The organism is Salinisphaera aquimarina, from assembly GCF_042643355.1.
Lineage (GTDB): Bacteria > Pseudomonadota > Gammaproteobacteria > Nevskiales > Salinisphaeraceae > Salinisphaera > Salinisphaera aquimarina.
This window is the reverse complement of sequence record NZ_JBHRSS010000003.1, coordinates 1,312,843-1,369,248: the sequence shown is the minus strand read 5'-3', so window position 1 is coordinate 1,369,248 and position 56,406 is coordinate 1,312,843. Positions and strand designations below refer to the sequence as shown.

Here is a 56,406-nt window from a genome sequence, read left to right as displayed (position 1 = left end):
GCAGGCAAGCACGACGCCCGGCGCAGACGAGACCGAGACCGCCTGGGCCGAGGCGATGACGGAACAGAAGTCCGATACCGGCGCCGCACCGGACAAGAGCGCGCCCGATCGGGCCGTCGCAGGCCAGGCCACCAGCGCCGAGGCGCGCGTGTTTCAGCCACTCCAGGGCGACGATGACAACACCGCGCCGCGCGAACTCGACATGATCATGGATATTCCGGTCACGCTGTCGGTCGAGCTCGGCCAGACCCGCCTGAGCATCAGCGAACTGCTCGATCTCGCCAAGGGCTCGATCGTCGAGCTCGACGGCCTCGCCGGTGAGCCGATGGATATCCTCATCAACGGCTATCTCATTGCCCAGGGCGAAGTCGTGGTCGTGGACGACAAGTACGGCATCCGGATCACGGAAATCGTCACCCGGGCGGAACGCATCAACAAGCTCAATCGATGACGGCAGCGCAGGTCAGCCCGTCCGCCGAAACGGCACAGCCCGGCAGCGGCGCGCCCGCGCAGAGCCACTGGCTGCACAAGCCGCCGGTCGCCGACAACGCGCAGACCGGCCAGGCCAGTCCCGCGTTCGCGCCGACCGCGCCCGGTGTCGGCGCCGGCACGCTCGGGCGCACCTCCGTGGGCCTGATCGTCGTGATCGGCATCATCCTGCTGTGCGCCTGGCTGCTCAAGCGCTTTTCCGGCGCGCGCGGCCACAACGCGGAGACGCTCACGGTGGTGGCGAGCCGCGGCATCGGCCAGCGCGAACGCGTGGTCGTGGTCGAGATCGAAGACAAATGGCTGGTGCTGGGCGTGACGCCGCACAGCATCAATACGCTGCATACGCTGGACGCACAGCCTGCGCCAGCTGCGCATGACGGCCACCCGCCATCCTTCGGCACCGCCTTCGCCCATAATCTGAAACAGGCCACGGCACGTTTCTCGCGCCGCCCCGAACGTTGAAGTGCGGATGAAACGCCGGTCCGGTCTCCGTCTATTGGGGTTCGCGCTCGCCGTTCTGGTGAGCACCGCCGCCGCGGCCCAGCAGGGCGCGCCGCTGCCGGGCATCGTGAGCGCGCCGCTGGCCGGCGGCGGCCAGGAATGGACGCTGTCGGTACAGACGCTGGTGCTGCTGACCTCGCTGGCGTTCCTGCCGGCGGTGCTGCTGATGATGACCGGCTTCACCCGCATCATCATCGTGCTCAGCCTTTTGCGCAGCGCGCTGGGCACGCCCACCGCACCGCCGAATCAGGTGCTGCTCGGCCTGGCCCTGTTCCTGACCTTCTTCGTGATGTCGCCGGTGTTCGATCGCGTCTACGAGGTGGCCTACGAGCCGCTGTCGGCCGGCGACATCACCTTCCAGCAGGCGCTGGCGCGCGGCGCCACGCCGATGCGCGACTTCATGATGCACCAGACCCGCGAAGCCGATATCGCGATGTTCGCCAACATCGGCGACCTGCCGCCGCTGCAGGGCCCGGAAGACGTCCCCATGCGCCTGCTGCTGCCCGCGTTCGTGACCAGCGAACTCAAGACCGCGTTCCAGATCGGCTTCACCATTTTCATCCCGTTTCTGGTGATCGATCTGGTGGTGGCCAGCGTGCTCATGTCACTGGGCATGATGATGGTGCCGCCGGCGACCATCTCGCTGCCCTTCAAGCTGATGCTGTTCGTGCTCGTGGACGGCTGGACGCTGCTGGTCGGCTCACTCTCGCAAAGCTTCTTCATGGGCTGACAGGACGCCGCCATGACATCCGCAACCGTAATGGAACTGGCCTATCAGGGCATGAAGGTCACCCTGCTGCTGGCCACGCCGCTACTGCTGGCAGCACTTCTGGTGGGCCTGATCGTGAGCCTGTTCCAGGCAGCCACCCAGATCAACGAGATGACGCTGTCGTTCATTCCCAAGATTCTGGCCGTGTTCGCAGTGCTGGTCATCGCCGGCCCCTGGATGCTGGGCGTGATCCAGGACTTCACCCGTCAGCTGTTCGCGAGCATCCCCGGGCTGATCGGCTGATCGTGCGCTCAGCGCCGGCATGATCCACTTCACTTCGGGCGAGCTCACCGGCTGGGTGATGCTCTTTCTGTGGCCGTTCGTGCGCATCCTCGCGTTCGTCGCCGTCGCGCCCGTGTTCGGTGAAAACACCCTCTCGCGACTGGGCAAGATCGGCGTGGCCGCCGCGCTCGCGCTGATCGTAGCCCCTACCCTGGAAGGCCTGCCCGACGTACCGCCGGTCTCTTATGCCGGCATCTGGCTGCTTGTCCAGCAGGTGCTCATCGGCAGCGCCATCGGCCTGGTGATGCGGGTGGTGTTCGCGGCCGTGCAGGCCGCCGGCGACTTTGTGGGTCTGCAGATGGGTCTGGGCTTCGCGTCGTTCTACTCGGCGGCAATGGGCACCAACGCGATGGTGCTCTCGCAGTTGCTCAACACCTTCGCGATGCTGTTCTTTCTCGCCTTCGACGGCCATCTGATCATGGTGCGCATCCTCGCCGAGACCTTTACCACGCTGCCGATCGGCGCCGGTGGCCTGAACGCGCAGGGCTGGCATATGGCGGCGCTGTGGGGCGGCGAGGTATTCACCGCCGGGGTCGGCCTGGCGCTGCCGCTGATCGCCGCCCTGCTCACCATCAACCTGGCGATGGGCATTCTCAACCGCGCCTCGCCGCAGCTTTCGATCTTTTCGGTGGGCTTTCCGCTGACCCTGCTCTCGGGCCTGATCGTGCTGTCGTTCATGGTCCCGGACCTGGGCGCGGTGTTTTCGCGCATGTTCGCCGCCGGGCTGGACAGCATGGCGCGAGTGGTGGCCGCGCTGGCCGGCGGCTAGTGGCCGGCCCGCGTCACCGGGCCCACGACAGTTTCAGCGTGGTGCTCCTGCGCTAGACGAGGCTGAACAACGACATCTGCTGAATATCGGCAAACGTCTTCTGCGAGAACTGCAGGGCCACCTGAGCCAGGGAATAGTCGGAAATCGCCTTGACCGGATCCACGTCCTGCAGATTGGACAGGCTGCTCTTGTAGTTGACGTCGCGGTTGGCGCCCACGTTGTCCAGGGTATCCAGTTCGTTCAGACGCGCACCGAGCGACGAGCGTACCGAAAGCACGTTGTCGAGCGAATTGTCGAGCTGGCGCTGGGCGCTGTTGATCGTGTTGGCCAGTGCCGCAGCGGCGGCCGGGCTGTCGCTGGGCTGGCGAAGCTGGGCGGCCAGCCCGGCGATGGTATCGAGGATGTTGCTGTCCTCGGGGCGGCCCTTGCCGAGAGTGAAGCTGTCGCCGTCGGCGGGCGTGCCGCCGACACGCATGCTCATGCTGGCACCGATATCGAGTGTCTGGCCGGGCTCGAAGGCCGCGTCGCTGACCACGTCCGTATTCGTTGTCGTGTTGCGCACGCTGTAGGTCAGCGTCCCGGCGTTGTTGCCGAAGGTCACCTCGAAGCTGTCACCATAGTCGCCGGCGCCACTGTCGCGCACGCCGATGTTCTGAAACACCGCGCTGCCGGCGTTGCTGGCGCTGGCCCGGGCGACATAGCTCGCGCCCGACGTTACGCTCGCAAACACCTCGTCGCCGGTGTCGTTGATGGGCATGGTGCGCGACGAATCCACTCGCAGCTCGCGGCGGCCCGCGTCGCCGTTGTAGGTGGACTGACCGCTCGTCTCGTCGAAGGTGAAGGCCGAGGCGTCGCTCTTGTAACCCGAGAATATCGAGCGGCCGTTGCCGTCCTGGGCGTTGGCGTTGCCCAGTAGCTGGGCGTGGATGCCGTCCAGCTGGGTGGCGATCGATTCGCGGTCAGCGTCGCTGAGTGTGCCGTTGCCGGCCTGCACCAGGCGCGGCTTGGCCGCGGTCAGGGCGTTGATGACACTGTCGAGTTCGTTGTCCTCGGCGGAAAGATTGCGCCGGGCGATCTCGCGGCTGTCGGCAAACTGCTCGTTGACCTGGATGGCCTGCGAGACGTTGAGTGCCTGCGCGGCGGCACGCGGGTCGTCGGCGGGCGTGACGATGCGCCGACCACTGGCCAACTGCTGGCCGATATCGGCGACCTGGCTCTGCTGGCGCAGGATCGCCTGGCTGCCCATGGCGTAGATCGTGTTGGTACTCAAGCGCATCGCTGGCTCTCCTGAAAAATCCGGTTGCGCCGTGTAGCTAGGCGCGAATACCCAGCAGCGTGTCGAACATGCTGGCGGCGGTTTCGATCACCTTGGCGTTGGCCTGGTACATCTGCTGGTAATAGAGAAGGTTGACCTGTTCCTCGTCCAGATTGACGCCCGAAATCGACTGCTGGGCGTTCTCGAGTTCGCTCGACAGGGTCTGCTGTGCGTCGCCGTTGACCTGCAGCGTGCGGGTACGATTGCCGACATCGCTGACCAACTGCGCATAGCTGCTGTTGAAGCTGCGATTGCCTTCCACCGTCTTCGCATTCTGCAGATCGGCCAGTGCCTGGGCGTTGCGGTTGTCGCCGCTGCCGCCGCCTTGCGCCGCCGCAATCTTGGACGGATCGGTGATCGAAACGCCCAGCATCGCGGCCGCGTTATCCAGCGGTTTGATCAGGAAAGAATCACCTTCGTTGGGGGCGCCGTCGACCGCCACGTCGACGCCGCCAATCGAGAACGGATCGGTGCCGAAGTTGGTACGCTGGCCATCGCTCACACGCGTCACGCTGTACTGGCCGTTGTTGTAGTCCACGCGGTAGTTGCTGGCAGCGACGTCGGCCATGCCGTCGTCGCTGAACGCGACCTGGAGCGTGGCCGAACCGGTATTGCGGGCATTGTTGAGGCTGATCGGCCTGGACGTTTCGAAGAAATCCTCGCCGGCCTTGCCTGCCAGGTCCGTGCCCTGCTTGTGGACCTCGTTGATCTTGCCGGCCATGTCATGGGCAAGCTGGTCGAGGGTAAGGCTGGCGGATTCCAGCGACTCGTCGCGAAACGCGACCAGCCCGCCCAGCGTGCCACCGCTGACCTGTTCCGAATCGAGTTCACGCACTGCCCCGCCCGGCGCTTCATAGGCGATCACGCGGCGCGTGGAGTCCGCGGCAGACGGCACCAGCGCCAGCGAATGCGCGCCAGTGGCATCCACCAGCGGCTGGCCGGCGGCGCTGATGTTGTAGGTATCGCCGTCCTGTACGGCCACGTCGATGTTGATCAGCTGGCCCATTTCGGAGACCAGCTGGTCGCGCTTGTCGAGCAGCGTATTGGGCTCGGCGCCAGTGCGTCCGCGCGCCAGCGAGATCTGCTCGTTAAGACTGTCGATCTGGGCGGCGTAGTTGTTGACCTGCTTGACCGCGCCGTCCATCTGGCTCTCGACGCTGTCGCCCATGTCCTTCAGGTAGCCGGAAAAAGCCTGGAACTGGGCACTCATGCTGTTCGCATCCCCCAGCAGGGATTCGCGTGCGGCGGCATCGTCGGGATTGCCGGCCAGCGTCTGCAGCCCGGAGAAGAACTGCTGCATCAACGGCGCCAGTCCGGCGTCGCTGTCGCCGAGCAGGTTGTTGATCTGCGACAGCTGGCTGAGATGGCTGTCGAGCGCGCTTTCCTTGCTGCGCGCATCGTTGAGCTGGCCGGTGACGTACTGCTGATAGTTGCGTTGGACCGCGCCCACCTGCACACCGCCCTGACCGCCGGACTGTGCGCTCTGCTCGAGGCGCAGCTGCTGGCGGGTATAGCCCGGCGTATTGACGTTGGCGATGTTGTTGCTGGCCGTCGACATGCCGCTCTGGGCCGCGCTCAAGCCGCTGTAACCTATACCGAAAAGATTGGACATTCGCGTGGTTCCTGTGAAGCCGCTGCCGTCGACCCCGTGTTCATGCAGGGACTAACGGCAGCGAGGCTCGAAACTTGATTGACGGGCTCGCACTTCCCAGGCGCCGGCACAAGGGCTAGAACAGGCGCGCCACGGCGTCGCCCTGGGTGGGCGGCGCGCTCAGGCCGCGCGCGGTGTCGATATGCAGCGCTGCGGCACGCTCGGCGATGTGGCGGTCGATGCCCATATCGGTTGCCGCAAGGCGCGTGTCGTCGGCCGCCACGTCCGCAAACAACGGGCCGGCGTTGTTCATGTCGACCAGCGCCGGAGCGCCCACGGCGGCGCCGGGCAGCTGCGCCATGATGGCGACGAGTTTGTCCGCATAGGCCGGATCGGTGGCATAGCCGCTGGCCTGCAGCTCGCGTGCGGCCGACGCGGCATCCGGCGCCTTGGCCACGCCGGCATAGCGCGGCGAGCGGCTCAGCAGACGCGCATAGTCGGCGAAGGCGTCGTCGTAGGAGTCATAGGCACGAAACGATGCCCGCTGGGCGCGTGCGCGGCCGTTGGCATATTCATGGGTCATCACCTCGGCGGTGTCGCCCTGCCAGCCGGTGGCCTTTATATTGAATACGTTGTAGCTCGGCTGACCGTCCGCGCGGGTGACTTCGTGGCGCCCCCAGCCGGTTTCCAGCGCGGCCTGGGCCAGAATCAGGCGCTGCGGCACGCCGGTCTCGCGCGCCGCGTTGCGCGCCGCCGGGCCCATGCGGTCGAGGAAGTCGTTGACGTGGGCGGGCAGAAGCGCCCGCGAGGCCGCATCACGTGCGTCATGTGTACCGTCGAGGGCGACCAGCGTCGCGGCCTGATAGCCCTTCACGTTCAGCAACGGCGGATGCGCGGTAGCGGTATCGATAATCGGTTTGTCGCCGGCATCCGCGGTCTCGGCTGAAACGGCGGCCGGCAACGGGTCGGATGCGGACAGCGCGCGCGGCGTAGCGTGCTCGATGCCGGCGACCGACGCTTCGCTGTCGCCCTCGACCGTGCCGTGGCGCTGCATCTGGCGGGTCATCATGTCGGCCAGGCCGATGCCGCGCTTGGCCAGCGTCTGTGCCCACTGCTGGTCCATGAGCGAATCATAGGTATCGCTCTGATGGCTGTGCATCAGATCGCTCTTGGGCATGGCATCGCGCATGCTCGACAGCATCTTCTGCAGGAACAGGGCCTCGAACTGGCGCGCGGCCTGATCCAGCCCTTCCCTGGGCGATTGCCGAGCAGAATGCTTGAGCTTGGCAATCGACTGGACGTCGAGGGCGAAGTTGGCGCTGGCATCGACCGCCATCAGATGATCTCCAGGTCGGCATTGAGCGCGCCCGCGGCCTTGAGCGCTTCCAGAATGGCCATCAGGTCGGTCGGCGTGGCACCCAACTGGTTGAGGGCGTTGACCACATCGCGCAGTGTCGCGCTCGCGCGGACCATATTCAGCGCACCACTGCCTTCCTGCACGGTGACATCGGCATTCGGCACGACCGCGGTCTGGCCACCCGAGAGCGCGTTGGGCTGACTGACGATGGGGTTGGAATCGATCACCACCGACAGGTTGCCGTGCGCCACGGCGGCCTGCGCCAGGGTGACAGTGGTGTTCATGACCACCGAGCCGGTACGCGAATTGACCACCACGCGCGGTCGCGCGCGGCCCGGCGTGACGTCAATATTCTGCACCCGAGCCAGAAACGCGACCTTGGCGCTCTCGTCACGCGGCACCTGCAAGGTGATGGTGCGCGAATTGCGCGCACTCGCGACGTTGCGTCCGAACGCCTGGTTGACCGCATTCATGGCGCGCAGCGCCGTATCGAAATTGGCCTCCTTGAGCTCAAGTTCGATCTTGCCGTTGCTGGCCAGTTCAGTCGGGACGGTGCGCTCGATCACCGCACCGTTGGGGATGCGCGCAGCCGCGGTCTGATTGACCTGCACGCTGCTGCCGGCCGCGCCGGCGCTGATGCCCGGAGCAAGGACGTTGCCCTGCGCGAGTGCGTAGATCTGGCCGTCCGCACCCTTGAGCGGCGTCATCAGCAGGGTGCCGCCGCGCAGGCTCTTGGCGTTGCCGATCGAGGAGACGGTCACATCGAGCTCCTGCCCGGGTCCGGCGAACGGTGGCAGGCTGGCGGTGACCATCACCGCGGCCACGTTCTTGAGCTGCATGTTGGTGCCGGTGGGCATGGTCACACCCAGCTGGGTGAGCATGTTCTTGAGCGCCTGGCCGGTGAACGGCGTCTGGGTGGTCTGGTCGCCGGTGTTGCCCAGGCCCACGATCAGACCGTAGCCGACCAGCGGGTTCGAGCGCACGCCCTGAAGGGTGGCGATATCCTGCAACCGCGCAGCCTGCGCGGAACCGACGATGACTACAGAGGCCAGCAGTGCGGCCAGCATCACGCCGGCACGGCGGGGCCACGAACGCGATACGGATGAAGCCATGATCGTGATCCTCAGAACGGAGAGATGTTGAGCAGCAGACGCTGGAACCAGCCCATGTTCTGGGCCTCGTTGATATAGCCGTCGCCGTAATACTCCAGGCGCACGTTGGCGACCTGGTTGGAGGTGATCGTGCTGTCGGCTCGGATCATGCGCGGGTTCACGGTGCCCGAGAACAGGATGTACTCGATGCCCTGGTTGATGCCGATACGCTTCTCGCCGGCGACCTCGAGATTGCCGTTGGGCAGCACGTTCATCACGGTCGTGGTGATCGTGCCCACGAAGGTGTTGGAAGCGTTGGCGCCGCCCTTGCCGTCGAAGGTGGTATCGCCGCTGATGTCCGCATCCTGGCCATCCAGCAGGCTCCCGAAAAGATCCGGAACCCGGGTCGGGCTGAACGCCAGTGAGCCGTTGCGGCTGGCGTTGGCCGCCGAGCTCTTGGTCGCGCTGACGTTCTCGTCGAGCACGATGGTGAGAATGTCGCCGACCTGGCGTGGCCGGCGGTCCTCGAACAGCGGCTTGGTATAGGCCGACGCGAAGATCGAGCCGTTCGAAGGCGCCGGCACCGGCAGCGCCGGCGGCGTGTTGGTCGGGCCTTCCACCACATTCTTGCGCGGCAACTGGGCACAGGCGCCGAGTGCGCCCAGGCACAGCAGAACCCCGATCAGGCGCAGCATGCGCACGCCGCGTTCGGCTAACAACGAGAATGCATGTGTGTCCCGCATTGCCTTACAGCTGCGCCAGGCGCTGAAGCATCTGATCGGAGGTTTCCACGGCCTTGGAGTTGATCTCGTAGGCGCGCTGGGTGGCGATCATGTCCACCATCTCCTCGACCACGTTCACGTTGGAGGTTTCCACGAACTTGTGGCGCAGCAACCCGGCGCCATTAAGGCCCGGAATACTGTCGTTGCGAGGGCCCGAGGCGGTGGTCTCGCGATAGAGATTGTCACCGACGCTTTGCAGGCCGGTCGGATTGATGAACGTACTCAGCTGCATCTGGCCGACTTCGACGTTCTGGGACGTCCCCGGCTGGGTCACCGATACGGTGCCGTCCTGGGCCACGCTGATCGACAGCGCGTTGGGCGGAATCACGATGGCGGGCTCGACCGGAAAACCCGAGGCGGTGACCAGCTGGCCGTTCTGATCGATCTGAAAAGCGCCGTCGCGGGTGAAGCTGGTGGTGCCGTCGGGCATCTGCACGGCAAAGAAACCCTTGCCCTGAATAGCGACGTCCTTCGAGTTGCCGGTCGCTTCCAGGTTGCCCTGGGTGTGCAGGCGTTCGGCCGCGACCGGCTGAACGCCGGAGCCGACCTGCATGCCGGACGGCAGATTGGTCTGTACCGACGACAGCGCGCCGGGCTGGCGCATGTCCTGATAGAGCAGATCCTGAAAGACTGCGCGCGAGCGCTTGAAGCCGTTGGTGGATACGTTGGCCAGGTTATTGGCAACCGTGTCGAGCTTGACCTGCTGCGATTCCAGGCCGGTCTTGGCGATCCAGAGTGAACGGATCATGGCGATTCCCCCCGTGAGCCGCCCGGCAAGGCCGGCACGACGTGATGACGGCCGCCCGCATGCGCGGGCCGGCCCGGTTTGTGATTAGGTCAGCGACAACAGACGATTGGCGCCGCGTTCGTTCTCGTCGGCGGTGCTGATCATCTTCATCTGCATCTCGAAGCGGCGCGCGTTGCCGATCATGGCGACCATCGACTCGACGGGACTGACGTTGCTCTGCTCGAGCGCGCCACTGACCACGCGTACGCTGTCGTCGGCGGCCACCGGCCCGGCCTGCTCGCCCTGCGCGGTCTTGAGCCGGAACAGCCCGTCGCCCCCGCGACCCAGCTGTGCGACCGGCGGATTGACCAGCTTGAGCGTACCCACCTGGGCCAGCGTATTGGGCCGGTCGCCCGCCCCGAGCGCCGAAATGGTGCCGTCGGAGGCGATGGTCACATCGGCCTGCAGCGGCAGCACCAGCGGGTTGCCGTCCTCGCCCAGCACGGCGTGGCCGTTGCTGCGCAGCAGCCCGGTGGCGTCCTGTTGGAGATCGCCGGCACGCGTGTAGCCTTCGCTGCCATCGGGCGCCTGCACCGCCAGCCAGCCGTCGCCGTCGATGGCGACGTCGAGCGAGCGGCCGGTCTGGGTGATCACGCCGGGGGCGAAATCCGCCGCCGGCGTGGTGTCGGCGGCGATCGTCCGCGTGGCGTTACCGGCGCCGTTGACCGGCACCGCGCGGAACATCGACAGCTGGCCCTTGAAGCCGACCGTCGATGCGTTGGCCATGTTGTTGGCCACCACCGCCTGCCGATCGAGGGTCTGGGTCGCGCCGCTGAGCGCCGTATAGATGAGTCTGTCCATGACGGGTGCCGTTGACGGTTATCGACTAGCGCAGGTTGACCGCGGTCTGCAGGACCTGATCCTGCGTCTTGATGGTCTGGGCGTTGGCCTGGTAGTTGCGCTGGGCCACGATCATGTCGACCAGCTGCTGGGACAGATCCACGTTGGAGCCTTCCAGGGTGCCGCCCAGCAGATTGCCGAGCTGACCGACGCCGGCTGTGCCCAGCGCCGGCTGGCCGGAATCGGCAGTTTCCGTCCAGGCGTTGCCGCCGGCCGGCGACAGGCCCTGCTCGTTGCGGAAACTCGCCAGCGCGACCTGGGCCAGATTCAGCGACTGGCCGTTGGAGTAGTTGCCGCGGATCATGCCGTCGCTCTGGATGGCAATGCCGGTCAACGAGCCGGAGGCATAGCCGTCCTGTGCCGGGTTGCCGGCAGCGAAGGACTGCGCTGTCTGCGCGGTGCCGGCGAAGTCGTAGGTGAAATCGATCGGCGCGGAGCCGTTTGCGGCGTCCAGGTTGAACGCCACCGCGGAGTCGGGCAGATCGTCGGCCTTCGTGCCGGTGGCCGGCGAAACCATGGTCAGATTGCCGTTGGCATCGAACGCCATGGTGGACTCGGGCAGCTGCTCGACGTAGCGGATCTGGCCGCCGGAAAAGGTGCCCCCGGCATCCGCCGTGGCGCCGGAGACGACCGCCGTATACAGATGATCGGTGCCGTTTGTCGTGACGCTGATGTCCCGGGTGACGCCGTTGCCGGAGGTCGTCGGGTCGAACGTGCCCGGATAGGCGGCACCGGATGTCACCGTGCGCGGCAGCGAGGACTCTTCGCTGAGCGGCATCTCGCCATTGACGGCCCACTGGTTTTCGCCGGTCTTGGTGAAGTACAGGTTGATGCTGTGCGCATTGCCCAGCGAATCGAACACCGTGCTCGGCGTACTCCAGTTATAGGTGCTGGAATCGTTGCTGTCGAAGGTATCGCCGATGATTTCAGCGCCGGCATCGAGGCTGGCCTGCAGCGAAGCGTCGGTGGTCGCACGCGCATTGAGGCCTTCCGCCGGCAACTGGATCGCGCCCGGGTTGCCGCCGGCGTTGATGCGCGGCGCGGCGTTGGGGTCGTTGAAATTGGTCACGTTGTAACCGGTCAGCAGCGCGCCCTGGCCGTTGGCGATGTTGCCGTCCCGGGTCTGCTGGAACTGGCCGTCGCGCGAGTAGACGGTCTGATTGCCGTCCTGGAGACGGAAGAAACCGCCACCGTCGATGGCCAGATCGAGACTGCGCCCGGTCGTGCTCAGCGGGCCGCCCTCGAAGCTCTGCGTGATACCGCTGACCTGTACACCCAGTCCCGTCTTGGCGCCGGCGTACAGATCGGCGAATTCACTGCGACCGGTCTTGAACCCCACGGTCTGCGAATTCGCGATGTTGTTGCCGATCGTGTCGAGACCGCTGGCGGCTGCGTTGAGCCCACTTACACCCTGCGTGAAACCCATGATTCGTCCCCGTTTGTCGTGTCGTTATGAGAAGAAGTATTCACGCTGTGCGTGAACGGTATTTCGTCGAACAGCGCTCGTTTTCTGGCCCTGTTCCTTCAGATGATCTGGCGAATGTCGTCGAGCGAGACCAGCCCCTTGGGCCCTAGATCCAGTTTCGGCGCGCCTTCACCGGCGACCACGCCGCCGACATAGCCCATCGACAACGGCTGCACATCGATCGCTTCGCCGGCCGCGTTCACGGCCTCGATGTTGAGCTGGTAGTTGCCCGCGCCCACCGCCTGTTCACTGGCGTCCTTGCCGTCCCACTGGAACGACTGCACGCCGGCCTCGATGTCTTCATAGCTGGACTGATGCACCACCGTGCCCATCGCGTCGCTGATGGTGACCGTGATCTCGGCCGCATCCTCGGGCAGTTCCATGCCGAACGGGGTGGCCGCGCCCTCGTCACCGACCCCGATCTCGGCGCCGGGCACCAGCACGTTGCGGCCGATCAGCGCGCTCGCCTGCAGACGCTGACTGGTATCGATCTGGCCGGTGATCGAGCCGAGCGTGTCGTTGAGGTCATTGATGCCCGAGACCGTGTTTATCTGCGCGATCTGCGAGGTCATCTGCGAGTTGTCCATCGGGTTGAGCGGATCCTGGTTCTTCATCTGCGCCACCAGCAGGGTCAGGAACTGCTCGCTCAGATCCGCGGTGCGCTCACGTGCCGCACTGGCGTTTGTGTTTGCCGCCGCCGCAGCCGCGGTGGCGGCGGACGCGGCCGAACCGGACGACGCCGCGCCGAGAATATCGTTGGCCATGTCTGAGTCCTGGGTTATTCGCCGAGGGTGAGGGTGCGCAACATCAGCTCCTTGCTGGTGTTGAGCACTTCCACGCTGGCTTCGTAGGAGCGGGCCGCCGAGATCATGTTGATCATCTCGTCGGTGGGATTGACGTTGGGCATCTGCACATAGCCGCGGTCGTCGGCCATCGGATGGCTCGGGTTGTATTCCTCGCGAAACGGGGATTGATCCTCGATCACGTCGGACACGCGCACGCCGCCGATCTCGCTGCCCGGCTCGGCCTGCAACTCGAACATCACTTGCTTGGCACGGTAGGGCTCGCCGTCAGGCCCGGCCACGCTGTCGGCGTTGGCCATGTTGGACGCGGCCACGTTCATGCGCTGCGACTGCGCGCTCATCGCCGAACCGGCGGTATTGAAGATGCTGTACATCGCCATCGCTGTTTCTCGGTTATCGGCTTAACGTTCGGGTTGCATGGCCGACTTCAGGCTCTTGAGCTGGCTGCCCAGAATCTGCAGGTTGGCCTGGTAATGCACCGCGTTCTCCATGAACTCGACGCGCTCGACGTTCATGTCGACCGTATTGCCGTCGAGGCTGGGCTGGGTGGCATTTCGGTATTCAAGTTTTGCCGCGCCGGCCGATAGGCCCTGCGCCTGACCGGCGATATGGCCGGCGGCGGTGGTACGCAGGGTCAGCGCGTTGGGGCCGGCCGGGGCGTTGCTGCCCATGGCGCGGTCAAGTTCGGATTTGAAATCGAAATCGCGTGCCTTGTAGTTGGGCGTATCGCTGTTGGCGATATTCGCGGCCAGCACTTCCTGGCGTTGACCGCGCAGGTCAAGCGCCTGCTTGTAGAAGGCGAGCGACGCGTTGAGTCGATCGAGCATGTCCCCCCCGGATTGGCTCTGTCAGGCAGCCATACTAGGCATGCCTCACGCGCACGTATCGATCGAATAGGCTCCGCTTTGGCGCGCATTTCGCGGCTTAGTCGCGCCGGGCGCGGGCTACAATCCGGCCGTTGCAACCGTATCGGGCAGGGGGCCGGGGATACGATGAAGCCAGGCAAATCAGGACGCATTACTGCGCGCGCGACGGCAGCACGAGGGCTTGCCGGCCTGTTCCTGTGGTGCCTGACCGGGGCGGCTGCAGCCAACAGCAGCCTTTCCACCACGCTCGAGGACAGCATCGTTTCCTTCCTCGAAGCACACAGCGACGCTGCCCCCGAGCAGCTGCACATCGCCATCGCCGAGTCGGCAGCGCGCATGGGTCCCTGCCGCGCGCCCGAACCGTTTCTGCCGGGCCGTTCTCAGCGGGTGGCCGGACGCCTGACCGTGGGCGTGCGCTGCCCGGGGGATGCCCCGTCGCTGCGCTACTACCAGGCCGACGTGGCGGTCGAGGCCCCCTACTACGTGGCTACCCGCACGATCGATCCGGGCGAGACGATTCGCCCCGCCGACCTGCGCCAGGTCACCGGCGAGATCACACGCCTGGCCGGCAACGTGGCCACTCGCGCCGACGAACTGGTCGGCCGGGTGGCCGTGCGGCGTATCGCCGCCGATCTGCCGTTGCGCGTGTCCATGGTCGCCGAGCCGCGCGTCATCGAACGCGGCGCGCACGTACGCGTGATCAGCCGGGGCAACGGTTTTTCCATCACCACCGAAGGCAAGGCGCTGGACAGCGCGACCCGGGGCGGTCGCCTGCGTGTGAGCACCGATGGCGGCGCCGTAGTGCGCGGTATGGCCGAGGCCGCGAACACGGTGGTGGTCGGGCGCTAGCCTCGCCCCGGAATCCGCTACGCGCGTTTGAGTCTCGGCGGTCGCCGTTCAAAAGATGCATCAATGGCATTAAAGTAAAAACTGCTGCGGCCGATCTTGCCGCCATCCGACGCATGAGATGCACCCCGAGGATGACTGTCATGAACATCGACCCGACCCAGAACCGAAGCCATATCAACGGCACCGAAGTGCGCGAGCTCGACAAGACGGCGAGCGCGCAGGCCCCCAAACAGACCGACGCACCGCGCGAGTCCGCCCGCTACCAGGCCTCCATGGCCAGCGACACCTCGCAGGACATCGACGCCGCACGCGTGGCCGAAATCCGGCAGGCGATCAGCGACGGCAAGCTCGAAATCAACGCCGACCGTATCGCCGACGGCATCATCGCCAGCGCCAAGGCGCTGATCGAAGAGTAGACAGCCCGCCATGACCCGCGACTTTCAGGCTCATCTCGCACATCAGCACGCGCGCCTGGGCGAGTTCATCGCCCTGCTCGGCCGCGAGCAGTCGGTCCTGGCGGCTACGCCGGTGGCGATCGATGCGCTGTCGGATATCACCGAAAACAAGCGCACGCTGGCCGCGGAACTCGAACAGCTGGAAGCACAGCGCCAGCAGCTGGTGATCGCGCACGGCGAAGCCGCCGATCGTGCCGGCGCCCAGGCGTTGTCAGAACGGCTCGGCTGCAGCGATCTGTGGCAGGATTTCATTGCCCGCGTGGACGAAGCGAGCACCCTGAACAGGCTCAACGGCCTGTATATCGGCACCCGCCTGGATCACACCCAGCGCACCCTGGGTTTTCTGCGCCAGATTTCGGCCCAGAGTCTGTATTCGGCGGACGGCCAGCGCGCGCCGAGCAGCGGCCGCCGCATCTCCAGCGGCGCCTGATCCGCGGCGCCCGCCGCAGCCGGACTTACTCGAAGTTCACCACCAGCTGCAGCGGCCCGCCGCGCCGCGGCGTGGCGAGCATGCCGCGGCCGGGCAGAATGAACACGAACCGAAACGGTGTCGCCGGCGCAAGCCCCGCGAAGGCCGTACTGCGCCCGGTGGGCGTCAATGCCTCGATGCAGCGTCTGCCCGCGCATAGCGCCACCCGCGGCGGCCGGCCGCTGTTGCCGAATTCGTAACGCCAGCTCACCGACGTGATACCGCGCCCGACCAGCGGCGTGCTCGCGCGCGGCTTTAGGATGCGGGTGTCATAGCGCCAGCCGCGCTGGCGCAGCGTCGGCGTGGTGGCGTCGGCCACCCAGCTGCCGGCGGCCCTGGCCGGCACCATCGGCACGCTGGCCAGCAGCGCCGCGACCAGCAGCAGGTACGCCGGGTTCGCGAACATGCACCTGGCCTAGCTGCCGCCGATGAGCGTGGTCACCCGCAGGCTGCGGTCATCGGGGATCTCGTTCTGCGACAACACCACCAGCCGCGGCAGACGCCGGCGCAGGAACCGGGTCAGCAGCGGACGCAGTTCGTGCTGGACGACCAGCACCGGCGGCACGCCGCGCTCTTCCTGGCGCGCGGCGGCCTGCTCGGTCTGCTGCATCAGTGTTTCTGCCAGCCCCGGCTCCATGCCACCGCCGTTCGACAGCGCCTGGGTCAGCATCTGCTCGAGGCGCCCGTCCAGGCTCATCACCTCCAGCTGCTCGGCGGCACCGAACCAGTGCTGGACGATGGCACGCCCCAGCGCCATGCGGATCACGGCGGTCAGTTCATTGGGATCGGCGCTGTGCTCGCCGTGGACCGCGAGCACATCCAGTATCTTGCGCATGTCTCGGATCGAGACGTCCTCGTCGAGCAGGTTCTGCAGGATCGCGGTGAGCGTGCTCAGGGCCACCGGCTTGGGCACGACGTCGTCGACCAGCTGGGGCGAATCTTTTTTCACGCGGTCGAGCAGCTGCTGGGTCTCCACCCGGCCGAGCATGCGGCCGGCGTTGACGGTCAGCAGATGATTGATATGGGTCGCGATCACGGTGGCCGCGTCGACCACCGTGAAACCCTGGGCCTCGGCCTGATCGCGATGGCTGTCCTCGATCCACGTGGCGGGCAGGCCAAACGCCGGGTCCACGCCGTCGCGCCCCTCCAGAGTACCGCTGGCGTGGCCCGGGTTGATCGCCAGCCACTGCCCCGGGAAAGCCTCGCCGCGGCCGATCTCCACGCCGTCCAGCGCCAGGCAATAGGCATGCGGGCCGAATTCGAGATTGTCGCGAATATGCACGACCGGCGGCAGAAAACCCACCTCCTGGGCAAATTTCTTGCGTACGCCCTTGATCCGGCGCAGCAGCTCGCCGCTCTGCTGCGCATCGACCAGGCCAATCAGCCGATAGCCGACTTCCAGGCCCAGCGGATCGATGAGCTGTACGTCTTCCCAGCTGGCCTCCTGGGTCTCGGGCGTCGCCACCGGCGCCGGCACCAGCGCGGCCGCGCTGGCCACCCGGGTCCGTTCGCGCTGGGTCAGCCACCAGCCGAGACCGCCCAGCAGCGCGGTGAAGAACAGGAACACCATATTCGGCATGCCCGGCACCAGGCCAAGCAGGCCGAGCACGCCGGCGCACAGAAACAGCACCCGCGGATTGGTGAACAGCTGACCGATGAGCTGCTGACCGACGTCCTCGTCGCTGGATACCCGCGACACGGTCACGCCGGCGGCGGTGGAGATCACCAGCGCCGGCACCTGCGCGACCAGGCCGTCGCCGATGGTCAGCAGCGTATAGGTGCGGGCGGCCTCGCCGAGGCCGAGGCCGTGCTGGCCCATGCCGATGAGCAGACCGCCGATCAGGTTGATCACCATGATCAGGATGCCGGCGATGGCATCACCACGCACGAATTTGCTGGCACCGTCCATGGAGCCGTAGAAGTCGGCTTCCTGCGAAGTCTCCCGGCGCCTGGTCTTGGCCGTCTCCTCGTCGATCAGACCGGCATTGAGATCGGCGTCGATGGCCATCTGCTTGCCGGGCATGGCGTCCAGGGTGAAGCGCGCGCCGACCTCGGCGATACGCCCCGCGCCCTTGGTGATGACCATGAAATTGATCACGATCAGGATCAGGAACACCACCAGACCGACCGCGAAATTGCCGCCGACGAGGAACGCGCCGAAGGCCTCGATCACGTTGCCCGCCGCGCCCGGGCCGGTATGTCCGTTCATCAGCACTACGCGCGTGGAGGCCACGTTCAGCGACAGGCGCAGCAGTGTGGCGAACAGCAGCACCGCCGGAAAGGCAGCGAAATCCAGCGGCTTGGTGGTGAACATGCTCACCAGCAGTACCATCACCGACAGCGCGATGTTGAAGGTGAAGAACAGATCCAGCACGAACGGCGGCAGCGGCAGGATCATCATCGCCATGATCATCAGGATCAGCACCGGACCGGCCAGCATCTTGAGCTGGTTGATGTCGGTCAGGCCGGCGCGGCCGAAGAAGGCGGTCATGGACTGATTCACTCGGCGCTCTCCGTATTCAGGGCCGTATCCAGTTCCGGCGGCACCTCGATGTCCTGCGGGGGTGCGGGTCGATCGGCGCTGCCGTTTTGATGGCGTTCGAGCTGAAACACCCAGGCGAGTACTTCGGCGACGGCCGTATACAGCACCGCGGGAATTTCGGCTTCGAGTTCGGCATGCCGGTAGAGCGCGCGCGCCAGCGGCGGCGCGGCCAGCTGCGGCACGCCGTGCTCGGCGGCCAGCTCGCGAATACGGGCGGCCACATGATCGGCGCCCTTGGCCACGACCTTGGGAGCACTCATCTCGCCGTCGCGATAGGCCAGCGCCACGGCGAAGTGGGTCGGGTTGGTCACAACGACGTTGGCCTTGGGAATCTCGCTCATCATCCGCTTGCGCGCCATGGCCTGCTGTTGCTGGCGGATGCGGCCCTTGAGCTGCGGGTCGCCCTCGGTTTCCTTGTGCTCCTTCTTGATCTCGTCGCGGCTCATGCGCAGCTTCTTGTGGTGGCTCCACAGCTGGTACGGCACGTCGATAAGCACGACGATGACAAACGCCAGCAGCATCAGCGCACAGCAGGCCACAACCAGCTCGAGCGCGTGCAACAGCGCCCCGCGGCTGGGCTCTCCGGCCAGCGCGAGCAGCTCGTGCATATGCGCATAGATGAAGCTGGCAGCCACCGCTCCCACCAGCACGGACTTGGCGATGGCCTTGACCAGTTCCGCCACCGACTGGCTCGAAAATAGGCGCCCCAGCCCCTTGAACAGATCCAGGCGCTTGAGATCGACCTTGATCGACTTCGCAGAGAACAGCCAGCCGCCCAGCAGCGTCGGTGCGAGCAGCGCCACCACGGCCAGCGCGCCCAGCAGCGGCGCCAGCGCCTGCAGCGCGAGCGTGGCCTGGATCCAGAGCCGGGCGAGCATGCGCGAGGTGTCCATCGCCGCGCCGGCGTCGAAGTCCAGACTCATGCGCATGACTTCTGACAGCAAACGGCCGGTCCAGCCGGACAGCATGTACAGCCCGCCCAGGCCGGTGCACAACAGCATCAGCGTGGCGAGCTCGCGCGAACGCGGCACCTGCCCCTCTTCGCGCGCCTTTTCCAGGCGGCGGGGGGTTGCCGGTTCGGTTTTCTCCTCGTCGCTGTCTTCGGCCATCCACGATCCAATACGCCGTCGAGCGACGACTGAGGCTGGGCGTGGCCATTATGCCGAGGCGGATACGCCCGGCGATCGCGTGAATAGCGCCGCTATTGCGTGCTTATCGGTGCATGGCGCGGAGCGCGCTAGAAGCCGAGACTGTCCAACAGGTCGTCCACCTGGCTCTGATCGGTAACGATATCGGCGGCGTCGGGCTTGATCTGCGGACCGTTGAGCAAGGCGCTGTCGTCATCGCGTTCGTCGCGATTGCGGCGGCTGTCGTTGAGCGCGCGCGCATGGTCTTCGGTGATGTGCTCGAGCAGCACCTCCACCAGCTGATGTTCGATGCGGCGAACCACCTCCACGAGCTTCTTGATCACCTGCCCAGTCAGATCCTGAAAATCCTGCGCCATCATGATCTTATGCAATTCGGCGCTGGTCGCGCGCGTCTGTTCCGGCACCCACTGCAGATAATCACGGGTGTCGGCGACCAGATCACGTGCGTCGGCGAGGTCAATCGGAGCCTCGAACCACTGGTCCCAGCGGCCCTCGAGCGCGCTCGCGCGCTGCGCGACGACCTCCTGCAGCGGCTGCGCGACTTCGATCGAAGACAGCGTCCGCTCGGCGGCCTGTTCCGTGGTGGTGGCGATATACGACAGCCGATCGCGTGCGTCCGGAATGGCATCGGCGGCCTTCTGGACTTCCTTGTCCAGCCCGAGCTCACGCATGCTGTCGTGCAGGGCACGCGTGAGCTGGCCGATGCGCCCGATCAGCTCGTGGGTATCCGGCGTCGGCGCCGCCGCGCCTTCGGCAAAATCGCTCATGCTGGCCTCGTGATTGCGTGATTCAAAGGATTCGGGACAACTGCCTACATCCCGAGTTTTTCAAAGATCTTGTTGAGCTTTTCTTCCAGCGTCGCCGCCGAGAACGGCTTGACCACGTAACCGCTGGCGCCGGCCTGGGCCGCGGCGATGATGTTTTCCTTCTTCGCCTCGGCGGTGACCATGAGCACCGGCAGGCTTTTCAGGCGGTCGTCGGCGCGAATCTGCTTGAGCATTTCCAGCCCGTCCAGATTGGGCATGTTCCAGTCCGAGACCACGAACTGGAAGTTGCCGCCGCGCAGCCGCTCCAGCGCTTCGGCGCCGTCCTCGGCTTCTTCCACATTGGCATATCCGAGCTCCTTGAGCAGGTTGCGCACGATACGACGCATGGTGGAAAAGTCGTCGACGACGAGGAAACTGAGATTCTTGTCGGCCATTTCTACCTCGATGATCAGTGTTGCTACGGCGCAGCCGCGCCTGTTGTCGAAAATCGCGGCCCGCGCTCAGATACGCAGGCTGCGATGGTGATCGGTGGCCAGCGCCGCCAGCGCCTGTTCGCACATCTGCCCCAGCGGCACGACCTGCGCCGCCGCCCCGATGGCAATGGCCTCGCGCGGCATGCCGAACACCACGCAGCTGCCCTCGTCCTGGGCCAGTGTCGTCGCGCCGGCCGCGCGCATTTTCAGCAGACCCTGAGCGCCGTCCTTGCCCATGCCTGTCAGCAGGATGCCAACCGCATTGCGACCGGCATGGCGCGCGGCCGAGTCGAACAGTACGTCCACCGACGGCCGATGCCGGTTGACCGGCGGTGCCTCGTCGAGCGCAACGACATAGTTGGCGCCGCTGCGTGCCAGGCGCATATGCGCGCTGCCGCCGGGGGCGATATAGGCATGCCCGGGCAGCACGCGCTCGCCGTGTTCGGCTTCCTTGACCTGGATTCGGCACAGGGAGTCGAGCCGGCGCGCAAACGAATGGGTGAAACCGGCCGGCATGTGCTGGGTGACCAGCACCGCGGGTGCGTCCGGCGGCATCGGCACCAGCAATTCGCGGATCGCCTCGGTGCCGCCGGTGGATGCACCGACGATGAACAGTTTCTCGCTCGATACGCGCGGCACGGCAAGCAGGCGTGACGACTGCGCCGGCACGCTGCGGCGCGGGCTGGCAAGCGCGGCGGCACGGATCTTGTCAACGATCTCGCCGCCGTAGTCGAGCATGCCGTCGCGCACGTTCACCCTGGGCTTGGCGACGAAATCGACGGCACCGAGTTCCAGCGCCTGCAGCGTGATCTCGGAACCGCGCTCGGTCAGCGACGAGACCATCACTACCGGCATGGGCCGCAGGCGCATGAGCTTTTCGAGAAAGTCGAGGCCGTCCATGCGCGGCATCTCGACGTCGAGCGTGAGCACATCGGGGTTGTGCCGCTTGATCAGTTCGCGCGCGACCAGCGGATCGGGCGCGGTGGCCACCATCTGCATGTCCGGCTGTTCGTTGACGATGGCGCTGATCAGGCTGCGGATGAGCGCGGAATCGTCGACACAGAGCACCTTGATCGAATCCGCCATCACTCGACTCCCTGGCCATGGCGCACCGCCGCAGCACTGGTGCGGGCCGCGGCCTCGGCGCGGGCGAGCGTACGCGCCAGGGCCAGCTCGCGCTCGGCCAGGTCCTTGTCGTGGCGCTTGAAGCGGCGTACCAGCACCCGCCCGCTGGACGGGAAATAATTGACCCGGCGCGGGCAACGATCGCCCAGGTCCTCGGCCACCAGGGCGATGCCTCGATCGGCCAGATACCGGCGCAGGAAATCCGTGTTGGCCTCGCCGATGCGCGCGATCTTCATGTCGTTGAGCACCATGCCACCGCCGAAGGCTTTTGCCTCGAGGCGCTCGCGGCGTGCACCGCCGGCGTACAGCGCCGCGAGCAGCGCGTCCATGGCATGTACGCCATAGCGCATCGCCGCGCGCGGATCGACGAGCGTATCCGGCCCGGCCGCCGGCAGCATGAAGTGGTTCATGCCGCCCACGCCGGCGACCGGGTCACGCAGACAGGCCGCGACGCAGGACCCCAGCACCGTGGTCAGCAGCATGTTCTGATCGGTGGCGTAGTACTCACCCGGCAGCAGCTTCACTGCGTCGCAACCGTGGTCGCAATCGAAATACTCATACGCGGCCAGCCCGTGACGCGAGCCGTCGCGACCGGCAAGAATACTGTTCGAGGCGACGCTCACGAGGCCGCACGCACCGCTGATGCGCGTTCATAGACGGTATGGCTGCGCAGCGTGAACGCCGTGGTGATATGGCTAAAGTTCTCGGAGTGGCCGGCGAAGAGCAGGCCATCGGACTTGAGCAGGCCGGCAAAGCGTTCGAGCACCGCGCGCTGAGTGGCCTGATCGAAATAGATCATCAGATTGCGGCAGAAGATCACGTCGAACGGGCCGTTCATGGCCCAGTCGCGCGAGAGCAGGTTCAGCGGCCGGAATTCGACCATGTCACGCAGCGTCGGCGCGACCCGCGCCAGGCCCGCGCGCGAACCCGAGCCGCGCAGGAAGAACTGCTTGCGCTGTGCCTCGGTAAGTTTGTTCACCTCGGCCAGCGGGTAGATGCCGGCCTCGGCGTCGGCGAGCGCTTTGGTGTCGATATCGGTGGCGAGAATACGCGCTGCGCGGCCGCGCTCGCCCAGGGCCTCGACCAGCGTCATGGCGATCGAATACGGCTCCTCGCCGGTAGACGCGGCACAGCACCAGACCGACAGCGGCCCGGGGCGTGTCTTCGCATGCGCGGCGAGCAGCGGAAAATGATAGGACTCGCGAAAGAAGGCGGTCAGGTTGGTCGTCAGCGCGTTGACGAAATGTTCCCACTCGGGATGTTCCGGCCGCGACTCGAACAGCGCCAGATAATCGGCGAAGCGCCGCTGGCCGAGCGCGCGCAGACGCTTGGCCAGCCGGCTGTAGGCCATTTCGCTCTTGTGCGTGGCGAGCGCGATCCCGGCCTTGGCGTGGATGAGCGCACGAATGCGCTCGAAGTCACGGTCGGTGAAGATCAGATCCCGATTGTGCTGGGCAGCCGCCACGTCATTGCCTCACATTCGATCGATCGGACACCGGCACCCTTGCCCGCCTTCGTCGCTCGCCGCAGCACTATCGGCGGGCGGCCGAATCTCTTGAAAAGATGCGGCGCGGGCTCACGTCGCGGCCTGCTCGACCATGGCCATTTCACGGCTGGTCATCATCTTCTCGATATCCACCAGGATGAGCATGCGGTCGTCGATGCTGCCCAGCCCCTGCAGATACTCGGTCGACAGACTGGAGCCGAAGTCGGGCGCGGCCTTGATCTGGTCGGGGCTCAGGCTGAGCACGTCGGACACACCGTCGACGACCACGCCCATCACGCGCTCGCCGATGTTGAGCACGATCACCACGGTGTGTGCGTCATAGGTCGCGCTGCCGAGGTCGAACTTCACACGCAGATCCACGATCGGCACGATTTCGCCGCGCAGATTGGTCACACCCTTGACGAAATCGGGCACATTGGCAATGCGGGTGACGCCGCTGTAGCCGCGAATCTCCTGCACCTTGAGGATATCCACGGCGTACTCTTCGGTGGCGAGGGTGAACACCAGCACTTCCATGTTCGTGCTCTCATCCGGGGATTGGTAAGCGACTGCCTGACTCATGACACGATCTCCTGCTCCATGATGACGGACGGCATATCCACGCGCGTCGCGGCTTTTTGACGCTGGCGGCTCAGACGAGACAGGGCCAGCACGTCGAGAATGAGAGCGACACTGCCGTCGCCGAGAATGGTTGCGGCGGACACGCCGGGGACCTTGCGATAGTGGGTCTCGAGATTCTTGACCACGACCTGGTGCTGGCCGATCAACTCGTCGACGAACAGGGCGAACGGCCGCCCCTCGCTCTGCACCACCATGACGATGCCGCGCGCCAGATCGGTCTCGGCGTGGGGCACGTCGAACACGCGATGCAGTTCGACCAGCGCGAGGTACTCGCCGCGGACGTGGATGACACAGCCGCCGCCGGCTATCGGCTTGACCTGTTCGGGCTTGACCTGCATCGATTCCATGATCGCGCCGAGCGGCATGATGAAGACTTCCTCGCCCACCCGCACCGACATGCTGTCCATGATCGCAAGCGTGAGCGGCAGTACGATGCGTACGGTGGTGCCCACGCCGGGCTCGGAGGCCAGATCGACGTGGCCGCCCAGCTGCTGGATGTTGCGCTTGACCACGTCCATGCCCACGCCTCGGCCGGACACGTCGGTGACCGTCGCGGCGGTGGAGAAGCCGGGCGCGAAGATCAGCTGCCAGACATCGTCGTCGCTCATGACGTTGGCGATCGGCACACCGTTCTGGCGTGCCTTGTCGAGCAGGCGCTCGCGGTTCAGGCCCGCGCCGTCGTCGCGGATCTCGATGAGGATGTTGCCGCCCTGATGACGCGCGGCCAGGGTCAGCGTACCGGTGCGCGGCTTGCCGGCGGCTTCGCGCACGTCCGGCGTCTCGATGCCGTGGTCGAGGCTGTTGCGCACCAGATGGGTGAGCGGATCCATGATGCGCTCGATCAGGCCCTTGTCGAGTTCGGTCGACGCACCCAGGGTTTCCAGTTCGACCTGCTTGCCGAGCTTGCTGCTCAGATCGCGTACCAGCCGCGGGAAACGGCTGAAGACATAGTCCATCGGCGTCATGCGCACCGACATCACCGCTTCCTGCAGGTCACGCGCGTTGCGCTGCAGCTGGTTCATGCCCTCGGCCAGGCGCGCAGCCAGATCCGGGTCGAGGCCGGCGGTGGTCTGTTCCAGCATCGACTGGGTGATGACCAGTTCGCCGACCAGGTTGATGATGCGGTCGACCTTATCGGTGGACACGCGCAGCGACGACGATTCGGTGCCCGCCGCGCGCTTGTCGGCCCGGGCCGGCGCCGGCTCTTTGCCGGATGACGCGTCGCTTGCAGGCGCGGATGCCGGCTCGGCCCCGCTCGCCGCTGCCAGCTCGTCCGCGGGCGCGGGCGCCGGGCCGCTGGCCGCCCCGCCAGCTACATCGGCGACCGGCACGATAGACAACTGGTCGGCGTCGACGATAAAGCACAGTACCGACTCGATATTCGCTTCGGACTCGTCCGAACTCAGACGCACCGTGAGCCGGTCGGCGCTGCTCTCCTGCCCCAGAACGTCGCCGAACAGGCTCAGTTCCTCGACCAGCACGGCGTGTTCGCTGGCAACGGCCGCACGGATCGTGATCTCGAGCACGCGCGGATCGCCGGCCAGCGGCTCAGGTTGCGGCGGCGTTTCAGTTTCAGGCATCGGGGGCGGAACCGCGTCGTCCGCGGCGAGTTGGCGCAGGGTCGCACAGATGCGCTCATAGGCCGCTTCGTCGGGCGTGTCCTGTTCGCGATAGGCCGTGATCTGGTCCTTGAGCATGTCGCGGGTCTGCAGGAAGACATCCACCATGGCGCGATCCAGAGTCAGCTCGTGATGGCGCGCCCGGTCGAGCAGATTCTCGAGCAGGTGGGTGGTGTCCTGCAGGCAGGCGAAGCCGAAGGCCCCGGCGCCGCCCTTGATTGAATGCGCCGCCCGGAAGATGGCGTTGAGATCCTCGTCGTCCGGCGCCGCAATATCCAGATTGATCAGCAGCCGCTCCATGTCGTCGAGCAGCTCGTCGGCCTCGTCGAAGAAGGTCTGATAAAGATCACTGATGTCCATGGCCTGACTCATGCTGGGCCGCACCGCGAGGCGCCGTGTGAATCACTCTTCACTAGCGACGACTATCGTTTGCGCGCCACGAAACTTTAGGAACGGTCGCGCCACAGCGCGTTGCCACGCCCCTGGCGGGGCAGCGCGCCCGTGGTCAGAACCCTGCCGATACGAGCCCGTGGGCCCGGAAGGGATGGACGAAAAGGTCCATGCCGTCGAACAGCGACAGCACGGGCGCGGCGTCGACGGGCGGCGTCACGGCCTGGCGCGGCGCATCGGCACTACGTCCGGCGGGCACGCTCGGCGACGGCGCAAAGGCGTGTCCTTCGGTCTCGATGCGCTCCTGAGCCTCGGCGTTGAGCACCAGAATACTGATCCGTCGGTTGGCCGGCGCGCCCGGGCCGTCGCCGGGCACGCGCTCGGTCGCCGCTGCGCCGATCACCCGCAACAGCTTGTCGGGCGCGTAGCCGGCCGCCACCAGAGCCCGCCGAGCCGCATTGGCGCGATCGCTGGACAGTTCCCAGTTGCTATAGGTCGCCGCGCCGCCGGCATAACGCAGGTCGTCGGTGTGGCCGGTCAGCGTGATCTTGTTGGGCATCCGATCCAGCCGCGGCGCGATCGCGATGAGCAACTCGCGCACATAGGGCTCGATGCGTGCGCTGCCAATCTGGAACATGGGCTTGTTGCGATCGTCGAAGATCTGGATACGCAGACCGTCGTGGACCATTTCGATCTTGAGTTGAGACGACATGGCGTTGAGCGCCGGATCCTCGTGGATGAGGCTTTCCAGGCGCTGCTTGAGCTGCGACAGCCGGTTGCGATCGACCGTATAGTTGGTGGCATCGCGCCGCGTGAGCGCCACCTCGCCGTCCGAGTGGATCGGGTCGTCGCCACCGCCGGGGATCGCGCTGTTGCTGGCGGTATTACGATCACCGCCGACCAGGGCGACGCTTAGAGGCGTCCGAAAATATTCACTGACCTCGGCCATCTCCGCCTTGCTCAGACCACCGAGCAGCCACATGACGAGGAAGAACGCCATCATCGCTGTCATGAAGTCGGCATAGGCGATCTTCCAGGTACCGTGCGACCCCTGATGTGCCGTCGGGCGCTTGCGCTTGACGATGATCGGGCGCCGTGAGCCTTGCTCGCTCATGCGCCGGCCTCGCGGCTCGGCGCCATCTTCACTTCGCGCACATGGTTTTCGAGTTCGTCGAAGGACGGCCGCTCGGCCGAGAACAGTGCCTTGCGCCCGAATTCGATGGCGATGGGGGGCGGATAGTTGTTCAGATGCGCGAGCAGCGTGACCTTGATGCTCTGCAGAATCTTGCTGACGTCCTCGACCTGTGCGCGCACCCGCGCCGCCACCGGCGACACGAAGCCGTAGGCCAGCAGGATGCCGAGGAAGGTGCCGACCATGGCGTGCGCAATCAGCGGCCCGATGCCGGCCGGGTCCAGCGCGGCCGCGCCGAGCGCGTGCACCACGCCCATGACCGCCGCAACGATGCCGAACGCCGGCAGCGAATCACCCATGGCGGCCAACGCGTTGGCCGGAATGTCGGCCTCGTGCTGGAAAGTCTCGATCTCGTGATCCATGAGCGCCTCGATCTCGATGGCATCCATGTTGCCGCTGATCATCAGGCGCAGGTAATCGGTGATGAATTGCATGATCAGCGGGTCGCCAACCAGACCGGGATAAGCCGAAAACAGCGCACTCTGGGACGGATTCTCGATATCTTTTTCCAGCGCCATCATCCCGGACTGGCGGGCCTTGGCCAGCAGCAGATAGAGCAGCGTCATCAGATCCAGGCAGACATTTTTCTGATAATGCGAGCCACGCATCAACTTGGGCAGGGTGCGGATCGTGGCCTTGATCCCCTTGCCGTTGTTCGAGGCCACGAACGCGCCCAGGCCCGCGCCGAAGATGATGATGAGCTCAGCGGGCTGGTACAGCGCACCCATATGGCCGCCGACCAGCGTATAGCCGCCCAGGACCGAAGCGATGACGATGAAATAACCCGCGAGTATGAGCACGATGCTTCCCTTGCCGGCGTGGCATGCCACGCACAATGAGGACTATTACGCCCTCATAACGGCAATCGGTTACAAAGCTTGAACAGCGGCCGGCTACCGACCTTCGGCACGGGCGGCGCTTCTGACTAGGAGGAGCGCTCGGTACGGGCGCGGGCACGCGCCGCCTTGCGGGTCTTGCCGGCCCGGGATGGCGGCTGACAGATCCCGCAGACGAAATCCTGATCCAGCGTGTAGGCGTGGCTGACGAACTTGCCGGCACAGCGCGTGCACTTCGACAACTGCATCATCTCGCTTTCGAAGAACCGAATCAGCATCCACGCCCGCGTGAGTGTGAGTACGGGCTTGCCGTCATCCTGCAGCGGCACCTGCTCCAGATACAGCCGGTAGGCGTTGACTACCGCCTGCATGCGGCTACGAGCGGGATTGCGGCGCAGGTATAGATAGGTGTTGTAGAACAGCGAGGAATGGATGTTGGGCAGCCACGTCACATACCAGTCGGTCGAGAAGGGGAGCATGCCCTTCGGCGGCGACTCGCCATGTATCTCCTTATAGAGATTGATCAGGCGTCGACGACTTATCTGGGTCTCGGTCTGAAGCACCTGCAGGCGTGCACCGAGGGTGATGAGTTCGATCGCGAGACTGATCTGCTTGGCCTCGTCGATTACACTTTTTTCCGACATTCTGGTTATACCGCCACCTACTCCGGCTTGTTCGGGCCGGCGCGCCGATCGCCGCTACGACGGTCGACCTGTGAACGGCGACTCTCCTTGCGCCGCTCACCGCGTCGCTGCTCGGGCCCGCTCCAGTCGCCGGCGGCATTGATACGGCGTTCGCCTTTGCGGCGCTCGCCGATGCGTCGTTCGCCGCCGCGCCGCTCCTGATCTCGCTTATCCTGACTCGACAACAGAATTGCGGCATGGACACGGCGCATGTCGTCGTCCTTGGCCGCATTCACCAACGAGTAGAGCTCCGACGCGTCGCCGAGCGAGAAATGGCATAGCAACTGGTTACAACGCGCCAGCTTGACCAGATCCGGCAACGGAATCTTGCTCAGCAGGTCAGCCATCTCCTCATCGATCTTGAGCCGAAACATGGCCAACTCGCGATCGCTGTTGATCAGCCGCTGCATGAGCAACAAATATGACAGATTGACATCTCGAACATCGTCGAGCAGGTGCTCTGTACTCATCCCCCCCCCTTAAGCCCTACCAGCCGAGACGCGCGCGATGGCTTGCCCTGAAAAAGCATTCTTTGCTCTTTCACGGCTGATCGTCGGCTCGCTGTTCTTGCAGACTAGATAAGCAGCGAACACACCTCAGACAAACGCTCATACACGCCAAAACATCCTCGTTATGTGTCTTTGGCAGGCACCATATTAAGCATGTGCATTCAACACTATACGCCCTCTGACGCACAAACAAGGCGGCTTCGTCTCCGATTCCAGTGGCAGAGACTTGCCGATACAGCGCGATACCTTGGGGTATAAACCTTCGCCGATTCCGTCCGGAGACTGGAATCGAGTTTTGCAAAGACCGCGGAATGAGTCGGCGCGCGGCCGCGGGTTAATCGGCGCGCGCGCTTGCCGCCTCGAGCTCGTACACCCACACCAGCAATTCGGCGACCGCCCGGTAGAGTTCCGGCGGGATATGCTCATCCAGATCGAGATGCATGAGCAGGCGCACGAGTTCCGGGGACTTGTGCGTATACAGGTCATGCGCCTGTGCCTTGGCGATGATCGCGTCGGCCACATCGCCGTAGCCTTTGGCGACAACCCGTGGCGCCTCGTCGCCGTCCTGGTAACGCAGCGCTACCGCGTGGGCACGGCTATCGGGTATGTCGGATGGCTTCATTCTGCTGCGCCCTCCGGATCGCGGATCAGACGCACGCTGGCCTGGCCGCAGCCGGCACGCTCGAGACGATCGACCAGGGTGGCTGTATCGGCCCCGAGCATTGCCGCACCCTCGGGGCGTTCGGCCCAGGCAAACACCTGCACCTGGCGGGCGGCCAGCGCCAGGCGCACCTCGACCGTGCCCAGATGCGGCAGTTCCAGCCGCAGCGAGGTGCTATAGCGCGCCGCAACGTCCTCGGGCACCGGCGCGGGTTCCGACTCGCCGGATTCTTCGTGCTCGATCTGCCAATCCAGGGACACATCGGGCCAGGCCTGTCCCTGCCAGCGAAAGATCGACTGATTGAGCGTATCCAGCTGCTGGCGCACCAGCGCCAGCAGGCGGTCGTCGACCAGCGTCGACAGCGTATGGTGGCCCTGACCGGACGGGCGGCCGCCATCGGCGTCGCCCGAATCGACCGCGCTGACCACAGCGCGTGCCGCCGCTGCGGCCGTCGTTTCCGAACGCGTCAGCTGCGCTTGCGGCTCCTCGCGCAACTGGTTGATCGGCCGCCGGCCTTCGAGCCATTGCAGCAGGTGCGACTCGTAGAACACGCCGCTGTGGCTCACCTGCTGGCTGAGTATCAGGGCCAGCGTGGCCGGACTGGGCGTGCTCGCCGGCCCCAGCAGCGGGGCGCGAATGGGCGCCGGTGGCGCCGAGGTCTGGGCCAATCGGCCCAGCAGCGTTGCGATGGTCGCTCCGGCTCGGCTCAGATGCGCATGCGCCGAGGGGGCCGGCGACAATGTCTGTGCGGGCCCCGCCGCCAACCGGGCGCCGCTGGCTTGGGTCGCCGCGGGACGCACATCGGCACGCCGAGCCGACCCGTCGTCGGCCGCCGGCGCGCGCGCCGAACGCGACAGTCCGGCCGCCAGCGCCGACTCGCGGATACCGGCTTCACCGCGCCCCGGGGTCTCGCGAACCGCGGCGACCGAGGCGATCGCCGACAGCGGCGAGTTCGGACGCGTCGCGCTGAAACGCTCGATATCGCCGCGCCGGCCCAGCACCTGCGGCAACAGCGTGTCGAGTATCGGCGTTATCGTGCCCACGGACAGCGGGTTCCGGCAGCCGCAGGCTAGCCGGACATGCCCGCTTCGTAGGCCTGGCTCACGCGCTGGCGGCTGCGTGATTGGGTCATGATCTCGCTGATCTCACGCATGCGCGCGTGCAGCAGGCCGCGCACGCTGTCCTCGGCCTGGCAGATTTCCACCAGCAACTCGTACTTGAGCACGCGCGTGGTTTCATCGAGATCCAGTTCCTTTTCGATATCGGCCAGTTGCGCCACATGACAGACATACTCGTCCTGGAGCGCCACCAGTGCGTCCCAGTCGCCGTTGTGGGCGTGGGCGAGCATCTTGTGGCCCCGGGCGAGGATGTCCCGATACTCATCGATGATGATGTTGTTGCTGATTTCCACGTTTATATCTCGCTCCAGGTAGTCAGGCAGGCACGGCGGCGACGCCGATCTGTTTCCAGGCCGAACCGATATCTTCCAGCAGCGTATCCACTTCGAGGACCAGCGCGGCATCGTTGTGCAGGTTCGCCCGCATCAGCGTGCGAACCATGTAGTCATAGAGACTGTCGAGGCGCTCGGCAATCTCGCCGCCCTGCTCGAAATCCAGCGCGGCGCGCAGACCACGTTCGATGATATCGATGGCCTTGGAAAGCGCCACGCCCTTGGTCGCGAAATCTTTCTGCGCGATCGCCCACTGACTCTTCTTGAGCGCGGCGCGGGCGCCGTCGAAAAGCATGACGATCAGCTGATGCGGACTGGCGCTCATGGCGCCCGTCTGCAGGCCGACATGGGCATAGGCATTCGCCGCCTGGCGTGCATGCATGACCATTTGATTCTCCTTGAAAACCGTTTATCCAGTTGCCGTATTTCTAGGCGCCATATTGCTAGTTGGAGTTGTCGCTGCTGTTGTTGTTCAGCATGCCCAACTGCTGGGTGAGGTAGTTGCCGGTGGAATTGAGCGAGGACATCAGTGAGTCGAGCTCGATGAACTGCTGGCGGTAGCGTTCGATGGTGGCGTCGATGGAGTCCTGCATGCTGTCCATGCGATCGCCGAGGCCGTCGATTCGATTCTCGGTGCCGGTCTTCGCGGCCGACAGCAGGCCGTTATCGCCGACCAGACGCTCGAGCGCATTCCCGAGCATCCCGGCCACGCCGCTGTTTTCGTCGCTGCCGTCGCCGCTCATCAGCGCGGCCACGTCGGCGCGATTGTCGGCGAGCGCGGCATCGAAGGTGTCGTCGTCGATTTCCATGGTGCCGTCGTTCTGTAGCGACACGCCGATCTGGGCGAGTGCATTGAAGCTCGAGCCCTCGACCGGCGTGTTGAGCGCGCCGCGCAGCTGGGTCTGGATCGAGCGTACGGTGGAATCGCCGATCAGCACGCCGTTGGTGCCGTCCTCGCCGCCGTACGACGTCAGGCTGGACGATACGCTCTGCAGCCGGTTGTAGGCCGACACGAAGGTCTCGAACGCTTTCTTGATCTTGCCGTCGTCGCGGCTGCTGGTGATCGTTTCGCTCTGCTCGGTGGTGCCGGACAGCGTCACGGTCACGCCCTGGATCGCCTCCTCGAGCGTATTGCTCTGGCTTTCCACGGTGACGCCGTTGACCCGCACCGAGGCGTTCTCCGCAGCGACCGTTTCCTGCATCGAGCCGCTATGGGTGGCGCTGTCATAGGCCAGCAGGCCCGAAAGCGCGGTCTCACCGGCCGGCTCGGCCACGGCCACGCTGATCTGCGAATCCGTACCGGTCTGTTCGGACGACAGCACGATACGATAGCCCGCGGCGCTGCCATCATTGATGATCGACGCATTGACACCGATATCCGCGCCGTTGATCGCGTCGCGCAGGCCTTCGAGGCTGCTGTCGGCCGGATCAACGGCGATGTCGACGCTGTTGCTCACGTTGCCCGCGCCATCGCCCAGCGACAGGGTGATCGTGCCGCCCTGCCCGACCGGGCTGTCGATCGCTGCCTGTCCGGCGCTGACCAGCGACTGCGCCTTGGCAATGCGATCGACGTCGACGGAGTAGCGGCCCGGCACCGCATCGGCGCTGCCTTCAACCTTGAACGCCTCGGACTCGCTGGCAACCTGCGTGCTCTTGTACAGATCGGCCTTGCCCAGCGCCTCGCTGGCGGTCTGCACCTGCTCGAGCGCACCCTGCAGCACGCCATAGGCCGACAGCTGCGACTTGAAGCTGCTCTGCTGCGTCTTGAGCGGGGTCAGGCGTGACTGCTCCGAGCTCTTGAGGCTGTCGAGAAGCCCGCTCAGATCGAGATTGGAACCGATGCCCAGAGACGAGATAGAAGAAGCCATGGCAGGTACTTCCGTAGCGGCGCCCGAACCCGCGGCGCCCCCGTTGAAAATGTTAGCGCGACTATCGGCAGCATCTGCGGATTACTTTACTGCGATTTCGCGCCGCCGCCGAGGGCAGCGACAGCACGTGCACAGCGCCCGCTAGGCGAGCCCGAAACAGACCCCGTTACGGCCGCGTCGACCAGCTGCGGCCACCGGACTCGGGCGTCTGTCCCAGGGGGCAGCCCGCGCCACTCGTGGAAATCGTGCGGCCACTCGCACCGCTGCAGATGGCCGCGCCGCGAGGCTTGCCATCGTAACCGTCGAGGCGATAACTGTCGGGCACGTAGTTGCCGCGCCAGTGTTCGGTCTCGGGCTCGATGAGCACCTCGGGATACACCGACTGCGGCTGCCCCGGGATGCCGTCATGGCCGTGGCGCCGGGTGTGGGCGTCGCCCCGGTCGCGCGCCTGTGCGCGGGCGGGCGCGACCTGCCGCGCCGTGTCGGCGGCCGACGCCGGCACGACAGGCAGCAGTGCCAGCATGGGCGCCACCATCAGAGCGAGTGCGGCCACGGTCGGTAACCGCCCGGCAGAGATTCGTTGTGAAGACATGGCAGCGGCCTCGGCGCGAAGCGGATAGCAAAAATGTAGCACGCGCGTCCGGTCTATAGCCGCATTCAAGCGCCACCTACACGCCAGTCAGAATGGTCCGGAAAAGGCGTGGATCGAGTGGTCAGACCCGCACCGACGCCGAATCAAGACACTCAACCGGCAACAACGAACGGGTCTCCGCACCGCGAAACCGGCGGCTTCGTTAGCGCAAACCGCTGCGAGCATGGAAGCACTGACGGTGATCGGGCGCGTGGTTCATGCCATCGAGGAGATTCACGACAGCTCGGGTTAGAGCGTCGAAATCATGACCGTCATCGAGGCTATCGTCCTGCGGACCGAGCTACTCGCCCTCAGTGCGGCCGCGGAAGCAGAGCATGCCGGACGCCTGCAACCATTACTGCCAGAGTTGGCGCGCGGCGGCGCCCAGATCGATGCGCGCGCTGGCGATGGCCTGTTCGGCGACCGCGCGCGCGGCGGGCCGGTCGGTCGTGGTCTGGAAATGCGCCATCACCGCCGGCGTCAGAAAACGGCTGGTCGCGCCATAGACATGCCGGTCGCCGTGGCGATGCTGCTCGGTGACGTAGTAACGCAGCGGCGAAATGATCTCGAGCTGATTCCTGGCCCGCGTGAAGGCGACATACATCAGCCGCCGCTCCTCATCGAGCGCGGTGGCGCTGTGGGTCGAATACTCGCTGGGAAACGTGCCGTCGGCGACGTGTAGTACATAGACGCTATCCCATTCCCGACCCTTGGCGCTGTGCACGGTCGACAGCACCAGATAATCCTCGTCGAGATCGGCGTCGTCGTTGTGGTCTCCGGTGGCCGAGGGCGGGTCGAGGGTCAGTTCGGTGAGAAAGACGCTGCGCTCGGGGTAATGGCCGGCCATGCGCACGAGATCATCGATATCGCCGGCCCGGGCGGTCACCGGTGCTTCGAAGCGATCCTCGAGCTGGCCCTTGTACCAGTGCGCCAGCGGCTCGCTCAGACCCGGCCAGCCGGCCGACCTATCGCCGGCTGCGGCGAGCTGAGCCATCAGCGTCTGCCAGGCCTCGCGGTCGGCTCGCGGCGCCTTGAAGCGAGCCAGGCTGGCGAGTGAATGATTGTGGCGCTCCAGATGATCGTAGGCCTCGCGCGCCGTCGCCGGGCCCACGCCGGGCACCATCTGAAACACCCGAAAAGCCGCGATCTCGTTCTTCGGGTTGTCAGTGAGCCGCAGCAGGGCGAGCAGATCCTTGACGTGGGCGGCTTCCAGGAACTTGAGGCCACCATACTTGCGAAACGGAATATCGCGGCGGATCAGCTCCACCTCGAGATCGTTGGCGTGATGGGCGTTGCGAAACAGTACCGCCTGCTGTTTGAGCGCTACCCCGGTCTCGCGCCGGGCGAGCACCTGCTCGACCACGTGGGTGGCCTCATCGTGGCTGTCGGTCACGGTCACATGGCGCGGCTTCACGCCGGCGCCACGCGCGCTGAACAGCCGCTTGGGATAGCTGCGCGACGATTCGTCGATCAGCGCATTGGCCGCGTCGAGGATCGCCGTGGTGGAACGGTAATTCTGTTCCAGTTTGACCACACGGGTGCCGGGATAGGCATCTGGAAAACCGAGGATATTGTCGACTTCGGCGGCCCGGAAACCATAGATCGCCTGTGCGTCGTCGCCGACCACGCACAGACCGCGTCCATCCGGGCACAGCCGCGCGAGGATGTCGGCCTGGAGCACGTTGGTGTCCTGGTATTCGTCCACCAGCACATGGTCGAAACGCGCGCTGATGGCCAGCGCCAGCGCGTCGTCGCGCACCATCATCGCCCAGTAGAGCAGCAGGTCATCATAGTCGAGCGCCGCGCGGTCGAGCTTGCGCTCGGTATAGGCGGCGAACAGGCGCTTGAGATCGTCGTGGTGAGCCTCGCACCAAGGGTAGCGGCTGGACAGGACCTCGGCGAGCGTGGCCTGGCGGTTGATCACCTGCGAATAGATGCCCAGACAGGTGTCCTTGCGCGGAAAGCGCAGATCGCGACGGGCCAGATCCAGCCCCTGGCGGCAGACATCGAGCAGATCGGCGGCATCGCCGCGATCCATCACCGAGAAATTCTCCGCCAGGCCGACGTTGTCGGCGTACTCGCGCAGCAGGCGCGCACCGACGGCGTGAAAGGTGCCGGCCCAGGGCAGGCGCACGCTCTGCCCCTTTTTGCCACGCGCGGCGAGCACGGAATCGATGACGTGCTGGGCGCGCCGGCCCATCTCGTCGGCAGCGCGGCGCGAGAAGGTCAGCAACAGGATACGGCGCGGGTCCACGCCCGAGAGCACCAGATGCGCGGCGCGATGCGACAGCGCCTGGGTCTTGCCGCTGCCGGCACCGGCGATCACCAGCAGTGGCCCGGCGCTATAGCCGCCGCACCCGGCCTCGCCGTGGGTGACAGCCTCGCGCTGGCGTTCGTTGAGTTCGTCCAGATAGGCGGTGTCCATCGCGACAGATTAGCGATCCCGGTGGGTCAGATCGTGACCCTGGCCACGCCCGGTCGTACCAGCCGACTCGCGGCATCGACACGGGACCGCGAGCCGCTAAAGCCGCCGCGACACGCGCCGATAGGGCCGGCACCGACACAGGGGACATGCGATGAGACGATGGGGATCGACCGGACTTTGCGTGCTGCTCGTGGCGGCGGCGTTCGCGGCCGCCACGTATCTGGAGCCGGCGTGGCGGGCCTATGTCGCCGCCCTGCTCGGGCTGCTCGCCGGCCTGTGCCACGATCGCTTGGGTGCGATCTATCACGGCGATGAAACACGGCTGGAGCGGATGAACCGCCGCGGCCGACCCGCCGCGACGCGCGACTATCTGTCGCTGCGCCGCATGGCCTATCGGCTGGTTCGGCGCGGAGGGCGCACCGCCATCGTCTCCGCCGAGGTATCGCAGCACGCCGACCGGCTGGCGCGCCGCCTGGGCGAACAGGAGACGATCGTGCACGACGCGGCGGCCAGCATGCAGGCGATCAGTACCGCCATCAGCCAGGTTTCTACGAGCGCCAGCCAGGTGTCGGAACTGGCCAGCCGCTCGCGCGACGCCAGCCAGGAGAGCCGCGAGGCGCTGGATCAGGTGATCGGCGAGATGGCCGATCTGGCGGCGCGTTCCGACGACGCGCTGGCCCTGCTGGAAACGCTGAGCCGCAAGAGCGAAAGCGTGCGCGACGTGACCGGGCTGATCGAGGAGATCGCCGAGCAGACCAACCTGCTGTCGCTGAATGCCTCCATCGAGGCGGCGCGGGCGGGCGAACACGGCCGTGGCTTCGCGGTGGTGGCCGGCGAGGTGCGTAATCTCGCCAAACGTACCGCCGAAGCCACCAAGCGGGTCGAGTCGCAGGTCGACGAGATCGGCGACAGCAGCCAGAAGGTGGTCGACAACATCGGTCATCTCATGCGCCGGGTCGGCGATCGCGCCAAGGATATCGAGGCGGTGGGCGAGCGCCTGAACACCATGACCCGGGATTTCGACGTGGTGGACACCGAGATCGCGGCGATCGCGGTGTCGATGAACGACACCCGCGGCCACAGCCAGCAGGTCAGCGAAACGCTGGGCGTGCTTCAAACGCATGTCGACGACGGCAATCGCGATATGCATGCGCTCGCCGAACAGGCGCAGACGCTCATGCAGGCGGCCGAGGAGGTCGAGGGCGAGCTGGCCCAGCAGCGTCTCGACAGCCGCCACCAGCAGGTGTTCACCCTCGCCCGCAAGGCCGCGGATCGTATCGGCGCCGTGCTCACCGGGGCACTCAAGAGCGGCGAGCTGTCCGAGCGCGACCTGTTCGAGATCCGCTACCTGCCGATTCCGGGCACCAATCCGCCCAAGTATCACACCGCCTACGACAGTCTTACCGACCGTCATCTGCCGGATATCCAGGACCCGGTACTGGAGACGCTGGAGGCCGCTTACGCCATGACCTGCGACCGGCGCGGCTACGTACCGACCCACAATCGCCGCTCGAGTCGGCCGCCCACGGGTGATTACGAGACCGACCTCAAGTACAGCCGCCAGAAACGTCTGTTCGACGACGCCACCGGCGGACGTTGTGGCAACCACGACCAGCCCCTGCTGGTACAGACCTACAAGCGCGATACCGGCGAGGTCATGCACGATCTGTCGGTGCCGGTCTACGTCGCCGGCCGGCACTGGGGCGGCTTTCGCATCGGCTATCACCCCGTGCCGGCCGAGGTGGCGGCGAAATCCGCGCCGACCTCGTCGACGACCTCCAGCACGGGCTTGGCCCAGGCCCCGACGCATTCGGCAGCGACCTACGCGAGCGGTTAAACTAGACGCGAATCCGTATTGCGGCGACTTCCGTCGGCGCAACCAATGAGGAAATGCGACGCATGTTCGAACCGATTGAACGCGTACCCGGGGACGCGATCCTCGGGCTCATCGAAGCCTTCAAGAGTGATTCCAACCCTAACAAGGTGGATCTGGGTGTGGGCGTCTATCGCGACGACAACGGCATCACGCCGGTCATGCGCGCGGTCAAGGCGGCCGAGAAACAGCTCATCGAAAGCGAGAAGACCAAGGCCTATATCGGCTCGCACGGTGATCCCGACTACGGCAGCCACGTGCTCAGAACCGTGCTCGGCGAAGACAGCCGGCTACTGGCCGACAACCGCGTGAGCGCAACCCAGTCGCCGGGCGGCACCGGCGCCCTGCGCCTGGCCGCGGATTTCATTGCCTCGCAGCTGCCGGGCAAGTCGATCTGGCTGTCCGATCCGACCTGGCCGAATCATCTCGGCGTGTTCGCTGCAGCCGGCCTGAACCTCGAGAAATATCCCTATGTCGACGCCGACAACCGGCTCGATTTCGACGGCATGCTCGGTGCGCTCAAGAAAATCCCCGAGGGCGACGTGGTGCTGCTGCACGCCTGCTGTCACAACCCGACCGGTTTCGACCTGTCGCAGGACCAGTGGCAACAGGTACTCGAAGTGGTCAAGGCACGCGCCCTGCTGCCGCTGCTCGACTTCGCCTACCAGGGCTTCGGCGATGGCATGGACGAGGACGCCTACGGCGTACGCCTGCTGGCCGAAAATCTCGACGAAGCGATCATCACCCAGTCCTGCTCCAAGAACTTCGGCATCTATCGCGAACGCACCGGCTGTTTCATCGCGATCGCGAAGAACAGCGAAGAGATGGAAGACGTACGTTCGCAGCTGGCGATCACCGCCCGCGAGAACTACTCCAACCCGCCCGCACACGGCAGCGCCATCGTGGCCACCATCTTCAACTCGCCCGAGTTGAAGCAGATGTGGCGCGAGGAGCTCGACCAGATGCGGGCGCGCATCAACGGCCTGCGCAGCGATTTCGTCAAAGCGCTCGCCCCGCACGGTCTGGACGAACGCTTTGCCCATGTGGCCGAGCAGCGCGGCATGTTCTCGTACACGGGCTTGAAGCCGGAACATGTGGAGAAGCTGCGCGACAAGCACGGCATCTACATGGTCAAGTCCGGCCGGGCCAACGTCGCGGGCCTGTCCAGCACCAATCTCGAGTATGTCTGCAACGCGATTGCCGACGTGGTCAAGTAGCGCGCGCTGACGCGGTGTCCTGAAGAAAGGCCTGTCCACCATATGTGGACGGGCCTTTTTCGTTTCAGGATCTACACGACCTCGTATTCGCTGAGCTTGAAGCGCCGCATCGACCACGCGTATTCCGTGGCCAGGCCGGGGAACAGCGTGTGGTTCTCGCCGTGCGCGTCCAGATACCAGCTCTGGCAGCCGGACGTCCACGACGTGTAACGCATCCGGTTCTGCAGTTTGTCGTGATAGCGGCGCATGACTTTCGGTTTTACCGCGATCGCCGTGAGGTTCTTGTCGAGCAGCGTCCTGATCGCCTGGGTGATGTATTTCGCCTGGGCTTCGGTATACACGAGCACGGAGGTGTGGCCCGGGCCGGTGTTGGGTCCGAGCATGAAGAACCAGTTGGGCACGCCCGCGGTGGCCACGCCCTTGTAGGCCTTGCCGCCCGGGCCGCCCCATTTCTCGGCCAGGGTTTCGCCGCCCGCGCCCACGATCGGAAACGGCGGCTCGGCGATATTGATCTTGAAGCCGGTGGCGGTGACGATCACGTCGGCTTCGATTTCGCGACCGTCGACCAGGCGGATGCCGGTTTCGGTGAAGCAATCCAGGGCGGTGGTTTCCACGCTCACGTTGTCGCGCGCCAGCGCCGGGTAATAATTGCTGGCGAACAGCACGCGCTTGCAGCCGATGTCGTAGTCTGGGGTGAGTTTTTCCCGCAACGTCGGATCCTCGATCGCCGTGCGCATGTTGCGCAGCGCCAGTTTCTTCATGCCCGTGGCCAGGGGCGAGTCCAGGATCACCGCCGGGCCGACCAGACCTTCGGTGATCGCCAGCAAGGTGCGCCGAAACAGCGTCTGGGCGAACGGCAGACGCCGGAACGTGGCTTTCATCCGCTCCGGCAACGCCCGGTCGACCTTGGGCAGGACATAGGGCGCGCTGCGCTGGAGCACGGTCAGCTGTGCCACCTCGTCGCAGATCGACGGGATGACCTGGATCGCGCTCGCGCCCGTACCGATCACCACGACTTTCCTGCCGGCCAGGTCGACGTCGTGGTCCCAGCGGGCGGTGTGTACAACAGCGCCCTTGAAGTCGTCGCGGCTCTTGAAGGCCGGAGTCGATGGCTCGACCAGGCCGCCCACCGCGGAGATCACCGCGCGGGCGGTATGGATCGTGCCGTCGCTGGCGGTGAGCCGCCATACCCCGTCGGCGTCATCGAAATCGGCGCGGACGATGCCGACCCCGAAGCGCAGATGATCGTGCAGATCGTATTTCATCGCACAGCGCTGGATATAGCGCTGTATCTCGGCAGAGCCGGAATAGGTCGTCGACCAGTCCGGATTCTGCTCGAAGGAATAGGAATACAGATGCGAGGGCACGTCGCAGGCACAGCCCGGGTAGGTGTTGTCGCGCCAGGTGCCGCCGACGTCGTCGGCGCGCTCGAGGATGAGAAAATCCTCGATGCCCTCGGCCCTGAGCCGGATACCGGCGTTGATGCCGGAAAATCCGGCGCCGATGACGATCACGTCACGGGTGGGCAGGTCGATCGCATTGGCGGCGGTCTGCGGCATGAGTTCTTCCGGGCGTTGCTATTTGGCCCAGTAAAACTTTGACATTGATCAATGTCAAATTTATTCAGCCGCCCCGATCCCGCCGTGAGCGAGCCCGTGGCAACACCAGATTGAGCAGCACGCCCAGTACACCGGCCAGGGCAATTCCTTCCAGCGTGAATTCGCCCGCGGAGAAACTCAGGCCGCCGATGCCGGTGACCAGAATCAGACCGACGATCGCCATATTGCGCGGCTCGGACAGATCCTCGCCCGACTTCACCAGGCTGTTCATGCCGACCACGATGATCGCGCCGAACAACAGGATGATGATGCCACCCATCACCGGCGTGGGAATGCTCGCCAGCAGCGCCCCGAGCTTGCCGACGAAGGCGAACACGATGGCAAAGCCCGCGGCCCAGGTCATCAGCGCCGGATTGAAGGCGCGCGTGAGCGTGACCGCGCCGGTAACTTCCGAATAGGTGGTGTTCGGCGGCCCGCCGAGCATGGCCGCCAGCGACGTGGCCAGCCCGTCGCCGAGCATGGTCCGATCGATACCCGGATCCTTGAGGTAATCCTTGCCGGTCACCGAGCGGATGGCGACGATGTCGCCGAAGTGTTCGATTGCCGGCGCAATCGCCACCGGCACCATGAACAGAATCGCCTGCCAGTTCCATTCCGGGAATACGAAATCCGGGGCGGCGAACCAGGGTGCCGCGGCCACGCCCGAGAAATCCACCAGCCCGAATGGCAGGCTGGCGAGATAGCCCACAAAGACACCGGAGAGAATCGGCACCAGCGACATGAAACCGCGCGCCAGCAGCGACACGCCGACGGTGACTGTCAGCGCCACGAATGAAACGATCATCGCCGGCACCGGGTCGACCAGCACGGTCTCGCCGTTGCCGTCGAGCCCCATCGCCAGATTGACCGCGACCGGCGCCAGAATCAGGCCGATGACCATGATCACCGGCCCGGTGACGACCGGCGGCAGCAGGCGCGTGATCACGCCCACGCCGCGCCAGCGAATCAGCAGACTGATCAGGATATAGACGCCGCCGGCGGCCATCAGCCCGCACAGCGTGCCAGGAATGCCCCAGGTCTGGACGCCGTAGAGGATCGGCGCGATGAAGGCGAACGACGAGGCCAGAAAGACCGGCACCCGGCCGCGCGTGACCACCTGGAAGACCAGCGTGCCGAGCCCGGCCGTGAACAGCGCCACGTTGGGATCCAGGCCGGTAAGCAAGGGCACCAGCACCAGCGAGCCGAAGGCCACGAACAGCATCTGTGCTCCGAGCAGGCCGTCTCGAAGGCGCAGCCGGTAGGCCGTGGGCTCACCGTCGTGCATGGCTTGGGCCATGTATGAACTCCCCTTGAATCCCGAATTTGACCGCGGCAGCACGCGACGGTGCAGCGCGCGATTTATCCATGCATGAAGCGCGTCGGCTACTTGGTGCCGTACATCCGGTCGCCGGCATCGCCCAGACCGGGGCGGATATAGCCGTGATCGTCCAGGCGCTCGTCGATCGCCGCCGTGAATACCGGCACGTCGGGGTGCGCTTCGCGCAGCGCCTTCACGCCTTCGGGCGCGGCCAGCAGACACAGGAACTTCAAGTTCTTCGCCCCCAGCTTCTTCAGATGCGTGAGTGCCGCGATCGCGGAGTTGCCGGTCGCCAGCATCGGATCGACCACGATCACCCGGCGTTCGTCGATATCGCCCGGCACCTTGGAGTAATACTCCACCGCCTGCAGCGTCTTCGGGTCGCGGTACATGCCGATATGGCCGACACGCGCCGAGGGCATGAGCTCGACCATGCCTTCGAGCAAGCCGTTGCCGGCGCGCAGGATCGACACGAAGCACAGCTTCTTGCCGGCCAGCACCGGCGCCTCCATTTCCTGTAGCGGCGTTTCGATATGTTCGCTGGTCAATTCCAGATCGCGGGTGATCTCGTAGGTCAGCAGATGCGCGACCTCGCGCAGCAGACTGCGGAATTTCTGGGTCGACGAATTCTTGCGCCGCATCAGGGTAAGCTTGTGTGCGATCAGCGGGTGGTCGATAACGGTGACGTTTTCATCCATGGTCGGCTCGTTCCTCGGGTGGGGCGCGCGCGGACAGCCGAACGCACAGCGCCTGATCGCTTGCAGGACGCCCATGCTACAACGCCAGGCCTTGCCGGGGCAGCCCGCCCTAGCTCCGATACGCCATCACCGGGTCGGTCACGCCGAACGCCTCGACCTCGCCGATCAGCCAGTCGATGAAGGCGCGCGCCGGCGCGGGCGCCTCGCCCTCCAGCGGCAACAGCAGGTCATAGATACACGGTGACGCCATGGCGGTCTGGGGGTCGAACGGCGCCACCAGCACCCCGCTGGCCAGACGATCGGCCACCACCACGCTGCTCGCCAGCGCGACCCCGCGGCCCGCGATGGCCTGATCCAGGGCCAGCCCGAACAGCGAATAACGCTGGCCCGCACTGGCGTCGACCTGGGGCGCACCGGCAGCGTCGAGCCATTCACGCCAGCCCGGAAACGCCCTGTTTGTCGCCGATCGCCAGGCCACATGCAGCAGCCGATGGCCGGCCAGGTCCGCCGGCGTGTGCAGCGGCGGCCCCTGCGCCAGCAGCCGCGGCGCACACACCGGAAACAGCATGTCATCGAGCAGCTTGACCGTGCGCACACCGGACCAGGGCCCGCGGCCATAGCGAATCGCCAGACGCGCGCCGTCGCCGTGCCACTCGGGCGCGGTGAGCCGCTGGCTGGCATCGAGCGCAATCTCCACGTCCGCGTACTGAGCTTCGAACTCGGCCAGCCGCGGCAGCAGCCAGTGCTGGATGAACGACGGCGGCGCGCTGACGGTGAGCCGGCTGGCGGCGCGATCGCCGCGCGCGGCGGTGTAGGCAGCGGCCATATCGTCGAGGGCGTCATCGACGGCGCTGGCCAGACGTTGTCCACGCGTGTTGAGCCGCACGCCATGGGCCTGGCGTTCGAACAGCGGTATGCCCAGATGCTGCTCCAACTGCTTGACCTGGCGGCTGATCGCACCGGCGGTGACATGCAGTTCCCCGGCCGCGCTCTTGAAGCTCTCGTGGCGCGCGGCGGCCGCGAATGCCCGCAGTGCGTTCAGTGGAAGCCGTTCGTCCATCACATGAGTTTTCCTGAGCCTCGCCGGTCAGTTTAATCGTTTGCCCGCGAGCACGCGCGGTGCTCCACTATGCGCCTTCTGTTACCGACCGCAGCACTACGATGGCATACGCCTCGGCCACCACCGCACCCGTCACACCCGTCGTCGCCCGCCGGGCCCTGGACATGCAGGGCAGCCTGCTGATGCTGGTGTTCTGTCTCGCCCTCGGTCTGCAACAGGTCGCGATCAAGTGGGTCGCCGCCGATATCACGCCGCTCGCCCAGATCGGGATTCGCTCCCTGCTGGCCGCGCTGCTGGTGATTGCCGTGGCTTATATGCGCGGCGTGCGTATCGCAGACGCGCGCGCGGTGTTCTGGCCGGGTGTGGCGGTCGGCATCGGCTTTGCCAGCGAATTCTGCTTCGTGGCACTGGGGCTGGGTTTTACGACCGCATCGCATATGTCGGTGTTTCTCTACACCGCGCCGGTATTCGCCGCGCTCGGGCTGCATTTTCTGGTGCCCGGTGAGCAGCTCACGCTGCGCCACTGGACCGGCATCGCCATCGCTTTCACCGGCATCGTCTGTGCGATGGCGCCGACCGGATCGAGCGTGGGCGGCCCGCCCGTGCCCGATCTGATCATCGGCGATCTCCTGGGTACGATGGCCGGACTGGGCTGGGCCGCGACCACGGTGGTCATCCGCACGACGCGACTGTCCGAAGAACGCCCGGTATTGACCCTGTCCTATCAGTTGAGCATCGCGGCCTTCGCGCTACTGACCATCGCCGTGCTGCTGGGCGACATGGCGTCGATCCAGATCACCCCCGCCGTCATCGCCAGCATGACCTTTCAGACGCTGGGCATCGCCTTCGGCGTGCTGCTGCTCTGGTTCGCGCTGCTGCGCCGTTACCTGGCCTCGCGCCTGGGCGTATTCTCGTTCCTGTCGCCGGTGTTCGGCGTGGCCTTCGGCGCCCTGCTGCTCGGCGATCCGCTGACCTGGAATTTCATCGCCGGCGGCGTGGCCATCATCGCCGGGGTCGTTCTGGTCAGCGTACCGGGCAAACGCCGCGCCCGAGAGACTAGCCGGCCGAGGCGGTAGGCGTTGCCGCGCGCCCGGGCGGCGACGTGGGCCGGCCGACCAGAAACAGCAATACGGCGATCGCGCCCCCCACACTGTCGCTGACCCAACCCGGATAGATCAGCGCCAGCGCACCGACGAGCGCGAGTAGCCGCCAGAACACGTTCAGCTCCGCGCGCAGATAGCCTTCCACCGCGATCGCGAGCAGCAGCACGCCGACCACGCCGGTGGCCGCGACCGTGGCGACGCTGAGCCAGGTGGCATCGATCATGAGCATGCTGTGGGCGAACACGAACATATACGGCACGACGAAGCCGGCAATGGCGAGCTTCATTGCCTGGATGCCGGTGGCATTGGGGGAGCCGCCGGAGATGCCCGCACCGGCGTAGGCGGCCAGTGCGACCGGCGGCGTCAGGTTGGCGAAGATGCCGAAATAGAACACGAACATATGGGCCACGAAGATGGCCGTGTCGTTGCTACCCGCCAGTTCGCGAAACAACGGCAGGTTCAGCAGGATCGGCGCGGCCATGGTCGAGGTGATGATGTAGCAGGGAATACTCGGCAGGCCCATGCCGAGCACGATCGACGCGCCCATTGTCAACGCGAGCGTGACCAGCAGGCGCACCATCTCGGAGGGGATCGCCTGGCCGAGACTGACCACCGCATCGGCGGCATCGAGCGCGATGCCGGTGAGCGTTGCGATGCCGACGATGATGCCGACCGCGCCGCAGGCGATCGCCACCGGGATGGAGTTGCGCACGCCTTCCACCATCGCATCGCGACAATCGGCAATATCCATGATTTCGGATTCCACCGGCAGACGCGAGCGGATCGCGTTGATCGCCACCGGCAGCGCGATGATCGCGAACAGCCACAGGCGGCTGTCGGAAACGCCGGGCACCGCGCGGCCATCGAAGAACGCCATGATCTGCGGCTCGAAGATGAGTGCGGCGAGTATCACGGTCAGGCCGACCACGAGACGACGCGTGCCGCAGATGAGAATGGTCGCCGCGATCGACCAGAACGCAGCGAAGAACGGCGCGCGGCCGTCGAAGATCAACCACAGCAGAATGACCATCGGCACCAGCAGATGGCCGCGCTTGAGCATAACGTCCTTGAGTGGCGTCAACTCGGAGCGGGGAATGCCCGACAGCCCATTGCGCAGCGCGCGCAGGTGCACCTGGAACAGAATACCCAGATAGAACAGCAGCGCCGGGATGATGCCGGCAAGCATGACCTGGGTATAGGCCACGCCCAGCACCTCGGCCATGATGAAGGCGGCCGCCCCCATGATCGGCGGCAGGATCTGGCCACCCACGCTGGACGCCGCCTCGACAGCGCCGGCGAAATTGGCCTTGTAGCCGGTGCGCTTCATCAGCGGAATGGTGAACGCGCCGGTGGTGACCACGTTGGCGATCGCGGACCCGTTGATCGAACCCAGAAACCCACTGGCGATCACCGCCACCTTCGCCGGCCCGCCACGCGAGGGCCCGGCCAGGGTCAGGGCCAGATCGTTGAACAGCTGCCCCAGCCCGGACTTGACCAGAAACGCGCCGAACAGGATGAACAGAATGATATAGCTGGCCGAGACCGCGATCGCGGTACCCAGCAGCCCTTCGGTGATATACACCAGATGCGACACGATCTGGCGGGTGGTGGCCAGTACGATGGCCTGGCTCCACTCCGGATACAGCGACAGCTTGGCGTAGAAGCCGTAGGCCAGAAAGATCGCCGCCAGACCCGGCAGGCCCCAGCCGGTGACCCGGCGGGCAGCGTCGATGACCAGCAGCAGCGCGGCCAGCCCGACCCACATGTCGAGGGTGTTGATACGCCCCGCCGACATGATCACCCGATCCGAGGCGAACACCATGTAGCAGCCGATCGCGAAGGCCGCCACCGCGAACAGCACGTCCGCCCAGGGCACGCGATCGCGCGCGCTTTTCTTGGTCAGCGGATAGAGCACGAAGGTCAGACCGAGCAGCACGTAGAGATGGATGCTGCGCTGGACCACGTCCACCAGCGGCCCGGAGAACGACGTGTACAGATGAAACAGCGCCAGTAGCACACAGACCACGGTCACGAAGCTCATCACGCCCCGCGGCAGACCGTCGCGCACCACGCTTTCGCGATCGTATTTCTCCAGCGTCTCGCGGGAGGCGATTTCGGGTTCGACGGTAACGCCGGTGTCCTGGGATTGGCTCATAGATTAGTCAGGATTGGAGGCGCCAGCCGCGCCACAGGGCACCGGCGACGCGGTACAGCGGGGCACGCGTGTTGGAAAAACTCAGAATCGGCTCGCTGCCGGGCTTGGACAGCAGGAACCAGCGGCCGCCATAGCGCATTCGATAATGCTCGGCACTCGCCGCCTGCACCGCCAGCGGGTCGACCACGCGGTCGATACCGCGCATCACGACCCAGCCATTCTCCAGCGTGGTCGCGCGCCCGGCGTGGGCGGGCACGCCGGCGCCAAACGTCTTGAAGCGGGTGGCAACGATCTCGATCGCCTGATCACGCACCGCGAACTCCTCGATCCAGTCCTCTTCCTCGACCGAGTGGGTCCAGCGCAGCGAAAAATGCGTGCCGTCGCCGCCGCGAAACGCGTACCGCAGCGCATCGCCTCGACTGACCAGCAGCCAGGGCTGCGGCCAGCAGAGCGCGGCGACGAGTGCCACGACGACACCCGCCACCAGCGCAATAACGGGCCGCTTCACGGCACCGGCGTCGGCTACGCGACGCGGTCAGGCGCTGCGATCGCCATGGCGCCGGATCAGCCGGCCTGGGCGTCGCCGGATTCCGACGACCCGGCGTCGTCGCCGCTGTCCCCGGCTTTCTGATCCGACGTGTCACCACTGTCGCCCATGTTCTTGTAGAACGACTCGGCGCCCGGCGCCAGCGGCACGACCAGATCCTTGCCCATGGTGCTGCGATCGAACGTCTTGAGCGCGCCGACCGATACCTTGTCGGTGCCCAGATAATCGTAGAACCGCTTGGCCAGATCCTTGGCGACGGCGTCGTCCATCGACGCGGGCACGATCAGGATGTTGCGGATCGCCACCGTGTTGACGGCCTTGTCCAGGTCGTAACGCTCGGGCGCGCTGGCCGGGATCTCGAACTTCTCGTAGTACGGATATTTCTCCAGCAGCTTGCTGGCGGTATCGCCGTCGACGTTGACGAAGGTGACGTCGGTATTCTGCATCAGCCCGGTGATGCTGGAATTGGGCACGCCGGAGGTGAAGAATGCGGCGTCGATATTGCCGTTGCTCATACCGGTCACACTGTCGGCATAGCCGGTGTGGCTGACCTGGCCGAGGTCGTCATAGCTCATGCCGGCGGCTTCGAGCACCTTCTTGGCGCTCTGCTCCACGCCGGAGCCGACCTTGCCCACACCGATACGCTTGCCCTTCATGTCGGCAACGCTGGTGATGCCGCTGTTGGCGGTAGCCACGATCTGGACCACGTTCGGATACAGACCGGCAATGGTCTTGATATCGGCCTTGCGGCCCTCGAACTGGTTCTTGCCGTTGATGGCATCGAACGCCACATCGCTCATGACCAGCGCCATCTGATTGGTGCCGTCCTCGATGTTGTTGATGTTCTGCACCGATGCACCGGTGGACACCACCTGCACGTTCTTGACCTGGTCGCTGTCCTCGAACACCTTCTTGAGCGCGCCGCCAATCGGGTAATAGCTGCCCGAGGTGCCGCCGGTGCCGAAGATCAGGTTGACCGGCTCAGTGCCGGCATCGGCGCTGCCGGCGTCGGCGCTACTGGTGGCATCGCTGCTGGTGGCATCCGCCGAGCTCGATGACGCATCGCCGGCGCCGTCGTTGTCGTTTTCGTTGCTGCCGCAACCGGCAAGCAGCAGACCCGACAATGCAATCGTCGCGGCCCAGATAAAGGCACGGTTTGACATGAGTTCACCTCGTTGTTTGATCGAAATATGGCGGCCGCGACGATATCCCCTGTTCGCGGCGCGCATTGTATCTGGCGGGCGATCGCCCATCGGATCGCATCACAGCCCCCATCAATAGCAGAGGCCCGTGATCATGATCAATGCGGCGATAGTGTCATAACTCGCGTCATGCCTGCGCGTCAGTCATCACCCGGGGCCGCGCCGGGCGTGCCATCGACGCCTTCGAACCGGGCAAATCCGGCGTAGACATTGAAGCGATTGGCGCGCAGAAAACCGACCAGCGTCGTGCCGAACTGCTCGGCCAACGCGACCGCGTAGCTGCTCGGCGCGGAAATCGCGCACACCACGGGCACCCCGGCCATGACGCTTTTCTGCAGCAGCTCATAGCTGGCCCGGCCGGACAACATGACGATATGCTCGCTCAGCGGCAGCCGGTCGGCGAGCAGCGCGGCGCCAATGAGCTTGTCGAGTGCGTTGTGACGGCCCACGTCCTCGCGACTGTCGAGCAGCGTGCCCGCACCGTCGAACAGACCGGCCGCATGCAGACCGCCGGTGGACTGGAACACGCCCTGATCCGCATGCAGCCGATCCGGCAGTGACAACAGCAGTTCCGGCGTGAGACGCAGCGGCGTGCCGGCCGGCGTTCTGGCCGAGCCGGGCTGCGGCGGCGAAAAACTCGGCTTGCCGCAGACGCCGCAGGCACTGGTCGCCAGCGTGTTGCGCTCCACCCGGTCAAGGCGCGCGCGCGCCTCGGGCTTGAGCATCAGGCGCATCACGTCGTCTTCGCCGGGGGCAGGCTTGAGATAGACGATATCGTCACGTGAGCGGATCACGCCCTCGCCGTGCATGAGCCCGGCCACCAGCTCGCGATCGGCGCCGGGGGTGCGCATGGTGATCAACGGATCGGCGCCGGCGACGTGGATTTCCAGCGCCCGTTCGACGGCGAGCGCATCGTCGCGCGGCGTGAACATGGCGCCATCGAATGCCTGGATACGCACCGCCTGCCGTGACAGACCCGTGTCGCTGCCATCGGTACGGTCGGGGTCGTGGGAGGTGATCGCCATGCCGTTACGGTAACCGATGTGGGGCGCCAGGCGTGACTCGCGAGCGCGCGGCGTGTCGGCAGCACGGCCAGTCGTTACAATCCGCGCTCGCCGCCGCCCTGTCCCGCGCTCCACGGTTCTTCTGAATGAATCTCGCCGCCGTTTTTCTGCAAACGCTCAACGTCACGCTGCCCGTCTTTTCGATGGTGTTTCTGGGCATCGGCCTGCGCCGCGCCGGGTGGATCGATGACGCCTTCATCAATACCGCCTCGACGATCGTGTTCAAGGGCAGCATGCCGACGCTGATCTTTCTGAGCATCGTGCGCGCCGATCTGGATACCGCCCTGTTGCCGGGGCTGATGTGCTATTTCGCCTTCGCCACCGTGGTCAGTTTCGTTCTGTCCTGGCTATGGGCAATCTGGCGGGTGCCGCGCGCCGAACGAGGTGTCTATACCCAGGGCGCCTTTCGCGGCAATTGCGGCATTGTCGGGCTGGCACTCGCCGCGAGCATGTACGGCGATTTCGGCCTGTCGGCCGGCGGCATTCTGGTGGGCGTGGTCATCCTGCTCTACAACGCGCTGTCGGTGATCGTGCTGACCTGGTATCAGCCCGACCAGAGCGCGGACTGGCGCTCGATCGCGCGCGGCATTATTTCCAACCCGCTGATCATCGCGACCCTGATGGCGATCCCGGTCGCCGCCACCCGTTTTCCGATCCCGGAATGGATCATGACGTCGGGCGAGTATTTCGCCAGTCTCACCCTGCCGCTGGCGCTGATCTGCATCGGCGGCACGCTGTCGGTGAGCGCCCTGCGTCAGGCCGGCTGGCTAGCGTTCTCGGCGGCCACCGCCAAGATGGTCGTGTTCCCGGCACTCGCCACCGCGCTCGCCTGGGTGATCGGTTTTCGTGACGAACAGCTGGGCCTGCTGTATCTGTATTTCGCCGCGCCGACCGCCGCGGCCAGCTTCATCATGGTGCAGGCGATGGGCGGCAACGCGCGGCTGGCGGCCAATATCGTCGCGGTGAGCACGCTGTCGGCGAGCGTCACCATCTCCGCCGGCGTATTCCTGCTGACCGCCTTCGGTGTGATTTCCCACTAGCCGCCCAATCGTGCGGCGGCCTATCGAACCGCGGTGGCGCGCAGGCATAACCGCGCCGTCGTCAGTCCGACTTCTTGTCGCGGTCGGGGTCGGCGCTGTCTTTCCGGGCCGCCGAAAACGCCTTGACGCCGGCAATCACCGGCGACAGCGTGGCCCAGAGTTCCTTGTCATGCAGCAGCTTGAATACGCCGGTCACGCCGGGCGGGTTGTACGGCGTGTCCTCGGTCGCCCCCTCGCCGGCCGTCGTCATACCCTTGTTCGCCGCCTCGAAGGTGCGCTCCAGCTGATCCGGATCGATCTTGCCCAGCTGCTTGGCGACCACCAGCAGGTTGCGCATGCCGGCATGGCCTTCGGCCGTGTTCATGCCGTCCACGGCAATCGATGAAATCTGCGGAAACGCGCCTGCGAAATCCTTCAGCCAACGCAGGATGCCGGAGTCGTGGAGTTCGTCGAGCAGCGCGTTGACCTCGGCCAGCCGGCCTTGCAGATGCTCGATCTCGGCTTCGGTTTCCGGGCGAAACTGACGCGCCTCGGCGGGGCGGTAATGAATCTGTTCTGCCATGACATGAGCCTCGAAAAGATATTGGATGCGACCGATTACAGCCCGCTGCCCGTGGGACGCAGTTTGGGCGGACGCTCGTAGTCGTCGCGCTGCCATTTGCGGTTCACCTCGACGCCGCTGGTCGGATGACGCGGCTGGTTGCGCTGGTTGTTGGCCTTGAGCGGCGGCCTGCCGTCGACTTCGAGCACTTCCAGGCGCACCGCCAACTCCTTGTAGGCCGGGGTATCCGTGTCCTTGTCGGTCACCGAGCTGGTGAGCACGTTGATCGCCTCGATGTTCTTCTTGCCGTGCATGGGCATGTAGAGCTGGCGACCCTGTACCCGATCGGTGACCTCGACGCTGACCTTGATCGCGCCGCGCCGCGAGATCAGACGCACGGTCGAGCCGGCCTTGACGCCGCGTTCCTCGGCCAGCTGCGGCGACAGCTCGACGAAACTCTGGGCGATCTTGAACACGATGCCCGGGCTTTCATCGGTGAGGTTGCCTTCGTGGAAATGCTCCAGCAGGCGGCCGTTGTTCAGATGCAGGTCGTACTCGTCGTCGAGCTGATCGGTGGGCTCGTTCCACTGCACCGGATGGAAACGGGCGTTGCCATCGTGGAAATGGAACTCGCCGTCGTTGTAGAGACGCTCGTGCCCGGAGCCGTCGTCACGCACCGGCCACTGCTGCGACTTGAAGCCGGCCAGGCGCTCGTAGGTCACCCCGCTCATCAGATCGCTCAGCGCGGTCGCCTCGGCCATGATCTCGCTGGGGTGTTCGTAGTGCCAGTCCGCGCCCATCGCGCGCGCCAGCTCGGTATGGATCTGCCAGTCGGGGCGCGCATCGCCCAGCGGCGGAAATACCTGGTACAGCCGCTGGATACGGCGCTCGGTATTGGTGAACGTGCCTTCCTTCTCCACCGACGGGGTCGCCGGCAGCACGACGTCGGCGTACTCGCAGGTCCGCGAGAAGAACATGTCCTGGACGACGAAGAAGTCGAGCTTCTCGAAGGCCGCCTGCACGTGCTGGGCGTTGGCATCGACGATCGCCATGTCCTCGCCCGCGACGTACATCGCCTTGAGCTTGCCGTCGTGCACGACATCGACCATCTCGTGGTTGTCCAGGCCCTTGTTGGTCGACAGCGTCACGCCCCAGGCGTTTTCGTACCGGGCCCGGACGTCGTCGTCGGAAACGAAGTCGTAGCCGGGAAAACGATCCGGCATGCAGCCGAAGTCGCTGGCGCCCTGGACGTTGTTATGGCCGCGCATCGGATAGCCGCCGGTGCCGAAGCGCTCGACGTTGCCGGTGAGCACCAGCAGATTGCACAGCGCGGTGGCGGTGTCCGCGCCCATGCTGTGCTGGGTCACGCCCATCGCCCAGACGCCGCACATGGTGTCGGCTTCGATGATCATGTCGGCGATACGCTGCAGTTCCTCACGGCTCAGGCCGGTGCGCTCGACCGCGAACTCGAAGGTGAACGACGCCAGGCTTTCCTTGTAGTCGGTGAAGCGCTCGACGTGATCGCCGATGAAGTCCATATCGGCATGGCCGTTGTCGATGATGTACTTGGCGACCGCGTTCAGCCAGATCAGGTCGGTGCCCGGCGCGGGCTGCACGAACAGATCGGCGCGTTCGGCCATTTCGTGGCGGCGCAGATCCGCGACGATATGCTTCTGGCCGCGTAGTTTGGCGGCGCGCTTCATGCGGGTGGCGATCACCGGATGGCTCTCGGCCGTGTTCGAGCCGACGATCAGCAGCAGCTCGGAGGCTTCCAGATCGGCGATCGAGCCGGTATCGGCGCCAAAGCCGACCGTGCGCCACAGGCTTTCGGTGGCCGGCGCCTGGCAGTAGCGCGAGCAGTTGTCGATATTGTTGGTGCCGATCACCGCACGGGCGAACTTCTGCATCAGATAGCCCTCCTCGTTGGTGCACTTCGAGGAGGCGATGAAGGCCAGCGCATCCGGGCCGTGCTCGGTCTTGATCTCGTTGAAGCGGCGGGCGATGAGCGCGTACGCCTCGTCCCACTCGGCTTCGCGAAAAGCCCCGTTGGCGCGGATCAGCGGCTTGGTCAGGCGTTTCTCGCTGTTGATATGGCCCCAGCCGAACTTGCCCTTGATACAGGTGGAGATGCCGTTGGCCGGCGCTTCGGGCTGTGGCTGCACCTTGAGCAGATCGCGCCCGCGCGTCCACATCTCGAACGAGCAGCCCACGCCGCAATAGGTGCACACGGTCTTGGTGCGCTTGAGCTCGGTCTCGCGCATGGCCGCATCGACCTCGGAGACCGCGAAGATCGGCGCGAAGCCGGTGGTGTGCTCGGCGGCCTTGACCAGATCGATGGCGGCGCGTCCAAGCTGCTGGTACGGGCCGCGTGCCTGCGGGGAAAGCGCGGTCATCGGCCCGAACTTGCCGATCGCGGTCTTTTCCATCAGCGCGTTGCAGGGGCAGACCGTCACGCAGTGGCCACAGGACACACAGGAGGAATCCTCGATGGCGACATCGTCGTCCCAGATTACGCGCGGGCGATCGCGCGACCAGTCGATCGACAGTGTTTCATTGACCTGCAGGTTCTGACAGGCCTCCACGCAGCGGCCACAGAGAATGCACTGGTCCGGGTCGTAGATATAGAACGGGTTGGAATAATCCTTCTCGTAGGGCTTGCCGCGAAATTCGTAGTGCTGGCCCGGCACCTTCATGTCGCGCACCGTATTGTGCACTTCGCAGTTGCCGTTGTTGTTGTCGCAGACCGAACAGTAGAGATCGTGGTTGGAGGCCACGCGATCGATGCCTTCATGACGGGCTTCGCTGGCTCGGGCCGTGTCGACCTTCACATCGAGGCCCGGCTTGACCGCCACCCCGCAGCCGCGCACCAGATTGCCGTCGACTTCGACGAAGCAGGTGTCGCAGGTCTGCACCGGCCCGAGGCTCGGGTGATAGCACAGATGCGGCAGATAGATGCCACTGCCCTCCAGCGCGTCGGGCAGCAACTGGCCCTGCCGAGCGGTAATCGCGCGTCCGTCGACGGTGATCTCGATCTGCTCGGCTACGTCATCCATTCCAGTCTCCTGAGTTCGGTGCCTTGTATACGCATTATCCGGGCCCAGCGGTTGCCGCGTGCTCGCGGCCATAAAAAACGGCCCGCCGTGACAAGCACGACGGGCCGCGGGCGATCGACTGATCGCCGATCAACGAGCCGTTGTCGGTTAACCCGTGAACAGTCGCAAAGCCTTGACCAGGGTTTCGATAAAGCCCCACAGGGCCGGAATGGTCACCATCGCCCAGAGGGCTGCGATCTGCCATGTCGGCGTCTTGGCCACGGCGCTTGAGTCGGTAGTCATGATTGTCTCCTGCATGATGCAAACCCTTCAATCCGTAGATTCATGTAGGGACGGACAAGCGCCCGTCCCTACCGGGAGTCCGTGATGCTTAGTCGGGGTTGCTGGTATCGCCCTGGTAATGATGCTTCTCGGACACCGGCCGGATCAGCAGATTGCAGACCAGGCCGATCGCCAGCAACAGCACCATGATGTGCAGCGTCGTGGTGTAGGCATCGGCCGGTAACACACCCGCCTCGATACGCCCTTCACGCACCTGGTTGAGCAACACCGGACCCACCACGCCGGCCGCCGACCATGCGGTGAGCAGGCGGCCATGAATAGCGCCCACATGCATGGTGCCGAAGATATCCTTGAGGTACGCCGGCACCGTGGCGAAACCGCCGCCGTACATACTCACGATCACGCAACAGGCGAGCACGAACAGCACGATGTTGCCGGCCGCGGCCACGCCGGGCACGAACCAGTACAGCACCATGCCGATCACGAAGAAACAGACATAGGTCATCTTGCGGCCGATGTAATCGGAAATCGACGCCCAGATGAAACGGCCGCCCATGTTGAAGATCGACAGCACGCCAACGAAGCCGGCAGCCGCCGCGGCACTCACGCCGACCATCTCCTGGGCCATCGGCGACGCCTGTTCGAGCAGGGCGATACCGGCGGTCACGTTCAGGAACAGCACCAGCCAGATCAAATAGAACTGCGGCGTGCGCATGGAGTCGTTCACGTGCACATGATGGCGCGTGATCAACTTGTGCTGCTTACCGTCACGTTCCGGATCGAAGCCGGCCGGCGCCCAGTCCTTGGCCGGAATACGCACGATCAGCGCGCCGATCATCATGAACAGGAAATAGATGATGCCCATGGCCACGAACGTCGAGCCGACGCCGACCGTGTCCGGCGTACGGAAGAACGCCATCAGGCCGGTGGCCAGCGGCGAGCCGATCATCGCGCCGCCGCCAAAACCCATGATCGCCAGCCCGGTGGCCAGACCCGGACGGTCCGGAAACCACTTGATCAGCGTGGATACGGGCGAGATATAGCCAATGCCCAGACCGATACCGCCGAGCACCCCGTAGCCGAGATAGACCAGCCAGATCTGGTGCGTCCAGACACCGAAGGCCGAGACGATGAAGCCGCCGCCGAAACAGGAGGCCGCCAGGGCCATCGCCTTGCGGGGGCCGACGCGTTCGAGCCATTGCCCACCGAAGGCCGCCGCCAGCCCGAGCACGGCAATCGCCAGCGAAAAGATCCACGCCAGGGTCGGCTGGGACCAGTCCTGCGGGCCGGATTCGGTGACCCCGATAATCTTCGTCAGCGGGATCTTGAATACGGAAAATGCGTACACCTGCCCGATGCACAGATGGATACACAGGGCCGCGGGCGGCACCATCCATCGGCTGAATCCGGGTTTGGCAATGATACTGGACTTGTCGAAGAAGCCGGCCATAATTCCCCCTGCTGAAAGCACGAAATCGCCGCGTGGGCGCCCATGTCGTTGCATGAGCCTAGCATCGATCATGGCGGGCACAGCCGGCGCTGCGACCAAAGTCTAGGCAGACTATTGAATCGCGCGCAAAGCAACGGGGAGGCTATCGGGGATGGGCGTCGCGAACGGCGATCAGTCGGCCGGATGATCCCATATCGCCTGCGCAAACGGCTCGACCACGACATCTGTCCCGGCCGCGACCTCGCCCAGTTCGGCGGGCAGCACGATGAAACAATTCG

The 56,406-nt window shown here is 65.4% G+C and carries 56 protein-coding genes and 1 pseudogene (2 of these 57 cut by a window edge); 12 read left to right on the top strand and 45 right to left on the bottom strand.

The features are described from left to right. The 5 genes in view from fliN to fliR are tightly spaced (at most 19 nt apart) and all read left to right on the top strand, a layout consistent with a single transcriptional unit that may run on beyond the window. On the top strand, window positions 1-451 hold the 3' portion of the coding sequence (fliN, locus tag ACFOSU_RS09835; RefSeq protein ID WP_380688941.1) for a flagellar motor switch protein FliN. It extends 74 nt beyond the left edge of the window; 451 of the gene's 525 nt are visible here — the last part of the coding sequence; its start codon lies beyond the left edge, outside the window; its stop codon occupies window positions 449-451. Further along, complete coding sequence (gene fliO, locus ACFOSU_RS09830) at window positions 448-951, top strand: flagellar biosynthetic protein FliO (protein WP_380688939.1); 504 nt, start codon at window positions 448-450, stop codon at window positions 949-951. Before fliN ends, fliO begins: the two co-directional genes overlap by 4 nt. A 7-nt stretch (window positions 952-958) precedes the next feature. Then, window positions 959-1,720: a flagellar type III secretion system pore protein FliP gene (gene fliP, locus ACFOSU_RS09825; protein ID WP_380688937.1), complete on the top strand. Its 762-nt coding sequence runs from the start codon at window positions 959-961 to the stop codon at window positions 1,718-1,720. Window positions 1,721-1,732: 12 nt separating this feature from the next. Then, window positions 1,733-2,002 (top strand): flagellar biosynthesis protein FliQ, encoded by a 270-nt coding sequence (fliQ, locus tag ACFOSU_RS09820; RefSeq protein ID WP_380688935.1) that lies wholly within the window; start codon window positions 1,733-1,735, stop codon window positions 2,000-2,002. 19 nt (window positions 2,003-2,021) lie between these two features. Next, window positions 2,022-2,810, top strand: coding sequence for a flagellar biosynthetic protein FliR (gene fliR, locus ACFOSU_RS09815; protein WP_380688933.1), 789 nt, complete (start codon window positions 2,022-2,024; stop codon window positions 2,808-2,810). Between the two features lie 52 nt (window positions 2,811-2,862). On the opposite strand, the gene flgL is transcribed toward fliR, so the two are convergent. From flgL to flgB, 11 genes are all read right to left on the bottom strand, one after another. Next, complete coding sequence (gene flgL / locus ACFOSU_RS09810; RefSeq protein WP_380688931.1) at window positions 2,863-4,086, bottom strand: flagellar hook-associated protein FlgL; 1,224 nt, start codon at window positions 4,084-4,086, stop codon at window positions 2,863-2,865. Between the two features lie 37 nt (window positions 4,087-4,123). Further along, on the bottom strand, window positions 4,124-5,737 hold the full coding sequence (gene flgK, locus ACFOSU_RS09805) for a flagellar hook-associated protein FlgK (protein WP_380688929.1): 1,614 nt from the start codon (window positions 5,735-5,737) through the stop codon (window positions 4,124-4,126). Between the two features lie 115 nt (window positions 5,738-5,852). Continuing rightward, entirely contained in the window at window positions 5,853-7,052 is a 1,200-nt protein-coding gene (gene flgJ / locus ACFOSU_RS09800; RefSeq protein ID WP_380688927.1) for a flagellar assembly peptidoglycan hydrolase FlgJ, read from the bottom strand. Beyond that, entirely contained in the window at window positions 7,052-8,185 is a 1,134-nt protein-coding gene (locus ACFOSU_RS09795) for a flagellar basal body P-ring protein FlgI (protein ID WP_380688925.1), read from the bottom strand. The genes flgJ and ACFOSU_RS09795 overlap by 1 nt, the downstream gene beginning before the upstream one ends. A gap of 11 nt (window positions 8,186-8,196) precedes the next feature. Then, on the bottom strand, window positions 8,197-8,907 hold the full coding sequence (locus tag ACFOSU_RS09790; protein WP_380688923.1) for a flagellar basal body L-ring protein FlgH: 711 nt from the start codon (window positions 8,905-8,907) through the stop codon (window positions 8,197-8,199). Between the two features lie 4 nt (window positions 8,908-8,911). Then, on the bottom strand, window positions 8,912-9,694 hold the full coding sequence (flgG, locus tag ACFOSU_RS09785; RefSeq protein WP_380688921.1) for a flagellar basal-body rod protein FlgG: 783 nt from the start codon (window positions 9,692-9,694) through the stop codon (window positions 8,912-8,914). An 84-nt stretch (window positions 9,695-9,778) separates the two neighbouring features. Further along, entirely contained in the window at window positions 9,779-10,534 is a 756-nt protein-coding gene (gene flgF / locus ACFOSU_RS09780) for a flagellar basal-body rod protein FlgF (protein WP_380688919.1), read from the bottom strand. Window positions 10,535-10,559: 25 nt separating this feature from the next. After that, window positions 10,560-11,999 carry a flagellar hook protein FlgE gene (gene flgE, locus ACFOSU_RS09775; protein ID WP_380688917.1) on the bottom strand — a complete coding sequence of 480 codons (1,440 nt, stop codon included), beginning with the start codon at window positions 11,997-11,999 and terminating at the stop codon, window positions 10,560-10,562. Between the two features lie 98 nt (window positions 12,000-12,097). After that, window positions 12,098-12,802, bottom strand: coding sequence for a flagellar hook assembly protein FlgD (locus ACFOSU_RS09770; protein ID WP_380688915.1), 705 nt, complete (start codon window positions 12,800-12,802; stop codon window positions 12,098-12,100). Window positions 12,803-12,816: 14 nt separating this feature from the next. Then, a complete protein-coding gene (gene flgC, locus ACFOSU_RS09765; RefSeq protein ID WP_380688913.1) occupies window positions 12,817-13,221 on the bottom strand; it encodes a flagellar basal body rod protein FlgC in 405 nt (134 codons plus the stop codon). A gap of 21 nt (window positions 13,222-13,242) precedes the next feature. Next, entirely contained in the window at window positions 13,243-13,668 is a 426-nt protein-coding gene (gene flgB / locus ACFOSU_RS09760) for a flagellar basal body rod protein FlgB (RefSeq protein WP_380688911.1), read from the bottom strand. A gap of 165 nt (window positions 13,669-13,833) precedes the next feature. Between flgB and flgA the strand changes: the two genes are divergently transcribed. The 3 genes from flgA (at window position 13,834) to ACFOSU_RS09745 (ending at window position 15,441) form a co-directional block, all read left to right on the top strand. Further along, on the top strand, window positions 13,834-14,556 hold the full coding sequence (gene flgA, locus ACFOSU_RS09755; protein WP_380688909.1) for a flagellar basal body P-ring formation chaperone FlgA: 723 nt from the start codon (window positions 13,834-13,836) through the stop codon (window positions 14,554-14,556). A 140-nt stretch (window positions 14,557-14,696) separates the two neighbouring features. Then, the gene (gene flgM, locus ACFOSU_RS09750) at window positions 14,697-14,972 is read left to right on the top strand and encodes a flagellar biosynthesis anti-sigma factor FlgM (protein WP_380688907.1); all 276 of its coding nucleotides are present in this window, start codon (window positions 14,697-14,699) and stop codon (window positions 14,970-14,972) included. A 10-nt stretch (window positions 14,973-14,982) separates the two neighbouring features. Beyond that, entirely contained in the window at window positions 14,983-15,441 is a 459-nt protein-coding gene (locus ACFOSU_RS09745; RefSeq protein WP_380688905.1) for a flagella synthesis protein FlgN, read from the top strand. Between the two features lie 25 nt (window positions 15,442-15,466). Here the strand turns inward: ACFOSU_RS09745 and ACFOSU_RS09740 are convergent, their stop codons facing one another. The 21 genes and pseudogenes from ACFOSU_RS09740 to ACFOSU_RS09640 form a co-directional block, all read right to left on the bottom strand. Continuing rightward, window positions 15,467-15,886 carry a flagellar protein FlhE gene (locus ACFOSU_RS09740; protein WP_380688903.1) on the bottom strand — a complete coding sequence of 140 codons (420 nt, stop codon included), beginning with the start codon at window positions 15,884-15,886 and terminating at the stop codon, window positions 15,467-15,469. A gap of 9 nt (window positions 15,887-15,895) precedes the next feature. Then, complete coding sequence (gene flhA, locus ACFOSU_RS09735; RefSeq protein WP_380689240.1) at window positions 15,896-17,971, bottom strand: flagellar biosynthesis protein FlhA; 2,076 nt, start codon at window positions 17,969-17,971, stop codon at window positions 15,896-15,898. Between the two features lie 8 nt (window positions 17,972-17,979). Then, the gene (flhB, locus tag ACFOSU_RS09730) at window positions 17,980-19,131 is read right to left on the bottom strand and encodes a flagellar biosynthesis protein FlhB (RefSeq protein WP_380688901.1); all 1,152 of its coding nucleotides are present in this window, start codon (window positions 19,129-19,131) and stop codon (window positions 17,980-17,982) included. 128 nt (window positions 19,132-19,259) lie between these two features. Further along, on the bottom strand, window positions 19,260-19,937 hold the full coding sequence (cheZ, locus tag ACFOSU_RS09725; protein ID WP_380688899.1) for a protein phosphatase CheZ: 678 nt from the start codon (window positions 19,935-19,937) through the stop codon (window positions 19,260-19,262). A gap of 44 nt (window positions 19,938-19,981) precedes the next feature. Beyond that, complete coding sequence (gene cheY / locus ACFOSU_RS09720; protein WP_380688897.1) at window positions 19,982-20,371, bottom strand: chemotaxis response regulator CheY; 390 nt, start codon at window positions 20,369-20,371, stop codon at window positions 19,982-19,984. A 66-nt stretch (window positions 20,372-20,437) separates the two neighbouring features. Continuing rightward, window positions 20,438-21,496, bottom strand: a complete 1,059-nt coding sequence (locus ACFOSU_RS09715) for a protein-glutamate methylesterase/protein-glutamine glutaminase (RefSeq protein ID WP_380688895.1) — start codon at window positions 21,494-21,496, stop codon at window positions 20,438-20,440. Then, complete coding sequence (locus ACFOSU_RS09710; RefSeq protein ID WP_380688893.1) at window positions 21,496-22,158, bottom strand: chemoreceptor glutamine deamidase CheD; 663 nt, start codon at window positions 22,156-22,158, stop codon at window positions 21,496-21,498. The genes ACFOSU_RS09715 and ACFOSU_RS09710 overlap by 1 nt, the downstream gene beginning before the upstream one ends. Beyond that, on the bottom strand, window positions 22,155-23,000 hold the full coding sequence (locus tag ACFOSU_RS09705) for a CheR family methyltransferase (protein ID WP_380688892.1): 846 nt from the start codon (window positions 22,998-23,000) through the stop codon (window positions 22,155-22,157). The genes ACFOSU_RS09710 and ACFOSU_RS09705 overlap by 4 nt, the downstream gene beginning before the upstream one ends. Window positions 23,001-23,111: 111 nt before the next feature. Continuing rightward, window positions 23,112-23,603 carry a chemotaxis protein CheW gene (locus ACFOSU_RS09700; RefSeq protein ID WP_380688890.1) on the bottom strand — a complete coding sequence of 164 codons (492 nt, stop codon included), beginning with the start codon at window positions 23,601-23,603 and terminating at the stop codon, window positions 23,112-23,114. After that, complete coding sequence (gene cheA, locus ACFOSU_RS09695) at window positions 23,600-25,642, bottom strand: chemotaxis protein CheA (RefSeq protein ID WP_380688888.1); 2,043 nt, start codon at window positions 25,640-25,642, stop codon at window positions 23,600-23,602. The genes ACFOSU_RS09700 and cheA overlap by 4 nt, the downstream gene beginning before the upstream one ends. Window positions 25,643-25,787: 145 nt before the next feature. Next, window positions 25,788-26,786: a flagellar motor protein MotB gene (gene motB, locus ACFOSU_RS09690; protein WP_380688886.1), complete on the bottom strand. Its 999-nt coding sequence runs from the start codon at window positions 26,784-26,786 to the stop codon at window positions 25,788-25,790. Beyond that, window positions 26,783-27,664 (bottom strand): flagellar motor stator protein MotA, encoded by an 882-nt coding sequence (gene motA / locus ACFOSU_RS09685; protein WP_380688884.1) that lies wholly within the window; start codon window positions 27,662-27,664, stop codon window positions 26,783-26,785. The genes motB and motA overlap by 4 nt, the downstream gene beginning before the upstream one ends. Window positions 27,665-27,789: 125 nt before the next feature. Then, window positions 27,790-28,344 (bottom strand): flagellar transcriptional regulator FlhC, encoded by a 555-nt coding sequence (flhC, locus tag ACFOSU_RS09680; protein WP_380688881.1) that lies wholly within the window; start codon window positions 28,342-28,344, stop codon window positions 27,790-27,792. Window positions 28,345-28,559: 215 nt separating this feature from the next. Continuing rightward, window positions 28,560-28,853 (bottom strand): annotated as a pseudogene (gene flhD, locus ACFOSU_RS09675) (flagellar transcriptional regulator FlhD); the annotation flags it as partial. 373 nt (window positions 28,854-29,226) lie between these two features. Then, window positions 29,227-29,514, bottom strand: coding sequence for an EscU/YscU/HrcU family type III secretion system export apparatus switch protein (locus tag ACFOSU_RS09670; protein WP_380688880.1), 288 nt, complete (start codon window positions 29,512-29,514; stop codon window positions 29,227-29,229). Next, window positions 29,511-30,596 (bottom strand): flagellar hook-length control protein FliK, encoded by a 1,086-nt coding sequence (gene fliK / locus ACFOSU_RS09665; protein WP_380688878.1) that lies wholly within the window; start codon window positions 30,594-30,596, stop codon window positions 29,511-29,513. Before fliK ends, ACFOSU_RS09670 begins: the two co-directional genes overlap by 4 nt. Before the next feature lie 26 nt (window positions 30,597-30,622). Then, window positions 30,623-30,964: a flagellar protein FliT gene (locus ACFOSU_RS09660; RefSeq protein ID WP_380688876.1), complete on the bottom strand. Its 342-nt coding sequence runs from the start codon at window positions 30,962-30,964 to the stop codon at window positions 30,623-30,625. 22 nt (window positions 30,965-30,986) lie between these two features. Beyond that, a complete protein-coding gene (fliS, locus tag ACFOSU_RS09655; RefSeq protein WP_380688874.1) occupies window positions 30,987-31,385 on the bottom strand; it encodes a flagellar export chaperone FliS in 399 nt (132 codons plus the stop codon). A gap of 61 nt (window positions 31,386-31,446) precedes the next feature. Beyond that, complete coding sequence (gene fliD, locus ACFOSU_RS09650; protein WP_380688872.1) at window positions 31,447-32,871, bottom strand: flagellar filament capping protein FliD; 1,425 nt, start codon at window positions 32,869-32,871, stop codon at window positions 31,447-31,449. Between the two features lie 166 nt (window positions 32,872-33,037). Next, window positions 33,038-33,424 carry a hypothetical protein gene (locus ACFOSU_RS09645; RefSeq protein ID WP_380688870.1) on the bottom strand — a complete coding sequence of 129 codons (387 nt, stop codon included), beginning with the start codon at window positions 33,422-33,424 and terminating at the stop codon, window positions 33,038-33,040. 433 nt (window positions 33,425-33,857) lie between these two features. Further along, on the bottom strand, window positions 33,858-35,927 hold the full coding sequence (locus ACFOSU_RS09640; RefSeq protein ID WP_380688868.1) for an ATP-dependent helicase: 2,070 nt from the start codon (window positions 35,925-35,927) through the stop codon (window positions 33,858-33,860). 151 nt (window positions 35,928-36,078) lie between these two features. Here ACFOSU_RS09640 and ACFOSU_RS09635 point away from each other — a divergent pair, with 151 nt between their 5' ends. Further along, window positions 36,079-37,764, top strand: a complete 1,686-nt coding sequence (locus tag ACFOSU_RS09635; RefSeq protein WP_380688866.1) for a methyl-accepting chemotaxis protein — start codon at window positions 36,079-36,081, stop codon at window positions 37,762-37,764. A 62-nt stretch (window positions 37,765-37,826) separates the two neighbouring features. Next, window positions 37,827-39,017 (top strand): amino acid aminotransferase, encoded by a 1,191-nt coding sequence (locus tag ACFOSU_RS09630; protein ID WP_380688864.1) that lies wholly within the window; start codon window positions 37,827-37,829, stop codon window positions 39,015-39,017. A 71-nt stretch (window positions 39,018-39,088) separates the two neighbouring features. On the opposite strand, the gene ACFOSU_RS09625 is transcribed toward ACFOSU_RS09630, so the two are convergent. From ACFOSU_RS09625 to ACFOSU_RS09610, 4 genes are all read right to left on the bottom strand, one after another. Next, on the bottom strand, window positions 39,089-40,576 hold the full coding sequence (locus ACFOSU_RS09625) for a flavin-containing monooxygenase (RefSeq protein WP_380688862.1): 1,488 nt from the start codon (window positions 40,574-40,576) through the stop codon (window positions 39,089-39,091). 64 nt (window positions 40,577-40,640) lie between these two features. Continuing rightward, window positions 40,641-41,912 (bottom strand): uracil-xanthine permease family protein, encoded by a 1,272-nt coding sequence (locus ACFOSU_RS09620; protein WP_380688860.1) that lies wholly within the window; start codon window positions 41,910-41,912, stop codon window positions 40,641-40,643. Window positions 41,913-41,998: 86 nt separating this feature from the next. Next, complete coding sequence (gene upp / locus ACFOSU_RS09615) at window positions 41,999-42,631, bottom strand: uracil phosphoribosyltransferase (RefSeq protein WP_380688858.1); 633 nt, start codon at window positions 42,629-42,631, stop codon at window positions 41,999-42,001. A gap of 109 nt (window positions 42,632-42,740) precedes the next feature. Next, on the bottom strand, window positions 42,741-43,691 hold the full coding sequence (locus ACFOSU_RS09610; protein WP_380688855.1) for a LysR substrate-binding domain-containing protein: 951 nt from the start codon (window positions 43,689-43,691) through the stop codon (window positions 42,741-42,743). Window positions 43,692-43,792: 101 nt separating this feature from the next. Here ACFOSU_RS09610 and ACFOSU_RS09605 point away from each other — a divergent pair, with 101 nt between their 5' ends. Beyond that, entirely contained in the window at window positions 43,793-44,767 is a 975-nt protein-coding gene (locus tag ACFOSU_RS09605) for a DMT family transporter (RefSeq protein ID WP_380688853.1), read from the top strand. Here ACFOSU_RS09605 and ACFOSU_RS09600 read toward each other — a convergent pair. The 4 genes from ACFOSU_RS09600 to fdhD form a co-directional block, all read right to left on the bottom strand. Continuing rightward, window positions 44,748-46,949, bottom strand: a complete 2,202-nt coding sequence (locus ACFOSU_RS09600; protein ID WP_380688851.1) for a TRAP transporter permease — start codon at window positions 46,947-46,949, stop codon at window positions 44,748-44,750. The two genes, ACFOSU_RS09605 and ACFOSU_RS09600, sit on opposite strands and share 20 nt — an antisense overlap. A 7-nt stretch (window positions 46,950-46,956) precedes the next feature. After that, window positions 46,957-47,457, bottom strand: a complete 501-nt coding sequence (locus ACFOSU_RS09595) for a DUF1850 domain-containing protein (RefSeq protein ID WP_380688850.1) — start codon at window positions 47,455-47,457, stop codon at window positions 46,957-46,959. A gap of 56 nt (window positions 47,458-47,513) precedes the next feature. Then, window positions 47,514-48,659: a TAXI family TRAP transporter solute-binding subunit gene (locus ACFOSU_RS09590; RefSeq protein ID WP_380688848.1), complete on the bottom strand. Its 1,146-nt coding sequence runs from the start codon at window positions 48,657-48,659 to the stop codon at window positions 47,514-47,516. Between the two features lie 179 nt (window positions 48,660-48,838). After that, a complete protein-coding gene (gene fdhD, locus ACFOSU_RS09585; protein WP_380688846.1) occupies window positions 48,839-49,723 on the bottom strand; it encodes a formate dehydrogenase accessory sulfurtransferase FdhD in 885 nt (294 codons plus the stop codon). Window positions 49,724-49,848: 125 nt separating this feature from the next. Here fdhD and ACFOSU_RS09580 point away from each other — a divergent pair, with 125 nt between their 5' ends. After that, window positions 49,849-50,802 (top strand): AEC family transporter, encoded by a 954-nt coding sequence (locus ACFOSU_RS09580; protein WP_380688844.1) that lies wholly within the window; start codon window positions 49,849-49,851, stop codon window positions 50,800-50,802. A 61-nt stretch (window positions 50,803-50,863) separates the two neighbouring features. On the opposite strand, the gene ACFOSU_RS09575 is transcribed toward ACFOSU_RS09580, so the two are convergent. The 5 genes from ACFOSU_RS09575 to moeA form a co-directional block, all read right to left on the bottom strand. Beyond that, window positions 50,864-51,364 (bottom strand): DUF1641 domain-containing protein, encoded by a 501-nt coding sequence (locus tag ACFOSU_RS09575; RefSeq protein WP_380688842.1) that lies wholly within the window; start codon window positions 51,362-51,364, stop codon window positions 50,864-50,866. A 35-nt stretch (window positions 51,365-51,399) separates the two neighbouring features. Beyond that, entirely contained in the window at window positions 51,400-54,396 is a 2,997-nt protein-coding gene (gene fdhF / locus ACFOSU_RS09570) for a formate dehydrogenase subunit alpha (RefSeq protein ID WP_380688840.1), read from the bottom strand. 147 nt (window positions 54,397-54,543) lie between these two features. Continuing rightward, window positions 54,544-54,678 (bottom strand): MFS transporter small subunit, encoded by a 135-nt coding sequence (locus ACFOSU_RS09565; protein WP_380688838.1) that lies wholly within the window; start codon window positions 54,676-54,678, stop codon window positions 54,544-54,546. 88 nt (window positions 54,679-54,766) lie between these two features. Next, window positions 54,767-56,128: an L-lactate MFS transporter gene (locus ACFOSU_RS09560; RefSeq protein WP_380688836.1), complete on the bottom strand. Its 1,362-nt coding sequence runs from the start codon at window positions 56,126-56,128 to the stop codon at window positions 54,767-54,769. Between the two features lie 171 nt (window positions 56,129-56,299). After that, window positions 56,300-56,406: the 3' portion of a molybdopterin molybdotransferase MoeA gene (gene moeA / locus ACFOSU_RS09555; RefSeq protein ID WP_380688834.1), read on the bottom strand. The gene runs 1,171 nt beyond the window's last position; 107 of the gene's 1,278 nt are visible here — the last part of the coding sequence; its start codon lies beyond the right edge, outside the window — the gene reads right to left on this strand; it ends in the stop codon at window positions 56,300-56,302.

Coding starts and splice junctions, on each gene's coding strand:
- fliO (WP_380688939.1), top strand. CDS start 448: ATGACGGCAGCGCAGGTCAGCCCGTCCGCCGAAACGGCACAGCCCGGC.
- fliP (WP_380688937.1), top strand. CDS start 959: ATGAAACGCCGGTCCGGTCTCCGTCTATTGGGGTTCGCGCTCGCCGTT.
- fliQ (WP_380688935.1), top strand. CDS start 1,733: ATGACATCCGCAACCGTAATGGAACTGGCCTATCAGGGCATGAAGGTC.
- fliR (WP_380688933.1), top strand. CDS start 2,022: ATGATCCACTTCACTTCGGGCGAGCTCACCGGCTGGGTGATGCTCTTT.
- flgL (WP_380688931.1), bottom strand. CDS start 4,086: ATGCGCTTGAGTACCAACACGATCTACGCCATGGGCAGCCAGGCGATC.
- flgK (WP_380688929.1), bottom strand. CDS start 5,737: ATGTCCAATCTTTTCGGTATAGGTTACAGCGGCTTGAGCGCGGCCCAG.
- flgJ (WP_380688927.1), bottom strand. CDS start 7,052: ATGGCGGTCGATGCCAGCGCCAACTTCGCCCTCGACGTCCAGTCGATT.
- ACFOSU_RS09795 (WP_380688925.1), bottom strand. CDS start 8,185: ATGGCTTCATCCGTATCGCGTTCGTGGCCCCGCCGTGCCGGCGTGATG.
- ACFOSU_RS09790 (WP_380688923.1), bottom strand. CDS start 8,907: ATGCGGGACACACATGCATTCTCGTTGTTAGCCGAACGCGGCGTGCGC.
- flgG (WP_380688921.1), bottom strand. CDS start 9,694: ATGATCCGTTCACTCTGGATCGCCAAGACCGGCCTGGAATCGCAGCAG.
- flgF (WP_380688919.1), bottom strand. CDS start 10,534: ATGGACAGACTCATCTATACGGCGCTCAGCGGCGCGACCCAGACCCTC.
- flgE (WP_380688917.1), bottom strand. CDS start 11,999: ATGGGTTTCACGCAGGGTGTAAGTGGGCTCAACGCAGCCGCCAGCGGT.
- ACFOSU_RS09770 (WP_380688915.1), bottom strand. CDS start 12,802: ATGGCCAACGATATTCTCGGCGCGGCGTCGTCCGGTTCGGCCGCGTCC.
- flgC (WP_380688913.1), bottom strand. CDS start 13,221: ATGGCGATGTACAGCATCTTCAATACCGCCGGTTCGGCGATGAGCGCG.
- flgB (WP_380688911.1), bottom strand. CDS start 13,668: ATGCTCGATCGACTCAACGCGTCGCTCGCCTTCTACAAGCAGGCGCTT.
- flgA (WP_380688909.1), top strand. CDS start 13,834: ATGAAGCCAGGCAAATCAGGACGCATTACTGCGCGCGCGACGGCAGCA.
- flgM (WP_380688907.1), top strand. CDS start 14,697: ATGAACATCGACCCGACCCAGAACCGAAGCCATATCAACGGCACCGAA.
- ACFOSU_RS09745 (WP_380688905.1), top strand. CDS start 14,983: ATGACCCGCGACTTTCAGGCTCATCTCGCACATCAGCACGCGCGCCTG.
- ACFOSU_RS09740 (WP_380688903.1), bottom strand. CDS start 15,886: ATGTTCGCGAACCCGGCGTACCTGCTGCTGGTCGCGGCGCTGCTGGCC.
- flhA (WP_380689240.1), bottom strand. CDS start 17,971: ATGACCGCCTTCTTCGGCCGCGCCGGCCTGACCGACATCAACCAGCTC.
- flhB (WP_380688901.1), bottom strand. CDS start 19,131: ATGGCCGAAGACAGCGACGAGGAGAAAACCGAACCGGCAACCCCCCGC.
- cheZ (WP_380688899.1), bottom strand. CDS start 19,937: ATGAGCGATTTTGCCGAAGGCGCGGCGGCGCCGACGCCGGATACCCAC.
- cheY (WP_380688897.1), bottom strand. CDS start 20,371: ATGGCCGACAAGAATCTCAGTTTCCTCGTCGTCGACGACTTTTCCACC.
- ACFOSU_RS09715 (WP_380688895.1), bottom strand. CDS start 21,496: ATGGCGGATTCGATCAAGGTGCTCTGTGTCGACGATTCCGCGCTCATC.
- ACFOSU_RS09700 (WP_380688890.1), bottom strand. CDS start 23,603: ATGAGTCAGGCAGTCGCTTACCAATCCCCGGATGAGAGCACGAACATG.
- cheA (WP_380688888.1), bottom strand. CDS start 25,642: ATGGACATCAGTGATCTTTATCAGACCTTCTTCGACGAGGCCGACGAG.
- motB (WP_380688886.1), bottom strand. CDS start 26,786: ATGAGCGAGCAAGGCTCACGGCGCCCGATCATCGTCAAGCGCAAGCGC.
- flhC (WP_380688881.1), bottom strand. CDS start 28,344: ATGTCGGAAAAAAGTGTAATCGACGAGGCCAAGCAGATCAGTCTCGCG.
- ACFOSU_RS09670 (WP_380688880.1), bottom strand. CDS start 29,514: ATGAAGCCATCCGACATACCCGATAGCCGTGCCCACGCGGTAGCGCTG.
- fliS (WP_380688874.1), bottom strand. CDS start 31,385: ATGCATGCACGCCAGGCGGCGAATGCCTATGCCCATGTCGGCCTGCAG.
- fliD (WP_380688872.1), bottom strand. CDS start 32,871: ATGGCTTCTTCTATCTCGTCTCTGGGCATCGGTTCCAATCTCGATCTG.
- ACFOSU_RS09640 (WP_380688868.1), bottom strand. CDS start 35,927: ATGGACACCGCCTATCTGGACGAACTCAACGAACGCCAGCGCGAGGCT.
- ACFOSU_RS09635 (WP_380688866.1), top strand. CDS start 36,079: ATGAGACGATGGGGATCGACCGGACTTTGCGTGCTGCTCGTGGCGGCG.
- ACFOSU_RS09630 (WP_380688864.1), top strand. CDS start 37,827: ATGTTCGAACCGATTGAACGCGTACCCGGGGACGCGATCCTCGGGCTC.
- ACFOSU_RS09625 (WP_380688862.1), bottom strand. CDS start 40,576: ATGCCGCAGACCGCCGCCAATGCGATCGACCTGCCCACCCGTGACGTG.
- ACFOSU_RS09620 (WP_380688860.1), bottom strand. CDS start 41,912: ATGGCCCAAGCCATGCACGACGGTGAGCCCACGGCCTACCGGCTGCGC.
- upp (WP_380688858.1), bottom strand. CDS start 42,631: ATGGATGAAAACGTCACCGTTATCGACCACCCGCTGATCGCACACAAG.
- ACFOSU_RS09610 (WP_380688855.1), bottom strand. CDS start 43,691: ATGGACGAACGGCTTCCACTGAACGCACTGCGGGCATTCGCGGCCGCC.
- ACFOSU_RS09605 (WP_380688853.1), top strand. CDS start 43,793: ATGGCATACGCCTCGGCCACCACCGCACCCGTCACACCCGTCGTCGCC.
- ACFOSU_RS09600 (WP_380688851.1), bottom strand. CDS start 46,949: ATGAGCCAATCCCAGGACACCGGCGTTACCGTCGAACCCGAAATCGCC.
- ACFOSU_RS09590 (WP_380688848.1), bottom strand. CDS start 48,659: ATGTCAAACCGTGCCTTTATCTGGGCCGCGACGATTGCATTGTCGGGT.
- fdhD (WP_380688846.1), bottom strand. CDS start 49,723: ATGGCGATCACCTCCCACGACCCCGACCGTACCGATGGCAGCGACACG.
- ACFOSU_RS09580 (WP_380688844.1), top strand. CDS start 49,849: ATGAATCTCGCCGCCGTTTTTCTGCAAACGCTCAACGTCACGCTGCCC.
- ACFOSU_RS09575 (WP_380688842.1), bottom strand. CDS start 51,364: ATGGCAGAACAGATTCATTACCGCCCCGCCGAGGCGCGTCAGTTTCGC.
- fdhF (WP_380688840.1), bottom strand. CDS start 54,396: ATGGATGACGTAGCCGAGCAGATCGAGATCACCGTCGACGGACGCGCG.
- ACFOSU_RS09565 (WP_380688838.1), bottom strand. CDS start 54,678: ATGACTACCGACTCAAGCGCCGTGGCCAAGACGCCGACATGGCAGATC.
- ACFOSU_RS09560 (WP_380688836.1), bottom strand. CDS start 56,128: ATGGCCGGCTTCTTCGACAAGTCCAGTATCATTGCCAAACCCGGATTC.